Annotated in this window: 28 protein-coding genes and 3 tRNA genes (1 of these 31 only partly in view); 6 read left to right on the forward strand and 25 right to left on the reverse strand. The window is 59.8% G+C overall.

The annotated features are described in order from the left end of the window. Positions 1-2,999, reverse strand: partial view of a glycoside hydrolase family 2 TIM barrel-domain containing protein gene (locus DW754_RS01485; RefSeq protein ID WP_117758226.1) — the 5' portion only. 10 nt of this gene lie to the left of the window's left edge; 2,999 of the gene's 3,009 nt are visible here — the first part of the coding sequence; its start codon is at positions 2,997-2,999; its stop codon lies off the left edge, out of view. Positions 3,000-3,374: 375 nt separating this feature from the next. Here DW754_RS01485 and DW754_RS01490 point away from each other — a divergent pair, with 375 nt between their 5' ends. Then, positions 3,375-4,391, forward strand: a complete 1,017-nt coding sequence (locus tag DW754_RS01490; protein WP_117758227.1) for a LacI family DNA-binding transcriptional regulator — start codon at positions 3,375-3,377, stop codon at positions 4,389-4,391. 305 nt (positions 4,392-4,696) lie between these two features. On the opposite strand, the gene aspS is transcribed toward DW754_RS01490, so the two are convergent. Next, positions 4,697-6,484, reverse strand: coding sequence for an aspartate--tRNA ligase (gene aspS / locus DW754_RS01495; protein ID WP_117758228.1), 1,788 nt, complete (start codon positions 6,482-6,484; stop codon positions 4,697-4,699). A gap of 256 nt (positions 6,485-6,740) precedes the next feature. Between aspS and serB the strand changes: the two genes are divergently transcribed. From serB to DW754_RS01515, 4 genes are all read left to right on the forward strand, one after another. Further along, positions 6,741-7,376 (forward strand): phosphoserine phosphatase SerB, encoded by a 636-nt coding sequence (gene serB / locus DW754_RS01500; protein ID WP_117758229.1) that lies wholly within the window; start codon positions 6,741-6,743, stop codon positions 7,374-7,376. A gap of 114 nt (positions 7,377-7,490) precedes the next feature. Beyond that, the gene (gene larB / locus DW754_RS01505) at positions 7,491-8,273 is read left to right on the forward strand and encodes a nickel pincer cofactor biosynthesis protein LarB (RefSeq protein WP_117758230.1); all 783 of its coding nucleotides are present in this window, start codon (positions 7,491-7,493) and stop codon (positions 8,271-8,273) included. Positions 8,274-8,283: 10 nt separating this feature from the next. Next, on the forward strand, positions 8,284-9,201 hold the full coding sequence (locus DW754_RS01510) for a LarC family nickel insertion protein (protein ID WP_117758231.1): 918 nt from the start codon (positions 8,284-8,286) through the stop codon (positions 9,199-9,201). A 2-nt stretch (positions 9,202-9,203) separates the two neighbouring features. Next, entirely contained in the window at positions 9,204-9,743 is a 540-nt protein-coding gene (locus tag DW754_RS01515) for a TetR/AcrR family transcriptional regulator (protein WP_117758232.1), read from the forward strand. 303 nt (positions 9,744-10,046) lie between these two features. Here the strand turns inward: DW754_RS01515 and larD are convergent, their stop codons facing one another. The 19 genes from larD to DW754_RS01610 all read right to left on the reverse strand — a co-directional run bounded on the left by larD (position 10,047) and on the right by DW754_RS01610 (position 36,431). Continuing rightward, entirely contained in the window at positions 10,047-10,778 is a 732-nt protein-coding gene (gene larD / locus DW754_RS01520; protein ID WP_117758233.1) for a D/L-lactic acid transporter LarD, read from the reverse strand. A 49-nt stretch (positions 10,779-10,827) separates the two neighbouring features. After that, on the reverse strand, positions 10,828-12,105 hold the full coding sequence (gene larA, locus DW754_RS01525; protein WP_117778829.1) for a nickel-dependent lactate racemase: 1,278 nt from the start codon (positions 12,103-12,105) through the stop codon (positions 10,828-10,830). Between the two features lie 501 nt (positions 12,106-12,606). Then, positions 12,607-15,420, reverse strand: a complete 2,814-nt coding sequence (locus DW754_RS01530; protein WP_369832158.1) for a phosphoenolpyruvate carboxylase — start codon at positions 15,418-15,420, stop codon at positions 12,607-12,609. A 256-nt stretch (positions 15,421-15,676) separates the two neighbouring features. Next, positions 15,677-16,990: a histidine--tRNA ligase gene (gene hisS, locus DW754_RS01535; RefSeq protein ID WP_117757833.1), complete on the reverse strand. Its 1,314-nt coding sequence runs from the start codon at positions 16,988-16,990 to the stop codon at positions 15,677-15,679. A 303-nt stretch (positions 16,991-17,293) separates the two neighbouring features. Beyond that, on the reverse strand, positions 17,294-18,049 hold the full coding sequence (locus DW754_RS01540) for an MFS transporter (RefSeq protein ID WP_117758236.1): 756 nt from the start codon (positions 18,047-18,049) through the stop codon (positions 17,294-17,296). Between the two features lie 92 nt (positions 18,050-18,141). Further along, positions 18,142-19,440 (reverse strand): M20 family metallopeptidase, encoded by a 1,299-nt coding sequence (locus DW754_RS01545; RefSeq protein WP_117758237.1) that lies wholly within the window; start codon positions 19,438-19,440, stop codon positions 18,142-18,144. Positions 19,441-19,556: 116 nt separating this feature from the next. Further along, the gene (locus tag DW754_RS01550; protein ID WP_117758238.1) at positions 19,557-20,540 is read right to left on the reverse strand and encodes a DMT family transporter; all 984 of its coding nucleotides are present in this window, start codon (positions 20,538-20,540) and stop codon (positions 19,557-19,559) included. 199 nt (positions 20,541-20,739) lie between these two features. Next, positions 20,740-22,929, reverse strand: coding sequence for a YhgE/Pip domain-containing protein (locus tag DW754_RS01555; protein WP_117758239.1), 2,190 nt, complete (start codon positions 22,927-22,929; stop codon positions 20,740-20,742). Beyond that, a complete protein-coding gene (locus DW754_RS01560) occupies positions 22,930-25,704 on the reverse strand; it encodes a YhgE/Pip domain-containing protein (RefSeq protein ID WP_233508829.1) in 2,775 nt (924 codons plus the stop codon). Between the two features lie 537 nt (positions 25,705-26,241). Then, positions 26,242-28,266 (reverse strand): molecular chaperone HtpG, encoded by a 2,025-nt coding sequence (gene htpG, locus DW754_RS01565; protein ID WP_117758241.1) that lies wholly within the window; start codon positions 28,264-28,266, stop codon positions 26,242-26,244. A 202-nt stretch (positions 28,267-28,468) separates the two neighbouring features. After that, positions 28,469-28,972 carry a GNAT family N-acetyltransferase gene (locus DW754_RS01570; RefSeq protein ID WP_117758242.1) on the reverse strand — a complete coding sequence of 168 codons (504 nt, stop codon included), beginning with the start codon at positions 28,970-28,972 and terminating at the stop codon, positions 28,469-28,471. Between the two features lie 39 nt (positions 28,973-29,011). Then, entirely contained in the window at positions 29,012-29,662 is a 651-nt protein-coding gene (locus tag DW754_RS01575; RefSeq protein WP_055250497.1) for a tyrosine-protein phosphatase, read from the reverse strand. A 17-nt stretch (positions 29,663-29,679) separates the two neighbouring features. Continuing rightward, on the reverse strand, positions 29,680-30,417 hold the full coding sequence (locus DW754_RS01580) for a CpsD/CapB family tyrosine-protein kinase (RefSeq protein WP_117758243.1): 738 nt from the start codon (positions 30,415-30,417) through the stop codon (positions 29,680-29,682). A gap of 2 nt (positions 30,418-30,419) precedes the next feature. After that, a complete protein-coding gene (locus DW754_RS01585; protein WP_055250503.1) occupies positions 30,420-31,076 on the reverse strand; it encodes a YveK family protein in 657 nt (218 codons plus the stop codon). Between the two features lie 195 nt (positions 31,077-31,271). Continuing rightward, the gene (locus DW754_RS01590; protein WP_117634258.1) at positions 31,272-32,696 is read right to left on the reverse strand and encodes a cell wall metabolism sensor histidine kinase WalK; all 1,425 of its coding nucleotides are present in this window, start codon (positions 32,694-32,696) and stop codon (positions 31,272-31,274) included. A gap of 3 nt (positions 32,697-32,699) precedes the next feature. After that, positions 32,700-33,428, reverse strand: a complete 729-nt coding sequence (locus DW754_RS01595) for a response regulator transcription factor (protein ID WP_089572665.1) — start codon at positions 33,426-33,428, stop codon at positions 32,700-32,702. A 64-nt stretch (positions 33,429-33,492) separates the two neighbouring features. Then, positions 33,493-34,368, reverse strand: coding sequence for a phosphate ABC transporter ATP-binding protein PstB (pstB, locus tag DW754_RS01600; RefSeq protein WP_199411424.1), 876 nt, complete (start codon positions 34,366-34,368; stop codon positions 33,493-33,495). A 103-nt stretch (positions 34,369-34,471) separates the two neighbouring features. After that, a complete protein-coding gene (locus DW754_RS01605; RefSeq protein ID WP_117758244.1) occupies positions 34,472-35,710 on the reverse strand; it encodes a sensor histidine kinase KdpD in 1,239 nt (412 codons plus the stop codon). Between the two features lie 25 nt (positions 35,711-35,735). After that, positions 35,736-36,431 carry a response regulator transcription factor gene (locus DW754_RS01610; RefSeq protein ID WP_117758245.1) on the reverse strand — a complete coding sequence of 232 codons (696 nt, stop codon included), beginning with the start codon at positions 36,429-36,431 and terminating at the stop codon, positions 35,736-35,738. Positions 36,432-36,628: 197 nt separating this feature from the next. On the opposite strand from DW754_RS01610, the gene DW754_RS01615 reads away from it, so the two are divergent. After that, positions 36,629-37,969: a D-alanyl-D-alanine carboxypeptidase family protein gene (locus tag DW754_RS01615; protein WP_158561600.1), complete on the forward strand. Its 1,341-nt coding sequence runs from the start codon at positions 36,629-36,631 to the stop codon at positions 37,967-37,969. A gap of 322 nt (positions 37,970-38,291) precedes the next feature. Here the strand turns inward: DW754_RS01615 and DW754_RS01620 are convergent. The 4 genes from DW754_RS01620 to DW754_RS01635 form a co-directional block, all read right to left on the reverse strand. Then, positions 38,292-38,382, reverse strand: a tRNA-Ser gene (locus DW754_RS01620). A gap of 92 nt (positions 38,383-38,474) precedes the next feature. After that, positions 38,475-40,916 (reverse strand): lipopolysaccharide assembly protein LapB, encoded by a 2,442-nt coding sequence (locus DW754_RS01625; RefSeq protein ID WP_117758247.1) that lies wholly within the window; start codon positions 40,914-40,916, stop codon positions 38,475-38,477. 353 nt (positions 40,917-41,269) lie between these two features. Further along, positions 41,270-41,346 (reverse strand) — tRNA-Arg (locus tag DW754_RS01630). 189 nt (positions 41,347-41,535) lie between these two features. After that, positions 41,536-41,612 (reverse strand) — tRNA-Arg (locus DW754_RS01635). Between the last annotated feature and the right edge of the window lie 140 nt (positions 41,613-41,752).

A 41,752-nucleotide genomic window follows, 5' to 3' on the forward strand; every position in this document is an offset into this window, starting at 1 on the left:
TTAATGGGTGCCAGCGCCTGAGCCAGATCGGCAGACGTCAGCGGTCGCAGGGACACCTCAAAGCTGAAGCTCTCAAAACGGGTGCGATAGGAATCGAGCACCTCGGAACCCCAAGAGTTCGAGCCAAGGCCGAGCAGCTGGTCGTTGATGTTGACCGTGACCGTATCGCCCTTGACAAGGTCGTAGACGTGCTTGGCGTTATCGATTGCCTCGCAGCTATAGGGCCATGCCGAGAACGAGAACGGGTTGGAGGCGGCATCAGCCGGACGAGTCACCAACACGCCGTCACCGTGACTGGAGCGCAGGGCAACCCAGCGGGTACCCTCACGGTTGGCGCAGTCCTGAGGCATAACGTAGGGCGTGAACATGTCGTCGACCGTAGTGCGGTAATGACCGACCGGGTTGGCGCGCAGCGAGTCCGGATAGTTCTCGCCCGGGCCGTGGCCATACCACTCGACGGCACGATTGCAACCGGGGACCTCGAAGGAGATGCCGATGCGCGGGATGATATCCGAGTAATCGCCGTAGGGCTCGCCGGAAACCTTGAGGTCGACGCGACCGCTCGGAAGCACGGTGTAGACGAGCTCGACGCGCATGCCGAACGCGCGGACGGGAGGAGCGATACGCTGGCTCACGGTAACGACGACCGCATTGCCGTCCTGCTTCCAAGAAACCTTGCGGGTAGACGTCTGCATCACATCGATGAAGTTGTCCTTCCACAGGGAGTCATACTCCTGAGCGTGGTTGTCGACGAGCGGATGCCAAAAACCAACCTGGGGACCAGAGGCCATTACGTCGCGGCCGGATGCCTTCCACTCGCTCACGGTACCGTTGACTTTGCTGAAGGTCAGCTCGCCGTTGAGGGAGTGAATGCGGATCTCCTGCTCGGTCTCCTCGACCGTAAGCTCAGGACGAGCGGGGGCGGCGATGGCCGGCGCCGGATGGTTTGCGATGGCAAACTGGCTTGCGCCCAGCTGGAACATCGGCTCGCACCAGGCGTGAGCCGCCATGGTGTAGGCGCACACGGTCAGCAGGGTCTCGCCTACCGCGGCCTCGCGAATCACCAGTGGCAGCTGGACGGATTCGCCGGGAGCCACCGCGCCGGGCATAAGCGTCTTGCGGCACACTACATCGCCGTCTACCAGGGTCTCCGCCGACAGGCAGACATCCTCGAGGGTAGTAAACCAGCGCTTGTTCGTGACGGTCAGCTCGCCCGCCTCGGTGTCATAAGCCATGCGAACCGGGCAGATGACCTGGCCATACTCAGTGAGGCCCGGGCTCGGCTGCTGCCAAGGGAACACCATGCCATCGATGCAGAAGTTGCTGTTGTTGGGGTAATCGCCGTTGTCGCCACCATACATATCGTAAGCAACGCCGTCCTCGGTCACAGCAGCCAAACCGTGGTCGCACCATTCCCAGATAAACTGGCCTTGGATGCAATCCCAGCGATCGAAGACCTCCTGGTACTCGGACAGGCCTCCGGGGCCATTGCCCATGGAGTGGCCGTACTCGCAGTTGATGCGCGGCTTGGGGAACGGATGCTCACCAAAGTCGTTCATCTGCGACACACGGGAGTACATCGTGGAAATGACGTCGACGGTATCGGCGTTGCGGTCCTCCTCGTAATGGACCGGACGATCATCGAGCTCGTGAGCCTTGGCGTACATCGCGCGGATGTTGCAGCCATAGCCGCTCTCGTTGCCCATCGACCACATAATGATGCAGGCGTGGTTGCGCTCCTGCATCACCAGGCGCTCAATGCGGTCGACGTAGGCCGGCTCCCATGCCGGGTCGTCGGTGACCAGGGCGATATTGCCGATATTCTCGAAGCCGTGACTCTCCATATCGGTCTCGGCGACCAGCATGATGCCATACTCATCGCACAGCTCGTAGAAGCGCGTGTCATTGGCATAGTGAGAGGTGCGCACCGCGTTGATGTTGTGTCGCTTCATGAGCTCCAGGTCACGGCGCATGCGATCGAGGCCCACGGCGCGGCCCTTGTGATCGTCGTGATCGTGGCGGTTGACGCCATGCATCTTAAAGTAGGTGCCGTTGAGGTAGATATGATTGCCCTCGACCGTCACCTCGGCAAGGCCCTGGCGATGCGGAACGTACTCGCTGACCTCGTCACCGTCGTAGACCTCAAACGTAAGGTCATAGAGGAAGGGGTCCTCGGGGCTCCAGAAGTGGGCATCGGCAACGCTGCACTCGGCATGGCCGTCGACGCACTCGCCCGTAGCGACCACGTTCTCGCCATCGCTGAGCGTAAACACGACGCGGGTAGCGCCCTCGGCCACCGTATCGAGCGTGATCAGAGCGGCATCGCCCTCGCGGTGCGTGCGGAACCTAAAGTCGACCAGGTGCGCGGCGGGACGCTGCATAAGGTACACATCGCGGAAGATGCCCGAAGCCCACCACATATCCTGGTCCTCGATATAGCTGCCATCGCTGTACTGCAGGACCTTGACCGCAAACAGGTTGTCGCCCTCGACGAGCGCGTCGGTCACGTCGAACTCGGCGGACAGACGCGAGCCCTTGGTCATGCCGATAAACTGGCCGTTGACGTACAGCTCGCCATAGCTCTCGATGCCGTCGAAGCGAATGATCTCGCGAGCGCCGGCGGGGATGGCGGGAAGGTTGACGATGCGCTGGTAAACGCCCGTGGGGTCGTCGGAGGGAACGAACGGCTGGTCCACCGGGAACGGGAAACCCTCGTCGGTGTAGGCAAGGTTGCCATAGCCGTCCACCTGCCACAGGTGCGGAACCTCCACGTGATCCCACTCGGGCTTGTACGTGGAGAGCTCCTCGTTGGAGACGGCAGCTGGGCCCTCAAAGAGGCGGAACTGCCACGAGCCGGACAGCTGGACAAATCCGCGCGACAGCTCGCGGCTGTACGTAGCGGCGAGATCGGCGGTCTCGTAGCCCATAAAGTACGCATGGGGTGCCAGGCGGTTCCTGTGGGTGAGCGCTTGGTTTTCCCAATCGTTAATGGCGTCCATGGTGATGCTCCTTCGTCATCGTAGTGATTCTTGTGCAACCGGTTGTCCTTATCTTACGGGCGATGCAAAAAACTGTGCAACCGGTTGTCCGCTGAACGGTCGATTTGGTCGGGTTAACGGTGCAACCGGTTGTACAACCACGACACTTATGTCACCCTGCGTATCGAAACTCAGCGCAAAACAGCATTCCCAGGCGGCGGACAACGGCCGCGCCCATCTATGCCCCGCCCGTGCAAGCCATGTTCAACAGCAGCTTGAACGTGAAATGCCACCAGTGGCCGGATATCATGAACGCTGTTCAGGCGCACTATAGTAAGCTGTATCCGCACCAGCCCATATCAGTGACAACTTCGACCGCATTTTCCAGGAGACGCCATGACCCAACCAGTTCGCACCGCACCTACGCTTGCCGAGGTTGCCGCAGCTGCCGGCGTGTCGCGCTCCACGGCATCGCGCGCCCTCAACGATTCGCCCCGCATTAGCGAGGAAACCAAAAAGCGCGTCCGCGCGGCGGCCAAGGAAGTCAATTTTGTCCCCAACGCTCGTGGCCGAGCGCTCGCTGTCGGGCGCACGGAAATCATCGCCGTGCTCGTGACCGAGCCCCTGAGTGAACTCTTCAGCGACCCCACCTATAGCGAGTTTTTGAGCGGCATTACCGAGGAACTGTCGGAGTCGTCCTATCTGCCCGTTATCTTGCAGGCGTCTTCTACGCATGAGCGCAACCGCGCACGCGAGCACTTTGAGCGCCGCTCGTTCGACGCCGTGATCGACGTCTCCCCCTACAAGGGCAGCGAGCTGCTCGAGGTGCTGCGCGAGCTGGGTGTACCCACCGTGTTGTGCGGCCAGCTCGAGGGCCACCCCTATCGCGATGTGTTCTCGACAGTCTACTCTGACGACGAAGAGGGCGGACGCTTTGCAGCGCTCGCTATGAAAGAGCGCGGGCGCAAAGATATCGTCGCCGTGTTGGGACCGCAAGACAACCCCGCTGTTGTCGACCGCCTGCGCGGCTACCGCGCCGTCTTGGGCGAAGACCTCCCAGACGCAAACGTTATCTATACCGGCTGGAACAGCGGAGACGGCTATCAGGCCATGCACCAGATCCTCGCGCGCGAGATTGCTTTCGATGGCGTGCTCTGCGGATCGGACCGTATCGCGGCTGGCGTCATCACCGCGCTCAACGAGACAGGCCTATCCGTTCCGGCGGACGCTTCTGTCGTCGGCTTCGACGATCACGAGATTGCGACGCGCTGCGTCCCCGCGCTCACGACCGTCCGCCAGCCCCTGCGCGAAGAAGGCCACATGGCCGCCAACATTGCGCTCGACATGATCAAGGGTGCCAAGCCAACCACCACCGTCATGCACATGCAGCTCGTTCAGAGAGACTCGCTATAAGAAACTGGGACGGGCTTTCCGCCAGACAGTTGTTGCGGAAAGCCTGTCCCGTTTTGAGTGCTCATTCTGGGGCACAGTTTCCGTTAGACCGCTCAACCGGAAACTGTGCCCCATTATTTTGCCGAATTCTGGGTCGCGCTTTCCCAGAGGACCCCCTTTGGGAAAGCGCGACCCGTTCTGGACGCAGATTCCGGGACGCACTTTCCGCGACGCCCGGCCATCCCATGCCCCCACAACCTCGGCGCATAAAAAACGAGGGAAGGCGCGCGTCCTTCCCTCGTTGCAAGCAATATGTAGCCGCTCGCCTACATCAGGCGCAGGCTAACGTCCTTGAGCTGGGCGCCGCTAACGGCACTCGGGGCGCCCGACATGAGGTCGGAGCCGCTGGCCGTCTTGGGGAACGCCATGACGTCGCGGATGGAGTCGGAACCGGTGAGCAGCATGCACACGCGGTCCAGGCCCAGAGCAAAACCGCCCATCGGGGGCGCACCAAACTTGAGCGCCTCCATGAGGAAGCCAAACTGAGACTCGGCGCGCTCTTCGGTAAAGCCCAGGAGCTTGAGCATGGACATCTGCATCTCGGCGTTGTGGATACGCATACCGCCGCCACCGGCCTCAAAGCCGTCCATGACAAAGTCGTAGGTGCAAGAACCGGCTGCCAACGGATTGGCCTCGATCTTGGCGATGTCGGTCTCGGTCGGCAGGGTGAAGGGCTGGTGCTCGGCAGCGTAAGCCTTGCGGTCCTCGTCCCAGTGGAACAGCGGGAAGTTGACGACCCACAGGAAGTCGTGGCCCTCGCGCTTGATCTCGAGCGCGTTAGCCATGTGGGAACGCATGCCGCCCAGGATCTCGTCGGAGAGCAGGCGCGGGCCGGCGGCGAACATCACAAGGTCGCCGGGCTCGACGTCCATGCGCTCGCGCAGGGCGGCCATCTCCTCGTCCGAGAAGAACTTGACGATGGGGCTGTTGATGGAGCCGTCCTCGCGGAAAGCGATCCAGGCCAGGCCCTTGGCGCCAAACGTGGAAGCCACGCCGGCAAGCTTATCGATCTTGGCGCGAGCCCAGGCACCGGCGCCCTTGGCGTTGATGGCCTTAACGACAGAGCCCTCCTCGTTCGCGGCAGTCGCAAAGACCTTGAACTTGGAGTTGGCGAAGATGTCGGTCAGGTCGACCAAGTGCATGCCATAGCGGGTATCGGGCTTGTCGGAGCCATAGGTGTCCATGGCCTCCCAGTAGTCCATGCGACGCAGCGGCCTGGGCATCTCGACGCCCATGCGGCCGAAGGCATCGGACAGGACCTCTTCGAGCGCGCTCATGACGTCGTTCTGGTCCACGAAGGACATCTCGATATCGACCTGGGTGAACTCGGGCTGACGGTCGGCGCGCAGGTCCTCGTCGCGGAAGCACTTGGCAACCTGGTAGTAGCGCTCGACGCCACCGACCATGAGCAGCTGCTTCAGAAGCTGCGGGGACTGCGGCAGGGCGTAGAAGTTACCCGGCTGGATGCGGCTGGGGACGATGAAGTCGCGGGCGCCCTCGGGCGTGGACTTGAACAGGGAGGGCGTCTCGACCTCCATGAACTCACGGTTGTGCAGCGCCTCGCGAATGGCAAAGGTGAAATCGGAGCGCAGCTTGAGGTTGGCCATCATCTCGGGACGACGGAGGTCCAGATAACGATAGCGCAGACGGGTGTCCTCGCTGGTCTCGATGCCGTCCTCGATCTGGAACGGCGGGGTGACGGACGTGTTGAGCACCTCGGCGTGGTCGGTCAGAACCTCGATCTCGCCGGTCTCGAGCTTGGTGTTGGTGGTCTCCTCGCCACGGGCGCGCACGACGCCGTGAATCTTGATGGGCCACTCGGGACGCATGGTCTCGGCGATCTTAAAGGCATCGCCGTCGGAGTGCTCGGGGTCGAAGGTGAGCTGCGTGATGCCCTCACGGTCGCGAAGGTCGCAGAAGATAAGGCCGCCGTGGTCGCGGCGACGGCTCACCCAACCGGTGAGGGTGACCTCTTCGCCCACGTTCTCGCGGCGAAGCTCGCCGCAGGTACGGGTGTGCATGGAATGCTCGTCGATGGGACGGGTCTGGCTCATACCAGTGATCCTCCTTTATGGATCTGTGCCGCCCCGTGTCGTTCCGGGCGGCGTCGTACAGATTTGCCCGGCCTGCGTAAACCGCGCAGCCAGACATGGCGTTCTATCTTATCGCACCTGTGTCGATGTGCCGCGAAAAAGTAGCTCCTGCCCAAAGACTTGACGGAGACGAAACAATTGACGCGGCCTGGCCGTCGCACAGGCGTGCGGCGTGCGACAATGTGCCCCAATACAACTGCACTCGGAAAGGCCCGCCATGACTGCACGCCTCATCGTTATGGATATCGACTCCACGCTCATCAACCAGGAGGTCATCGACCTGTTGGGCGAGGAGGCCGGCGTGGGCGAGCAGGTAGCGCAAATTACCGAGCGCGCCATGCGCGGCGAGCTTGACTTTAAGCAGGCGCTCGAGGAGCGCGTGGGGCTGCTCGCCGGCCTGGACGAGAGCGTGTTCGAGCGCACCTTTGAGCGTGCGACATTTACCCCCGGCGCGCTGGAGCTTGTGCGCTCGGCGCATAGCAAGGGCTGGAAGGTCGGCGTGGTAAGCGGTGGCTTCCACGAGGTTGCCGACAAGATCGTGGCCGCCGCGGGCATCGACTTTTGCCTGGCTAACCGCCTGGAAGTCGTAGACGGCAAGCTCACCGGCAAGCTGGCGGCAGACACCGTGACCAAGGAGTCCAAGCTCATCCAGCTGCTAGATTGGGCAGTTGAGTGCGGCGTCGATATGGCCCACACCGTCGCGATCGGCGACGGTGCCAACGACATCCCCATGATTCAGGCCGCGGGCACGGGCATCGCGTTTTGTGCCAAGCCCAAGACGCGCGAGGCCGCCCCGTTTGCCATCGACGAGCGCAATCTGATGCTCGCCATGGACATCATCCTGCGCGACTAGCCAATCCGTCTAGCAATTGAATCAGTCTGTCCTATAGTTTCCGAACAATTCTGCTTTAGTGTTCGGAAACATACCCTTTGAGTGCTAAACTTTGCGCCGTCGAAGGGAACATATATGGATAAGCGAGATCTAGAGCAGCTGCTGAGCGATGTTGCCGGCGGAGCTGTCACCCCTGCCGACGCCCTCACGCGCATCCAGACGGCTCCGACCGCCGATTTGGGCTTTGCACAGCTCGACCTTTCGCGCGGGGTGCGCCAAGGAGCCGGCGAAGTTGTCTACGGCGCCGGTAAAACCGCCGAGCAAATTGCCGCCATTATCAAAGCATTACTCGATGCCGGCCAGGAGCGCATCCTGGTCACGCGCCTGGACGACGAAAAGGCAGCCCGCACCTCGGAGCTCCTCGGCAACGGCATCGACCTGGGATATGTCCCGGACGCCCAGCTCGCCCTCGTGGGTGGCAAGCCCTCCCCCAACGGCAACGGACGCATCGTCGTCGCCTGCGCCGGCACGAGCGACCTGCCCGTTGCCGAGGAAGCCGCGTTGACGGCCGAGTTCTACGGCAACGAGGTCGATCGCCTCTACGACGTGGGTGTCGCCGGCCTGCACCGCCTGCTCGCGCATGCTGAGGAACTTGCCCAGGCGCAGGTGGTCATCGCCATCGCCGGCATGGAAGGCGCCCTGGCGAGCGTCATCGGAGGCCTTGTGAGCTGTCCGGTCATCGCCGTCCCCACCAGCGTGGGCTATGGCGCGAACTTTGGCGGCGTGGCCGCACTGCTCGCCATGCTCAACTCCTGCGCCAGCGGCGTTTCGGTCGTCAATATCGACAACGGCTTTGGTGCCGCCTACCAGGCAAGTCTTATCAATCATCTGAGCGCCGGCACGTCCTGCGCCCGCTAAGGAGCATTTCATGTCCAACCATCAGCACACGCTTATCATCGACGGCACCTCGGGCATCAGCGGCGACATGACCGTCGCGGCCCTGCTCGACCTGGGCGCCAGCGAGGAGCACCTGCGCGAGCAACTTGCCACGCTGCCAGTCGACGGCTTTGCGGTCGCTGTCACGCGCGTAAACAAGCATGGCATCGACGCCTGCGACTTTGATGTTCAGCTGGCAGAGGAGCTCGAGAACCACGACCACGACATGGCCTGGCTCTACGGCAACGAAGCGGGCACCGAGCACACACATGAGCATGAGCACCACCATCATGATCATGGCGAGCACGAACACGAGCACTGCCACGAGCATGACCATGAGGCCCACGGTCATGGCCACGAGGGTCACCATCACGCCCACCACCATCACCACCGTTCTTTGGCGGATGTCACCGCCATCATCGATGACTCGCAGCTAAGCGATGGCGCCAAGCGTCGCGCGCTCGCCATCTTTACCGCGCTCGCCGCCGCCGAGGCCAAGGCCCACGGCAAAACGACCGAGACCGTCATGTTCCACGAGGTGGGCGCCATCGACTCCATCGTCGACGTCTGCTCTGTCGCCATCTGCCTCGATGACCTTGGTATTGAGGACATCGTGGTCGAGTCGCTCTCCGAGGGTCACGGCACCATCCGCTGTGCCCACGGCCTCATGCCCATTCCCGTCCCCGCTGTCGTCAACCTGTGCCAGGCGGGCAATATCGCCCTCACGCCCGCACCGGTCGCCGGCGAGCTCGTGACGCCCACGGGCGCCGCCATCGTCGTCGCACTGCGCACGTCCGAGCACCTGCCGGCCCGCTACCGCATCGAGGCCGTCGGCTACGGCGCCGGTAAGCGCCCCTACGAGGGTTGCTCCGGCACGCTCCGCTGCCTGCTCGTTCACACGGACGCATAGCCATGGATGCCCGCAAGGCAAAAAGCCGCGCCGCCATCGTTGCAGCATTCTCCGAGCTCCTTCGCGAGGAGGACTACGGCAAGATCACCGTCGGCGACATCATCGCTCACGCCCATGTGGGTCGAGCCACGTTCTACGGTCTCTTCAAGAGCAAGGATGACCTACTGTCCGAACTTGTGAGCGACATCTGCACCCACGCCCTCGACGACGATGGCACACCGCTCGATGATCCGCTCGTACAAGTCGAACATATCCTCAACAACCTCTGGGAACGCCGCCAGGGCGTACGAGCCCTCGTAGCCGGCGCCGGCTCACGCGTCTTCGCCGACTGCTTACGCAAGACCATCATGTCACGAGCAGCCGAAACCGTCCCCACCGACCCAAACGGCCCCGCCGCCACCATGGACCGAAGCTTCCTACTACACCACATAGCCTCAAGCTTCGTAGGAATGGTCCAATGGTGGGCCTGGCACAACTTCCAAGCAGACAAAGCCGAAGTAGCCAAAGACTACCTATCAGCCATTAAGCCTCTCTTCAGCTAAGTAAGAAGCCCATCCCAAAGCATCGCCCCAACCCAAGCCGCCACGCATCCCAAAGTGTCACTCGCGCTTCAACGCCCCTACCAGCAACAAGCCCCTCCCATCCAAATTCAGATTTATATGTTGGGTTGCTTGTTCCAACGCGACTAAGATCCCGCAGCTGTCCGCATGGGGTAACTTCCCAGCGCATTCCGCAGGACGAAAGAACCCCCGCCGCACGAAGTGCGCAGCGGGGGTTCTTTCATGTCCGAGGACGCGCTGGGAAGTTACCCCATGCGGACGGCGGACAACCTATGTAGCCTTGGACTAAAACATGCCCAAGAAACCATGCACAAACAGCGCAGCCACAATGGCACCGACAAACGGAGCGATGCCAGGAACAAGCAGGCCGTACTTCCAGTTGTTGTCAGCCTTGTTCTTGATCGGCAGCACCTGATAGGCCATGCGAGGACCAAGGTCACGAGCCTGGTTCATGGCGAAGCCGGTGATGCCGCCCATGCCCATGCCAACGGCCCAGACAATCAGGCCGACGCAGATGGCGAGCAACAGAACGTTCTCACCAGCACGGCTAGCAGCAGCAAGGATGGCGCTGATAAACACGAAGGTGCAGATAGCCTCGCAGAAGAAGTTGCGGGCATAGTTCGTGCCCTCGGTGGTGGGGTTGGTCGAGAAGATGTTGCGCTGAGCAATGGGATCGACGACACCCTCGGAAGCCTTGAACTCATCGGCATACATAAACCAAGCGATCACGGCACCCACAAAGCCGCCGAGCATATCGGCAAGCATGAAGGGGATGCAGTTGCCCCACGGCACCAGACCGACGATGCACTGGGCAAGCACCATAGCGGGGTTCATGCACACGGCGCCGCCAAAGACAAACAGGCAGACCGAGATGCCAAAAGACCAGGTGGTGATGGCAAACATATGGCCAGAGCCCTGATACTTGGTGCCTTTGAGCACGGTATCGCAGTGCACGCCCACGCCAAAGACGATCATGAGGGCCGTCGCGCCGAATTCGCAGAGGAGTTTGGTAAGCATAAAACCTTATCTTTCTTGTCGGTTATAAACGATTCGTTTGGGCCACGCACTAGTGCTGCGCGACGACAACGCCCAGGCCATCGGGAATGACGGCAACCTTGGCATCGGCACCCTTCATCTCAAAGGCGAGCTTGAGCGCCTCCTCGATAGTGTTGACCGGCGTCATGTGCATATCCTTGAGCATCTGGTGATCGCACAGGTCGGTGACCATGATCACAGGGTGATGCGCCAGGATGCGGGCAAAGATCTGGCTCGTCCACTGATCGGGCAGGGTCTCGTCCTTAGGACGATCGATGCAGGCGCGCTCAAACTCTGCCGGATCGTTGTCGGCGATGTTGTGATAGAAGCCCTCGCCGCCGTGACCGTCGGCACAACCGGCGACGTCGATGATCACGCCGCCCTCGGGAAGCGTGGCCTCGGCAGCGCACATGCCCTTCACAGCCTGATAGATGTTCTGATCGAGGGGGTAGCCGCCGTTAGTGGTAATGGCGATCTCGCACTCGACGGGCTCAACGCCGGCAAGGCTCTTCACGAACTCGCAGCCAGCCTCGTGCGCCTTGTGGATGTCGCCGGCAAAGGAGCCAATGACCTCGTGCTTGCCGTTGAGCACCACGTTGAGCACAAAGGCAAGGTGAGCCATCTCGGCAGCGGCAAACATATCCTCGCTCACGTGATTGTGGCACAGGTTGCCGGCACGCGAATGGGAATCGTTCACAAACTGACCGTTGTGGTTGTACATGATGGTCTTGTAGCTGGCGATACCGGGAAGGACGGACTTACGGCTGCCAGAGAAACCGGCAAAGAAGTGCGGCTCAATGAAGCCCTCGGCAAGCAGCAGATCGCAATCGGCAGCAATCTTGTTGATGATGCACTCGCCACCAGAAGGCAGGGTGCCGATCTTTTTCATCATGCTGTCATCAGTCGCGACGTGCATAACGATTTCCTCGTTGGCAACGATCTCCTCGCCATACTTGTTGACGAGCTCCTCGTGCGTCGACGGACGGTGCATGCCCGTAGCAACCAGAATACGCACACGGGCCTCGGGCGCAGCGGCATGAATGTGATGCAGCAGAATAGGCATCGTCACACGCGAGGGAACGGGACGCGTATGATCGGAGCTAATGATGACAATATCCTTCTTGCCAGCACAAAGCTCCTCGAGCGAAGGCGAGCCGTAAGGGTTGGCAAGCGACTCCTCCACCAGCTCTTCCTGCGATTTCGTGGTCTTAAACTCGTTTTGATGACCTTCCATCACGCCCGCGAAGTTCTTATCCTCGAGTTCCAGATGCAACGTCTTGTGGTCAAACGGCAGTTCACATTCAAACAATGACGAGCGCCCTCTTCCTTTCAACTGACACACTAGATAAACCGTTGGAAGGATACGCCGCTCACCGAAAAACACCACCGTCCACCGACTCATTAACACAACGTTCATATTTGACCCAAAACAGAGCGGCCGCGATCCCAAACGGGACCGCGGCCGCTACAGTCGTAAGTCGAGAAGCGCGCCATTATTCCCCCAGCCAGTAATCCACCGAAGACCGGACATCGTAGGGCCCGCCATCAGCTTACTTTTAGGCACACTCCGCAGGACGCAAGAAGCCCTCGCCGCACTCCACATTAGGCGCGAAGCGCGCCATTCTCCCCTCAGCTGTAATCCCCGAAGACCGAGGACGAAGGGACCCGATGGGTTTCCCTCTGAATGCATTCCGCAGCACGAAGCCCCCTTATCCGCAGCTCCGAAGGAGCAGGATAAGGGGGCTTCAAGTGCGAGGACGCATTCAGAGGGAAACCCGTCGGGTCCCGGTGAGAGCCACAGGGCTATCGATTACCCCGTGTTTTTCAATCCTGCCGAGACGCCGGTCACAGTCGAAAGAATCAGGCTCATGTACTCGGCCTTCTTCTCCTCGGCCATCTCGTCCTGGTTCATGCGCACCTCGCGAAGGGCGCGAACCTGGGCGATAGACAGGGCGTCGACGTAGGGGTTGCGCACGCGGACGGCGCAGCCGAGCACGCGGCGGCGCTGCAGCGGCCACTCGTCACCGACGATGGCAAGGACCCACTTACGCGTGAGCTGCATCTCGGTGAAGACCTTCTCGGACAAATCCTGGCGATCGCCTAGGTGCAGGTACATCTTGGCGATGCGCTGGTCGGTCTTGGCGATCGACATCTCGATGTTGTCGATAAAGGTGCGGAAGAACGGCCACTCCTGGTAGGCAGCCTTGAGCTGGTCAAGGTCGCCAAACTGCTCGCAGGCGGTGCCCAGGCCGTACCAAGCGGCCAGGTTAATGCGCGCCTGGCTCCAGCTGAAGATCCACGGAATGGTACGCAGGTCGTCGAGCGACTTGGCACCCAAACCGCGCTTGGCCGGGCGCGAGCCAATCGGCAGCAGACCGACCTCGGTCAGCGGCGTCACGGTCGAGAACCACGGTGTAAAGTCCTCGGTGTTCAGCAGGTCCAGATAGCGCTCGTGGCTTACGGCGTTGAGCTTCTCGGCCATATCCCAGAACTTCTGCGTGGTCTCGGTGTTGGTCTTCTCGACGCTCGGGGCCGACTGCAAAAGCGTTGCGGCGGCAACGGACTCAACATGGCGCTGAGCCAGCGTGCGGTTGCCGTAACGGGCAAAGATGACCTCGCCCTGCTCGGTGAGCTTAAAGAAGCAGTTGACCGAACCCTTGGGCTGCGCCAGCACGGCCTTGTTGGCCGGGCCGCCACCACGGCCCACGGCACCGCCGCGACCGTGCATGAGCACCAGGTCGATATCGTTCTTCTCGGCCCACTTGGCAATGCGCTCCTGCGCGGAGTGCAGCGCGAGCATGGCCGTGGTAGGACCGGCATCCTTGGAGGAGTCGGAATAGCCCAGCATGACCTCCATGCGGCGGTTGGTCTGGGCAAGGCGCTTTTGCACCACGGGCAGCGTAAGCATCTGGTCGAGCACGTCGACGCAGCCCTCGAGGTCCTCGAGCTGCTCGAACAGCGGGATCACGTCGAGCTCGGGCACGTCCTCCTCGTGCGCAAAGGACAGGTGGGCAAGCTCAAAGACGTCGGCCACATGCTGAGCGCTCTTGGTGAACGAGATGATGTAGCGGTGCGCCATCTTCTTGCCGTAGCGCTTTTGGATGGAGCCGATAGCGCGGAAGGTGTCGATGACCTCGCGCGTCATGGGCTGCAAATCACCATGGATACCGTTCTCGTGAATATCCTTGAGGGCGCGGGCGTGCACCACGGAGTGCTGACGGAACTCCATCTCGACCATATGGAAGCCGAAGGACTCGACCTGCCAGATGATGGTCTGGACCGGGCCGTAGGCAGCACGGACGGCACCGCAGGCGGCCAGGGAGCGCTGAACGACGCGCAGGTCATCCAAGAACTCGTCTGCGCTGTGGTACATGGTGTCGGTGATGCGACGCACGGTGGCGTTCAGACGGTCGGCCATGACGAGCATGACGGCGCGATGCGGCTCGTGCTCGGAGATCAGCTCGGCGCGTGCGGTGTACTGGGTGCTCATCTCGACCTGATGGTTCCACAGGTTGATGAGCTCGGCAGACGGCTTGCTGTAGGTGGCCTCGAGCGTGAGGTTGCGGCCGATGCGGCGGCACTTGTCCTCGAGCTTGAGCACCATGTGGGTGAAGTACTTGGCGGCGACCTCGCGGCTCACCTTGGCGGTGACGTTGGGGTTACCGTCGCGGTCGGAACCGATCCAGCTGCCGGGATGGAAGAACGCCGGGCACAGCGGCGGCACGGTACCCGCCTTGTCGCCCAGCACCCAGTCGTCAAAACGACGATAGATAACGGGGATGACGTCGAACAGCGTGTTATCGAAGATGTCGATGATGGTATCGGCTTCCTCGACCGGCGTGGGCTTCTTGAGCGCGATGGGGCTCGTACGCACCAGGGCGTCGATTTCCTGCAGCATATGGCGCTCGTTCTCCACCAGGTCGGAGCCGCCCAGGCGCGGACGCTCCTCCAGCAGGTTGGAAATACGGCGAATCTTGCCCTCGACGGCCTTACGACGGGCCTCGGTGGGATGTGCGGTAAAGACAGGGTGGAACTCCAGCTTGTCGAGCAGCTCGTTGGCGCCCTCGACACCCATCTCGTTTACCAACTGGTGATAGGCGACGGTGAGCTCGTTGGCGGGATCGACCTCGGTATCGGTCGATGCGCCGGCCTCGCGCTCGCGCAGCTGCGCCACGCGGTAGTTCTCCTCCGACAGGTTTGCCAGATGGAAGAAGCTCGTAAAGGCGCGGACGATAACCTGCTGCTTATCGAGCGGCAGACTGTCGATCAGATCAACGACCTCGCGAAACGCCACGGCGGTGGGCTCGTCGGCAGTGGGCACGCCCTGCTCGTCGACGGACTCGTCGGCAGCACGGGTGCCGGGGTTTCCGGCGTTGGCCACAATCTCGGCTGTCAAAATCTTGTCGAACAGGTCCGCGATCTCGGGATCATACTCGCTAAGCACACGGCGCTCCAGGCGCAAGAACAGCGCCAGATTGTCGCGCAGCTCCTCGGGGATCTCGATCTCAGCGAGACGCTCCTTGGATTCGGCATTCGAGCCGATTCGGTTAACGAGGCGGTTGACCACGGCAGCGACGCGCGCCGCGGCTTCGGGTACAGACTGGTTGCTTAGGTTCTCAGCCACGTTTCCTCCCATTCCTCCTTCTATGCACGTAACATGCGGTATTCATTATAGGCGCTTGCGAAATACTTTCGACACTGATTGCGCTTTACCACACAAAAGTATTTTCTGCATTGCAAGGGTTTTGCTCTAAATGGTCGTATTTCTCGGTGGACGGCATACACAAACGGGGGCATTCCGCATAAATGCGAAACACCCCCGTAACAATCGCTCGCAATGGACGAGACACTCAAGCGGACCCGCAGCTCAAAATGATGCGCTACAGGCGCTCGCGAACCGCCTCGACGACGTTGGCCAGATCGGCAAGGACCTCTTCATGGCTCTCCATGTCGCGCACCTTGACCTTGCCGGCGGCAAGCTCGTCGCCACCCAGGACCAAAATGAGCTTGGCGCCAACCTTGTCGGCCTGCTTAAACTGAGCTTTGAGCGAACGACCCTGGTAGTCGGCCTCGGTCACGATGCCAGCGGCGCGAAGCTCCTGCGTGATGGCAAAGACGTTCTGGCGCAGCTCCTTGCCGGCATTGGCGACGTAGACGCACGGGGCCTCCTCGGCACCCAAGTCGTTACCAAAGGCCTGCAGGGCCAGCAGGGCGCGCTCAAAACCGACAGCGAAGCCGACGCCCGCCGTGGGCTTGCCACCCTCGAGCTCGACCAGACCGTCATAGCGACCGCCGCCACCAATGGAGCCGACACCGGCGCCGGGAGCCTCGACCTCAAAGACGGTACGGGTGTAGTAGTCCAGACCACGCACCAGTGTGGGATCCTCGACATACTCGATACCGGCGGCATCCAGATAGCGCTTGACCTGCTCGTAGTGCTCGCGGCACTCGTCGCACAGGTTGTCGCCCATCAGCGGCGCGTCGGCCATGATCTCGCGGCAGTGGTCGTTCTTGCAGTCGAAGGCACGCAGCGGGTTGAGCTCGGCGCGCTCGCGGCACTCGTCACACATCTCGTCAGCGTGATCGAGGATAAACTGCTTGACCTGCTCGCGGTAAGCCGGACGGCACTGAGCGTCGCCCATCGAGTTAATGAGCAGACGGAGCTTGGAAAGATCGAAGCCCAGGCGCTTGTAGAACTCCATGAGCATGATGATGCACTCGGCGTCTGCCGCCGGATCGGGAGCGCCGAGCCACTCGATACCCACCTGGTGGAACTGACGCAGGCGGCCCTTCTGGGGACGCTCGCCGCGGAACATGGCCTCGGCGTAGTAAGCCTTAAACGGCGTGGAGCCCTGGGGCACCAGGTTGTTCTCCACGACTGCGCGCACCACACCGGCCGTGCCCTCGGGACGAAGCGCCAGGCGCTGCTTGGGCTTGAGTTTTGTGTCGGTGCCCTCGGTAAAGACGCGCTCCAGGTTGGCGCCGCTAAAGACGCGGAACATCTCCTTGCGCACGACGTCGGTCGACTGGCCGATGCCGTGGACAAAGACGTCCACCTGCTCGATCGCGGGCGTCTCGATGGGTTTAAAACCAAACGGCTCGAACACGCCGGCAGCGATCTGCTGCATCTTTTGCCAAGCGCGCATCTCGGCGCCGATAAGGTCGCGGGTTCCCTCCGCCTTCTGTGCCTGCATGGGCAAACACCTTTCTTTTGTATCGCGTCATAGGTAGTGGACATTATACGGCACAAAGCAGCAACGCGGCGGCGTGTCTGACCGAACGAGGGTATGGGGACTCGTTCGGCCAGACGCGCCGCCGCGGTTTGTGATCCCTTTTCCTCCGTCCCCTTCGGATCACGTGATCCCTTGGGGACGGAGGAAAAGGGATCATTTCGTAGGCCCGTGGCTGCCCTGGAAACCGAATGACGGTACGAGCATCCATTCGGCTTCCAGGGCAGCCACGGGCAGAACAGACAAACAGGAATAGGCGGCGACCCGCTACTCCCCCGCCACGCTTGCGCGCAGCTTGGCGGCGATGGGCTCGGATGCCAGCAGGAACACGAGCATGACCACGGAGCACGCCAGGCACACGATCCAGGTGCTCGCAAAGGAGCCCGTGGCATCGAACAGCACGCCCGAGACGATAGCGCCCACGGTGCCGCCGACCATCTCGAGCGAGGTAATGGTGCCCGTGACCTTACCGAGGTCGGCCATGCCAAACTGCTTGGACGCGGCGATGGTAGGCGTGATGGTGCCCATGCACGTTCCAACACCAAAGCTCACAGCAGCGACAATAGGACCGAGGTCCGTCGTCGGGAAACACAGCGCCACGCAGGCGATAATGCACGCAACGGAGCCAAGGATATTGCCAAAGCGCAGGCCAAAGCGGTCATAGATCGCACCGAGCGAAATCTTGGCGATAACGACGGTAACCATGTAGGCCGAAAGCACGGTGCCTGCCCACATGGGGTCGTGGCCGCCCGTGACGATCTTGGCACCGTTGACGGTAACACTCGTCATGTTGGTAACCTGGTTGGGCAGGATGGCGCCATTGACCAAGCCCATAAAGAGGAAGGCGACGACGAGCAGCCAAAATGCCGGGCTCTTCTTGATACGAGACCAGCCGACGCTAACCTCGGGCGCCGTGTGCTCGTCCTTGTCGCCAGCCGTCGAGACGGACGGATCGCCCGGGTTCTCGCCGAGCGGCTTAAGGCCAATCTCGGAAGGCTTGGTGCGGAAGGAATAGTCATGCAGTTAACGAAAATGGTGTAGCACGTGGCCATGATGACAAAGCCGGAGGCCACCACGAGCCAGCCGGGGAAAAATTTACTTTGCTGGGACATGGATTACTCCTTGTGGTCCGCAATGTATCCGAAAGCGACGGCGGCATAAGCCGCGGCGCCAAGGGGAAGCTCGGCATCGCTAAAACGTGCCTTGGGATGATGCTGAGCAAAATGCTCGTCCGTATCAGTCACAGCAGCGCCCACGGTAAAGTACGCGCTCGGGATCTCGCTCGAGATCAACGCGAAGTCCTCGCTCGCCATGGCGTGGAACAGCGGCAGGAAGGCGGACTTGGGCAGCACCGCGCCCACGTAGCCAAGCGACGCCTGCGTCATGCCGTCGTCGAGTACGAGCGGGGGAACATCCGAGAGTGTCTCGATAGTCGCCGGCGTACGATAGGTCGTGGCAACGCCTTTGACGACCTCCGCGATGCGGGTCTTGAGGCGCTCCATGAGCTCGACGTCGAAGCCACGCAGCGTTCCCTCGAGCACACAAGTGTCGGGGATGACATTTGCGGCCTGACCGCCGGCGAACTTGCCAACGGTAAGCGCGACCTCCTTGGCCGCCGGCACCTCGCGGGAGATGAGCTCCTGAAGCGCCAGATGCACATGGACGCCGGCCGTGATGGGGTCGATGCAGATCTCGGGGCTCGAGCCATGGCCGCCCTTGCCCTGAAGCGTGATGCGAAAACCGTACACGCCCGAGAGCGCCGGGCTGCCGTAGAGCACCAGGCCAAGCGGCGACTGGCTATTGACATGCATGGCAAAGGCGACCTGAGGGCGCGGGTTCTGCAGCAGACCATCGGCGATGGCGGCGCGGGCACCCTCAAAGGTTTCCTCGCCCGGCTGGAACAGCAACTTAACCGTGGCGTTGGCGTCGACAAGCGCAGACTCGCGGGCCTTGAGCAGGCGCGCCGCTCCAAGCAACGCCGTCGCGTGCATATCGTGTCCACATGCGTGCATGCAGCCGTTCGTAGAGGCGAAAGGCTCGCCTGACTCTTCGGCAACGGGCAGGGCGTCCATGTCGCCACGGAGCATGATGACCGTACCGGCCTGTTCGTCCGTGCAGACGCCATTGCCCTGGGCCGCGGCGGCACCGGCGCCGACAAGGCCCACGACACAGGAACCATCGACGAGCGTGGCAAATGGGATTTCCATCTCGGTCAGGCGCGCTTGAATATACGCAGAGGTCTGTGGGAGGCTATTACCCAGCTCGGGCACCTGGTGTAAATCGTGTCGCCACGCAGCGAGCTCGTCTGCAAAAGCCTGAGCTTCTGCAACGAGACCGTCACCGATAGCGGCCTGCGCCGCTGCGGTGGCCTTGGGCGCTGATTGCGGTTGAAGATCGGACTGAGCTGGTGCCATAAATGCCCTCCAGTAGCGTTTTTGCAGTAAGCACTTTGATAGCGTAAAGTGCAAGGTACAACTTTAAAGGCGAGGCATAAAAAACGCCGCCCCAGGAGGGCGGCGCAACAAGTTGTTTACAATTGCGGGCGAGATTTTCGGCGCAAGAAATCGAAATGCGTCTCGCTCAAGATAATCGACAAAAAGATGAGCGCAAAGCCGGCAAGCAGGCGCGAGGTGAGCGCCTCCCCCATCAGCAGCACCGAGAACAGCACGCCCGAGGGGGACTCCATCGAAAGGAGCAGCGAGCCCGTCGAGGCCGGGACGTGCGCCAATCCAACGTTTTGGACGAGCAGTGCCACGCACGTACAGCCCACCGAGAGAAAGGCCGCCACGCCGACAAAGCTCGGCGTCCACACGGACAGAGGCGCCTGAGTCTCGAATAGCAGCGACGTGATTAAGCTCAAAACGCCATTGCCCACAAACATCCAAAACGTGATGACGTTGATGTCCATCTTGCGGCCATACTTGCCGGTCACTGCCATCTGGATAGCAAAGAAGACCGCGCCGCCCAGCGTGATGACATCTCCAGCATTGAACTCGACGCTATCGAGTGCCACCAGGCCAATGCCCGCCAGGCACAGCAGTGCCGCACCCAGGTTATAGCGGGTGAGCTTTTCGCCGCTCAGGACATAGCTGGCAAACGGCACAAGGATACAGTACGTGCCCGTCAAAAATGCACTCTTGCCTGCCGTGGTCTGTGCCAGGCCAATCGTTTGCAGTCCGTATGCTCCCCACATGAGCGCACCCATGCCCAGCCCGACGATCAGGTTGCGGGCATTGAAATGAGCGATGATGCGCTTATGGAAAATAGCAAACATAACCAGTGATGCCGGGAGAAAGCGAACGTAGACCAGCTCGAACACCGGAATGGTATCGAGCGCATCTTTCATGGTGGTAAAGGAATAGCCCCAGATGACCGCCACCGAAAGCAGCAAGACCTTCCAGAAGAACGGAGAACGCGCGCCGGCGCCGCGGGAGGTGCCGCCGGCACCCAGGTCTTCGCGCGCTACAGGGCTATCGGGCATGTTTTCGATTTCATCAACGGCATTCTGAGCCATAGGGCATCCTCGCGCTCAGTCTGGGCGTGGTGTCCGCACGTGCATGGCCGCGTGCCGCCTCATGGTCAAATAAAACGGGGCGCACCGGACCCCCGGCACGCCCCGCTACTGTAGCAACAACCAGCGTTGCACCGCAATCCAGCCCACTAAAGCGTCAGCAAAGTGAACCTCGACGTTTTGTCAATGTCACGCTGTTGCACTAAATAAGCTTCGTGCTTTCAAGCTTTTCGATGATCCAGTCGTTGGCTTTGATGACCGGGCGGCGGAAGACGACGCCCAGTGCCAGCGACGGAATCAGATAGCTCGCCAGAATGCCTAGCTCAATCCAGTACTCCATATGGTAGGCGCCAGCCATGGCGGCATGCATGGCGTTGATGCCGTGGGTGAACGGCAGGAACGGATAGATCGCCTGGAACACAGGGCCGGTCATCTCGATGGGGAACGTACCGCCCGAACCGCCGACCTGCATAACCAACAGCACGACGGCGAGCGCCTTGCCGATATCGCCAAACGAAACCGTAAGCGTGTAGACGATATTGGAGAACACGAGACTCGCGACCCAACCCGCCAGCACAAATTGCAGCGGGTTGTCGCACTGAATGCCAAAGAACAGGATGTCGCCCGCGCACACGAGTGTCGCCTGCAGCAGGGCCAGACCTCCAAAGAACAGGTAGCGGCCCAGGTAGATCTCGTGCAGGCGCACGGGGATCAGCTCGTTGATGAGCTCATCGTCAACCGAGACCTTCATCATGGCCGCCAGTACAATCGAGCCCACCCACAGCGACAGAATCGTGTAGAACGGTGCCATGGCCGAACCGTAGTTGCGGATCGGATAGACCGGTTTGCGGTCGAGCGCGACGGGGCCGGAAAGCGACACGGCGAGGCCCTCGGGGTCGTTGCCAATCATTGTCTTAATCATGGCCAGGTCACCCGACATCAGGGCGCCATCGAGCTCGTCCTTAAAGGCGCTGATCTTGTCCGATGCCTCACCCAGCTGATCGGAAGCCTTGTTGACCAGCGTCGCAGCCTTGGAGAGGCCCTTTGCGAGCGAGCCAGAGGCGTCGGTCAGACCGCTCACGGCGCTATCCAAGTCACCCGAGATACCGTTCAGGGAATCCAGAACGCCCGAAATGGTCTTCTTGAGCTCCTTGGCCTTAACCGAGAACGTGGAATCGTAGTCGGACTTGGCTCCCGAGATACCCGCCTTGGCATCGGCGATGGCCTGGTCGACCTCGGCACGCGAGTTGTTGACCTCCGCCATGCCGTCCGAAAGGGACTTTGCGGTCGCCGTCAGGTCCTTCGCATTGTTGCGGTACTCCACGGCAATTCTGCCCAGCGACGTCGCAGCGGACTCGAGACCGTCTTTGAGCTTGTCATCACTTACCTGGTCGGCAAGGTTACGGAGCTGATCGGTCATCGCATCGATATCGTCAGCACGCGTATTGAGCGCCGCTGCGGCTTCGTTGAGCTGAGACACCGTAAGGTAAACATGCTGATTCGCGGCATCGAATGCCTTCGCAAGCTCGGCGGACACGTTGTCGAACGAGCCCGCGCTTCCGTCAATCGCCGCGTCAACGGCATCGTTGGCGGCCTTGAGCGCTTCCTTGGAATCATTGATGCCACTCTTGGCGTGCTCCATCAGCTGCTTCGTCGACTCATCAACGGTGCCCGTCTGCTTGAGCATGCCGCCCGCCGATGTCAGTGAATCGGACGTGGAGCTCAAAATGCCCGCGAGCGACGTCGCACTCGCCTGAACGTCCTGCAGGTCCTCGACCGAATCGCCCAGCGTCGAGGACAGATTGGCGATAAAGCTGCTCACCTGGTCGGTACTCATATAGTCGAGCAGGCTGGACACGGTCTTAAGGCCGATGGTCGTGATGGTCTTGGTAAAGGTCTCGTTGACCTGACTCTGGACGGCGCTCGAACCCTTTTCAGTCACGATCTGTGCGATGGCGTTGGCCTTCTGATTCTCATAGAACTCGATATCGGCGTGCTTCACCTCGGTCGAGAAAAGCGTCATCATGTCGGCGCTAAACGTTTTCGGGATAACGACGGCAGCGTAGTACGCGCCCGACTTAACGCCCTCAATCGCCTTATCACGGTCGTTGAGGACGACCCAGTCGAAGTTCTCGTTGCCGCGCAGGGTGGCGGTTACGTTTTCGCCCACGTTGACCTCGACGGGAATCAGATCGCTCTCGTAACCCTCATCGGTGTTGACCACTGCAATCTTAAGGTTGCCGGTATTGCCGTAGGGATCCCAGCTTCCGGCGATGTTAAACCATGCATAGAGACATGGCACGATGATCAGGCCCATCACGACGACCATGCCGATCACGGAGCGAGACACGTTTTGGACATCGCGCTTAAACAGGTGCAGGATGTTTTTCATTTATGCCTCACCTCCTTTAGAGTGCTTGCCAAGCGAGGTGGTGTCCCCGTCGTTTCCGTTTACGTTGTCAGCGCCGTCGGCATCTTGAGCCTTACGATGCGCACCGATATGCGACAGACGGCTCGTAGGCTGTTCGCCTCCCTTGGCGCCACGCTCGCTGGCGTTGAGACCAAACATGCGACGGGCGGCAGGGATGGCAGCCGTGTGCTCGCGCATCTCGCGGCGAAGGTCCTCGTCCGAAAGCGCCGAGATACGCATCTGGGTATTGAGGCTCGCACGGATGTATTCGATGTTGATGAGCCAGCCGCAGATGGCGATAACCGAAATGATCCAGATAACGAGCAGGATGATCTTGCCGTTATTGTCGATATCGAGCACCGTCGAAAGCACAAAGAGCAGAACCTGCACGCCTACCACGGCGGCAAAACCGCCCTTGATGTAGTACGGGTAGCGATGCTCAAACGCCACGGCATGATCGAGCAGCTCGCGACGGTACGAATCCGAATCGAGCATGACGCGCATGGCCGTGCGCAGCGAATAGCGCTGGCGCGGCAGGTCGTTGGACTCGCAGATCATGAGGCCCGTCGTGGAAAGCTGCTTGTCAAAGAGCAGGTTGAGGTTGAGCAGCAGCGGACGCAGCTGCAAGCCAATAAAGAGTGCGATGGCAAGGAACACGCCCAGGATGCACAGGTTGAACAGGTAGTTGAACGAATACATGCCACCGACGGTCTCGCGCAGCAGGTTGATGCCATAGGTGAAGGGCAGCAGCGGATGCAGCCATTGGAAGAAGCCGGGCATCATCTCGATGGGATACATGCCCGACGAGCCGGGGATCTGCACAATGACGAGGATGACGCCAATGGCTTTACCGATATGCTTAAACGTGGTGGACAGCGCATAGATGATGTTGACGTAGGTGAACGAAATAGCGATGCCGCCCAGTACAAAGAGCAGCGGATTGACGCACTGAACGCCAATGACCAGGTCGCCCACCGTAACGATAATGGCCTGGAACGCGCCCAGGATCACCAGCAGCAGCCAGCGGCCAAAGTAGCCCTGACGCGCCGTAAAGCTACCGATGCCCTCGCGGTCGACCTCGAGTTTATAGATAGCGATGAGCACATAGCCGCCTACCCACAGCGCCAGATTGGTGTAGAAGGGCGCGATGCCCGAGCCAAAGCTCTTGACCGGATAGATTGACTTGGACGTCAGCTCAACCGGAGATGCCATGAAATCTGCCACGTCATTGACGTCGACGTCCATGAGGTCGGCTAACTCGCCCATAGACTCAGAGGTCTGCAGCGCCGCAATGTCATTGGCGGCGGTCGCGAGCTTGTCCTGAACCTTGGCAAGGGAGGCGTCGGTTTGGGACAGCGTGGTCTTTGCCTGCTTGAGCGTGGCGTCGAGCTGCGCCAGCGTGCCGCGCGCGCTCGCTATCGTGGGGGTCATACCCGACACAATGCCGGTCAAATCGCCCGAAACGGCGGCAAAGGAGTCAAGCGCGCTCGAAGCCTTCGGAAGTGCGTTCTGACCCAGATCGGTCTGAGCCTGACCGAGGCTAGCCGTACCGGTCTGAATTGCCGCGTTGAGTGCGTTGCTCGCGTTCGAGATTGCCGTAGCGTCGTTTGCCATGGCGCTCGACTGTGCAGAAAGGCCATCCTTGATGCTCTGCAGCTTCTGGTTTTGCTCGCGAAGCGAATCGATGGTCGATACAATGCGCGCGTCAATTTCCTCGGAACCTGTCGACGTGTCATTAACGAGAATCTCCAAGTGCCCGATAACGGCCTTATTGTGATCGATCGTCGCCTGGAGAGACTCGAGCGAGTTGTCGATGCGGGTGGTCGTAGATGTGACCGTACCCGTTAGCTTGCCAATCGCAGCGTTCGCGGAGGCTGACGTCTTGGTGAGTGCAAGGCTACCTTCCGAGAGTGCCTTGGAGAGCGAGGTGATAGAGTTGCCCGCCGTGGCGCGAGCCTCGCCCAGCAGGTCGTTGCCCTGGGAGATTGCCTGCGTCAGCGACGGTGCCTGACCTTGCATGCCGGCAAGCGCCGCATCAGCCGAGGCGATAGCGCCACTCGTCTTATCGATGGCGGCATTCATATCGCCAATCGAATCGCGCACCTCACCCAAGGTGTCGGATGCCTCGGACACCGAACTTGTCAGCGAGTCCTGAGTCTGGGTTGCCTTGTCCTTTAAATCGATGCCGGCATCCTTGGCGATGCCCGCTACGGTCTCGCCCACCGTGGAGACAAACTCCGAGTTGATCTGCTCCTCGATGGTGTTGGCACCGGTATCGGTAACCTTGGGCGCAATGGCGCTCTTTTTCTCGTTGACGTAATAGGTCAGCTTAGGCTGATGGTAATTGCCATCGAGCATCGAGACGAGATTGTCGGAGAAGTTCTTGGGGATTACAATCGCCGCGTAGTATTCCCCGCTCTCGACGCCCTCTTTGGCATCGGCAGCCGAGTCGACGAAGGTCCAGCCCAGCCGATCGTTTTCCTTGAGCTGGTCGACCACCTTATCGCCCGCATTGAGCTCGCCCACTAGGTCGTTCTGGGTGCCCTGATCGTTGTTGGCGATAGCGATTTTAATGCCCTGGGTGTTTCCATATGGATCCCAGTTAGCCACGATGTTGTACCAAGCGTACAGCGAGGGGATAACGCACACGCCCAGGGTAACCACCAAGGCGACGGGGTTCACAAGCAGTCGCTTAATGTCGCGCTTGAATATCGCAAAGAAGACCTTTGCATCGGATAGTTTGCTGCCGAGACTCACGCTTGGACCATCCATCCTGTCGTTGAATCAAATCGTACTATCAACAACCATTGTACGTAGGCGCTTTAGCGTCTCGAAGCACAATGGTATTGAGTTTTGCGGGTAGCAATATACTACGAAGATTAGTTAACGTACAGTTGTACAGTATCTCAAATTTCAGCAGGTCGCAAAACCACAACCCGCACAAATTAACAATCCGAATAGTCATCGGGGGCGTTCTTAAACGACCAGTCAAACAAGAACGTCCCCAACGACTAATGGTGCAAGGAATGTCCCAAACTGCCGGCAGAAAAGGAACGTCCCCAAGTGCCACATTCCCCAACGACTAGTCATTTAAGAACGTCCCCAACGACTACCCATAACAACGCCGATGTTTTGGCGCAGACAGCGAAAGCCCGCCAGAGCGAGCAAGGTGCCTTGAAACGAGGCGGCATTGACCTTCTGGTCATGCCGCCGAAGTTGAAAGGCAGATTGCCGCTCTGGCGGGCTTGCAGCGTCGAGTGGTTACGCGGTTCGTAGAACCGCGTAACCCCCTAGTTACATCAGCTCGCAGACAGCCGCCGCGAAGGCAACGGGGTCCTCGGGGAGGATACCCTCGACCAGCAGGGCCTGATCGTAGAGCAGGCCGGAGTACTGCTTGATCTTGTCGGCGTCACCTGCCTTCTGGGCAGCGACAAGCTTGTCAAAGACCGGGTGCTTGGCGTTGAGCTCGAGCACGCGCTGGCTCTTGGGCATGCCGTCGGGCGCGCCCTCGGGTCCCTTCTGGAGCACCTTCTCCATCTCGAGCGAAAGCGGACCCTCGGTGGTGATGCAAGCGGGGGCATCGGTCAGGCGCGCGGAGACGGCAACTTTCTCGACCTTGTCACCGAGCGCCTCCTTCATAGCGCTAAAGAGGTCCTCGTTTTCCTTGGTGGCGTCCTCGGCCTCCTTCTTCTCGTCCTCGGTCGCCAGATCAAGATCGCCAGTCGCGACGTTCTTGAGCTCCAGGTGACGATCCTCGACCTCGGGCTCGGCACCGTCGGCAACGGCCTTCTCGGCAGCCTCGCGGGCGGCGTCGTCCTCGTAGATCTTAGGCATATCGGCGGCAACGTACTCACGCATAGCCTGGAACGTGAACTCATCCACATCCTGCGTCAGCAACAGCACGTCATAGCCGCGGTCGAGCACACCCTTTACCACGGGCATCTTGGCCAAGCGCTCACGCGAGTCGCCGGCGGCGTAGTAGATGGCCTTCTGATCCCCGGGCATGCCCTTGGCATACTCGGCCAGGGTAATCATCTTCTGCTCCTTGGCAGACCAGAACAGTAGCAGGTCGGCGAGCTCATCGGCCTTCATGCCATAGCTCGAGTAGATGCCGTACTTAAGACCGCGGCCAAAGTTCTCAAAGAACTTCTCGTAGGCCTCGCGGTCGTTGTCGCGCATATCCTCAAGATCGGCGGTAATCTTCTTCTCCACGCGCTTGGCGATGGCCTTGAGCTGACGGTTCTGCTGCAGCGTCTCACGCGAGATGTTGAGCGACACGTCGGCAGAATCCACGACGCCGCGGACAAAGTTGTAGTAGTCGGGCAGCAGGTCGTCGCACTTCTCCATAATCAGCACGTTGGAGCTGTAGAGCGCCAGGCCCTTCTCGTAGTCCTTGCTGCACAGATCGAACGGGGCGCGGCCCGGCACAAACAGCAGCGCATCGTACTCAAGCGTACCCTCGGCATGGAAGCTGATAGTGCGCGCGGGATCGTCAAAGTCGTGGAACGTGGACTTGTAGAACTCGTTGTAATCCTTCTGCTCAACGTCGGAGCTGCGCTTTTTCCAAATCGGCGTCATGGAGTTGATGGTCTCGAGCTCCTGGTAGTCCTCGTACTCGGGCTTGTAGTCGTCGCCGGCGTCCTCGGGCTTGGGTTTCTGGCGGCTCTTGCTCACCATCATCTGAATCGGGTAGCGCACATAGTTGCTGTACTGCTGAATCAGGCTCTTGAGGCCCCACTCGGTCAGGAAGCGATCGTAGGTCTCGGCCTCGCCGTCGGCGTCGAGCTTCTCGTTCTCGCGCAGCGTCAGGATGACATCGGTACCGTGCTCGGCGCGCTCGCCGTCTTCGATGGTGTAGCCCTCAAGACCATCAGACTCCCACACATGGGCGACATCCTCGCCGTAGGCGCGGCTGACGACCTTCACATGGCTGGCAACCATAAAGGCAGAGTAGAAGCCCACGCCAAACTGGCCGATGATGTCGACATCGGAGCCCTGTTGCTCGGCGTTCTCGGTCTTAAACTCCTCGGAGCCGGAATGGGCGATGGTGCCCAGATTGCGCTCGAGCTCCTCGGCGGTCATGCCAATGCCGTTATCCGAGATGGTAATGGTGCGGGCGTCTTTATCAAAGGAGACGCGAATAGCCAGGTCGCCCTGGTCGAGCTTGACGCTCGGGTCCTGCAGACTCTTAAAGTTGAGCTTGTCGACGGCGTCGCTCGCGTTAGAGATAAGCTCGCGCAGGAAGATTTCCTTATTGGTGTAGATGGAGTTGATCATGAGGTCGAGCAGTTTTTTGCTCTCGGTCTTAAATTGACGCATGTGCAGTCCTTTCGCGCTACCCCCGTCCGCAAAAACGGCCCGGTTGCCCGAGCCGCATCGCAGACCTGCTATGTTCAGACTTAGATTTTATAACCCATTAGCGCGCATATATACATACGGAATCGAAAAACTGTATGTCCAAACGTTCTGATGCGCCAATTGCCAAAGAGTGTCCCAAACTGCCGGCAGAAAAGGAACGTCCCTATCTGTCGCCCACGACCCGCTTGGCCATCCAAGCATGGGGCTGGCCCTCGTCTTCGTAGTCCAGCGGGGCAATCTGCGTGTAACCCGCCTTGGCATAGAGTGGTAGTACGTATTCCTGAGCATGCAGCTTAATGAGCTTGGCACCGGCATCACGCGCGGCGGCATCACTGGCCTCGACAATCTTGCTCGCCAGACCGCGACGGCGCATGCTCGGCAGCACGGCCACGCGCCCCATAATGTAGGTCTCCCCCGCCGCGACACCTTCGTCCAAGTCGCACGCCGGCGACACCGGAGCCTCTGCGTCAGCCGCGCGCTCAAGCTCTTCGGGAAACACGCGCGAGCAACCGGCAAGCTTGCCGTCTACATAGAGCGTCACATGAATGCAGTTCGGATCCTCGTCGATAGCGTCGAACTCATTCTCGTAGCCCTGCTCGTCCATAAAAACAACGCGGCGCACCAACGCCGCGTCATCAAAGCATCCCGTCTTAAGTTGGATATCCATGGCTGCCCTTTCATTCAATGCGAACGTTAGGGACAGATTTTAGCGAAAATGAGCTCCGCGCACGCTAAACTTCGCGCGAGCCTTCGCCAGGCAGTCGTAATGACCCACGTTATGGGCATCGCTCGCGATGAAGCTGTACAGGTTCTGATCGAACAGGCGCTGTGCCGGCTTTTTCTCGCGACCAAAGCGACCGCCGGCAATAAAGTCCGCCGAAGCCTGCAGCTTGCAGCCCATATCGACCAGGCGCTCCGCCACGCTTACATCCTTTTGAACCGCACGATAGCGCTCAGGATGAGCGATGATCACCTGGTAGCCACGGCACTGCAAATCGTAAATCGTGTTCTCGTACTCTCTAAACGCATACGCATCGGCATGCGTCGAAAGCTCGAGCAGAAACTCGTTGGTCCCATCGAAATGCAAGTGATCCGCGGCATCGATACCAAGCTCAACGAGCTTTCGATGGTTGACCTCGAAGCCCATCTGGAGCGGAAAACCGTCAGCGTTATCGCGCAGCAGCTCAAAGGCATCCCACATCTTGTCGTAATCAAAATAGGGATCACGGCAGTGAGGAGTGCAAACGATTCTGGTTACACCGGCCCGCTTGGCAGCCTCGAGCATCGCCAAGCTCTCTTCGAGATCGGCGGCGCCGTCGTCTACACCCGGCAAGATATGGCAATGAATGTCACGCATAGGTCAGCCTTAATCAACTAAACGTTTGCTCGGTTGGTGAAGATGCCCTTTTTGGAAGTGCCCTGATCGTCGGAGCCCTTCTTAACCTTCTTACCGTCCTTGGTGTAGTAAGAATAGTAGTACTCGCTGGTCTCGGTCTCACAGTAATTCATGACGGTACCGATGAGCTTGACCTTCTCGGACTTCTTAAGCTGGGCGATAGCGTTGAGCGCCTCTTCGCGCTTGGTAAAGTCCTCGCGCACCACGAACAGCGCGCCGTCGGTCAGGCTGGCAATCTCGGCAGCATCGATGAAGGTGCCGACCGGAGGAGCATCGAAGATGACGTACTGGAACTTAGCAGACAGTGCCTTGACCAGCTTGGCAAAGCGATGGGAGACGATGATGTCGGCAGGATTGGGAATATGCGGCTCGGCATCGAGGAAGTAGAAATTCTTCTGACCTGTCTCGACAATCGCCTGGTCGATAGAAACCTGCTCGGACAGGACTGCATAGAGTCCGCCGCGCGAACGAACGCCGAGCATATCGGAAAGGGACCTGCGGCGCATATCGGCCTCGACCAGGAGCACGGACTTGCCGCTCGTGGCGATTGCCTGAGCAAGGTTAATGGAAACCGTAGACTTGCCCTCGTTGGGAATCGAGGAGGTAACGGTGATGGTGCGAATGGGGTCGTCCACGCTCGCAAAGCGGATGTTGGCCAGAAGGGTCTTGGCGGCATTCTGTACAACGAGCTTATCGGTGTTCTTTGCCTTAGCCATGCCTATTTACCACCTTTCATAGCCGGAATTCGGCCAACAACGGGAATACCCAGGAGCTCTTCTGCCTCTTCGGCACCGCGGATGCGGGTATTGAGCATGTCTGCCAAAACGACATAGGCAACTGCGATAAAGATACCGGCGAGGAACGCGACGGCAATATACAGCGTGCGCTTGGGGCCGCTGGGGGCTTCGGGGGTCTTAGCCTCGTCGATAACGTTGATGCTCTGGGCAGCGCCGACGTTCTGAGCGACCGTACTCACCGAGCTGGCAATGGCCTTTGCGACCTCAGCCGTCTCCTTGGCATCGGTGCCGGTAACCGAAAGCGTAATGACACGCGTGGTGGTCTCGGAGGAAACAGACACCTTGTAGTCATCCAGATCGGTGAGGCCCAGTTCTTTGGCGGCGCCGCTCTTAACGCTATCGCTATCCAGCAGCGTGGCGATATCGTTGGAAAGCATCTGGCTCGCCGAGAGATCGTTGTAGCTCATCTGACCGCTATCGTCGGTCTTGGCGAGAATGTACATGCTCGTCGTCGCGGTATAGGTGTTGTCCATCGCAACGAAGGACACGATGCCCATGGCGATCGCGCAGACCACCGGAAGGGTGATGACCAGCTTGAGGTGCTTCTTCAGCAGCTGGAACAGTTCGAGAAGGGTCATGCAGCTTGCCTTTCATTTCCCCAGTTCGGATTGACAAAACTGTCCGTATGTTATCGCATCTTTTTACCGAGACCAAACTCTATACATAAGAAACAGGCTCTCCTGTAAAAATGTCGGAAGCAATCGTAAAATTGCACAACAACGCCGCACCCGAAAGTCAAATGCGGCGTCTACATCAATATCTATGTTGTATCGCTATGCGAATGGCTCGTCCTGCTGTATGGGAAACGTCACCGTAATGGTGGTTCCCACGCCCAACTCGCTCGACAGATCGAGCGTGGCGTGATGATACAGGGCCGCATGCTTGACAATGGCAAGCCCCAGGCCGGTTCCGCCGCGCGCCTTGGACCTACTCTTGTCCACGCGATAGAACCGCTCAAATACCTTGCCCTGTTCTTCAGGCGCGATACCGATTCCCGTGTCGGCGACAGCGAGGAACGGATGGCCTTCGTCGTTGGTGCCGCACTGCAGCGTAACCGTACCGCCGGGCCGATTGTAGCGGATGGCGTTGCTTGCCAGATTATAGATGAGCTCGTCGACCAAGCGCGACACGCCTTCGATGACCACAGGCTTGGTCTCATGACTTATCGTCACATTCGCCTGACGGGCGACCTGTTCAAGACGCTGCTCAACCGCGTAGATCGCACGCGAGAGCTCAATAGGCTCCGTGGAACCAATGGGCACTGCCTCGCCTTCAGTCGCACGTTCGGCCTCGTCCAAGTTAGACAGCGTAAGGATGTCGTTGACAAGCGCTGCCAAGCGGCCCGCCTCACGATAGATGCGACCGCCAAAGTTGCGCAGGTCGTCCTCGCCCTCGACCATGCCATTTGCGATGAGCTCGGCATAGCCCGAAATCGCCGTAAGCGGCGTCTTGAGCTCATGGGTGATATTCGCCGTGAACTCGCGGCGCATACGGTCGTTGTCCGCTAGCACCGCCATTTGGCGCTTGAGTTCCTGGCGCTGCGACTCGATGCGCTCAAGCATGGGAACCATCTCGGCATAGGCGTGCTCATAGCTACGGCGTGGGTGATCCAAATCCACCTCTTGTAACGGCGCGATGATGGCACGGGACTCACGGCGCGCCATAAAAAACGAGAGTACTGCACCCGCTGCTGCGATAAGCAGCATCGGCGCCAGCATCGACAGCAAAATCGCCGCAACGCCAGGCTGGGCCTGCGCCAAGCGAACGACCTGGCCGTTATCAAGGGTGACGGCGCGATACAGCATAATCTCGTCGAGTGTAGAGCTTGCGCGCTCCGCGGAACCCGAACCACTCTCAAAGGCCTCGATGACCTCGGGGCGATCGCCATGGTTGGGCAGTGTGGAAGGCGACGCCTCGTTGTCGTAGGCAACAGATCCGTCCTTATTGATCAGCGTGATACGAAGATCCTCGCGATCGAGGCTTCGCAAGAACGGAATGGGCTCCTGCTGCTCGTCGAGGGCGGCAGCAATGAGCTCGGTTTCCTGCGCCAGATTGGCACTCGTGGCATCCGCCAAAGTGTTTTGCACAAAGAACGCACCCAGCACCGTAAACGCCACGATAACCGCCATGGCGCAGACAAAGATCGTCACAAAAACGCGGTGCGACAGCGTATGTTTTCCCTGGGGGGCGAAGACCACGGGTTACTCCTCCGATGCGGTGGCCGCGGTGTCGTCGCCTTCGGCGCCATCACCGGCAGAAGGCTCGGCCAGGCGATAACCCACGCCGCGCACGGTCTCGATGGCGCTGGCATGCTCGCCCAGTTTTTGGCGAAGCGTCTGCACGTGCACGTCAACGGTGCGCGAACCGCCGTCGAAGTCCCAGCCCCACACGCTCTGCAGCAACGACTCGCGGGTAAAGACCACGCCGGGCTTGCGCATGAGGTACTCGAGCAGGTCGAACTCGCGCAGGGTGAGCTTAAGCGGCTCGCCGGCAACGGTCACCTCGCGATGGCTGGGCGAGAGCACGATGTCGCCCACGCTGAGCACATCGCTCGCCTGCTTGACCATGCCGCCGCGACGCAGCAGTGCGCGGCAGCGGCTCGCAAGCTCCATGAGCGAAAACGGCTTAGTCAGGTAATCGTCGGCACCGCCATCGAGCGCCATCACCTTGTCGAGTTCGGTGTCCTTGGCGGTAAGCATCATGATGGGCACCGTCGCCGTCAGGCGATCGGCACGCAGACGACGCATAATCGCCAAGCCATCGGTGTCGGGCAGCATGATATCGAGCAGCACAGCATCGGGCACCCGTCGCGCCACGGCAGCTTTAAACTCGCCATCACACGAAAAGCCCTCGGCCTCGATTCCCTGCTTGCGCAGCGCGTAGACTGTCAAATCCCTGATGTTGTCATCGTCCTCGACGTAATAGATCATGTTGAACCCCTTTGCGGCCGATATGACCGCATCTTAACCCTAAAGGCACCTGTAAAAGACAGCGTCAGCCAAAACGCCCCGTCAAATAATCCGCGGTGCGTGGATCGGACGGATTCTTGAAGAGTTGCGCGGTGGGCGCGTGCTCCACCAGCTCACCCAGCAAAAAGAACGCAACCGAATCGGAAATACGCGCGGCCTGCTGCATGTTGTGCGTCACGACCACCAGCGTGCAGGTCTCCTTGAGCTCGCAGGCCAGCTGCTCCACCACCAACGTCGACACAGGGTCGAGTGCCGAGGTCGGCTCGTCCATCAGCAGAATGTCGGGCTGCACGGCAAGTGCGCGGGCGATGCACAGGCGCTGCTGCTGTCCACCCGAAAGACCCAGGCCCGACTCTTTGAGCTTGTCCTTGACCTCGTCCCACAGGGCAGCGCGACGCAGGGAGTCCTCGACCAGCTCATCGAGCACGGCGCGGTCGCGCACACCCATACCGCGAGGACCGTAGGCGACGTTGTCGTAGATGCTCATGGGAAATGGGTTGGGGCGTTGGAACACCATGCCCACGCGCTGGCGCAAACGGCAGATGTCGCAATCGCCCAGGATATCTTGACCATCGAGCGCAATCTTGCCCTCGATGCGGCAATCCTTGATGCCGTCGTTCATGCGGTTAAAGCAGCGCAGCAACGTGGACTTTCCGCAGCCCGAAGGCCCGATGAACGAGGTGATCTGCTTGTCGCGGATCTTGATATTCACGTCCTTGAGCGCATGATGGTCGCCATAGAACAGGTCGAGGCCCTCGACATCGATGCGCGTCGGCGAGGCGGCAAGATCCTGCGCCGTGGGGCGCGTCGCGTCTCCGACTTCGCGCTCGTGCGCAGCCTCGGCTCGCGCCTCCATTAGCTCCTCGAGCTCCGTGGGCTCCATAGCCACACCAGCCGTCATACCGCATACCTCCACGTCGATATCAATTCAGCAGTATCGATAGTAGAAACCGCGGCTCATACGCACGTGAGCGCATTGTCAGGTGTTTGTAAGGGCGCCTACGCTACGCGGCGGGCAGCTCGATGGTAAAAACGGTATGCTCGGGCGTCGATTCGCACGCGATGGTGCCGCCATGCGCGCATACAATCTCCTTGGCGATGGCGAGACCCAGCCCAGCGCCGCCGCGATTGGTCGCACGCGCCGCATCCAAGCGATAGAACTTCTCAAAGATCACCTTGAGCTTTGGCTCAGGGATCGGATCGCCCTGGTTTATAAATCGTACGCGCACGCCGCCGTTACCCAAACGTCTGGCCTCAATCGTGATCATCGAGCCTTCATAGCTATAGGCAACGGCGTTTTTCATGATGTTGTTGAATACGCGAGCCATCTTGTCGCCGTCCACGAGCACCGTCAGATCCTCGCAGATATCAACCTGGGCTTCTTTATGCTGTTCGTTGAGAATGGGATAGAACTCGTCAGCCACCTGAGCCAGCAGCAACCCCAGATCAACATAGCCGCGCGTGAGCACGATATCGTGGAAGTCAAAGCGCGTGATGTCGAAGAACTCCTCGATGAGCGCATCGAGCCGGTGGGCCTTGTCGAGTGCCACGCCCGTAAAGTGCGCACGTTGCTCAACCGGCAGCTCAGGAGCCTCTTGCAGCAGCGAAAGATAGCCCACCACACTGGCAAGCGGGGTGCGTAGGTCATGTGCCAAGTACGTGACCAGATCGTCCTTGCGATGAGACTCGTCACGCAAGGCCTGTTGCACCTTGCGCTCGCGATCGCGCACACGGTTGAGTGCGCCCTCGACCTCCAGGAAGTCGCCGTCGATGTTGTCCCAGGTGTCGGGGTTATCGATCAGACGGTCCTGAATGCGGGCGGCAATCACGCGGTCGGCGTGCAGCTCGCCCTGCTCGTAACCCTGGTAGTACAGGGCGCGTCCGCAGAAGAACAGGACGCACACGGCAAGCGCCAGCACAAATCCAAGCATGTTGAACACAAAGCCGGCGTCAAAGAATACGGGCTCGCCAATACCGCCAAGCGCCATGGACCCGATCGCCAACGTAATTGTCCACGCGGCGCCGCCGATCACCACACAGCGGCGAACGATTTCGAATCGATCAATCAGCAAAAAGCCAATGAGTAGAACTGCCAGGATGCCAACGATATTGTCAATGCCGATGAGCAGCAGACTCAGCAAAAAGAGCAGCACCGTCGCTAGCGCACGGTTGTCAACGACCGCCCTTACGTATTCAAAGAGTCGATCGGGTACCTCGAATGCCCGCCTATCGTCTTTTGTCATATCTACTCCCCCACCATCAAAGGCGTTATTCGATTATGTAGCCGACGCCCCAGACGTTTTTGATAAAGCGCGGCTTCTGGGCATCGTCGCCGATCTTTTCGCGCAGATGGCGAATGTGCACCATAACCGTATTGTTGGAGCCGGGCATAAAGTCCTCGTTCCACACCGCGCGGAACAGGTCCTCCACGGGCACCACGCTACCACGATGCTCGACCAGATACAGCAAGATGGAATACTCGATGGGCGTAAGGCGCACCGGCGCACCGTCCACCGTCACGGAACGAGCATCGCGGTTGATCTCCAGTCCGTCGAGCTGGATGGTCGGAGACTCGGCCGCCTGCGAGCGGCTACCGTAGCTGGTGTAGCGGCGAAGCTGAGCGTGCACGCGCGCGATGAGCTCCAGCGGACGGAACGGCTTAACCACATAATCGTCTGCGCCAAGCGAGAGCCCCTCGATCTTGTCTTGCTGGGCATCGCGCGCCGTCAGCATGATCACGGGATAGGTATGGCTGGAACGGATCGTACGCAACAGCTCAAAGCCGTCGATATCAGGCAGCATGACATCCAGCAGCGCCAGATCGAACTCCTGCTCCAGAATCGCCTTGGCCGCATCGGCCCCGCTGTAGGCAATCTGGACATCAAAGCCCTCTTTTGTAAGGTAGATACCAACCAGGTCGGCGATGGCTTTCTCGTCATCAACTACCAAAATGCGCTCGTTCATGCGTGCTCCTCTCGCGCTCCATTATGCCCGAGGCGGCGCGTGCCACACACAACAAGCGCGGGCGATTAAGTCGACCTTAAGCACCAATGTGTCCGTTCGGGCGCGGATGCGGGCCACGCACGCACGCGATGATCGCCGATGCCGGCAAACGATATACTCTAGTTCCAGAAGAGACCATCCCGTCGAAAGCGAAATCTGTGAAGTCCCTCACCTCTTTTGCAAAGCGCTCAGCCCAGCTTGCCGCCGGCTTTGTCTGCGCTATCGCCCTTACCGCTGGCGTGCCCACCGTCGCCGGCGCCCAAGTGCTCACGACCGACAATGTCTGCGGCAAAACCGCCGATGCGCGCGGCATCACGGCCGAAAACCTGCCCGATATCGAAGCGACCAATGCCCTCGTCATGGGCAAAGACGGCACCGTCTACTATGGGCGCGGCGCCGATGAGCAGGTCAAAATCGCCTCGATCACCAAGGTCATGACCGCAATCCTAACCGTCGAGAATTGCAAGATGGACGAGAAGGTCACGGTGAGCAACGCCGCAGCCACCGTGGGTAATTCGACCGCCGGCTTGCTCGAAGGCGACGAGCTTACCGTGGAGCAGGCGCTGCGCGGCCTGATGATTCCCTCGGGCAACGACGCCGCCATCGTGCTCGCCGAATATGTGGGCAAGAAGATCGACCCTAAGACCAAAGACGCCGAGGCCACATTTGTGAAGGCCATGAACGAGCGCGCTAAGAAGCTCGGCTGCACCGGTACGCTTTTTGAAAACCCGCATGGTCTGGACTTTGATGAGTGGGCTGGCGATATGCACTCAACCGCACACGACGTAGCGCTGATGATGCAGGAGGCCATGAAAAACGACACGATCCGCGAGGTCGTAGCGAGCGAGGATTCCTGGATCGAGGTCACGGGCGCCGACGGCACCGACCATTCGCATTCCATGGACACGCATAACTATTTGCTGGGCCAAGATGGCAACATCGGTGGCAAGACCGGCACTACCGACGATGCAGGCTATTGCTTTACGGGTGCCTACAACCGCGATGGCGACGAGATCTACACCGTCGTTTTGAACTCCACCACCACCGACCAGCGCTTTACCGATACCGCAACCCTTGCCAATTGGTACTACGGTCACAAGGTGACGGTCGCGATCGCCAACACGCAGGAAAAGACCACCAACGGCAACCCGCTTATGGCGCGCATTGGTCAAACCGACTGGACTGATAAGACGATCGACGCCACACTCGCCGATCCTACGGCGCAAGCGACCGTGTTTTCCCTTGCCGGCGAGGTGACCGAAAAGGTTAGCTACGACGATCTTTCGGGCACGGTGCATGTGGGCGACAAGGTGGGCAGCATTACGCTCAAGCAGGACGGCACCAAGATCGCCGTCATGGATTTGGTTGCCGACGAGGAAGGCTCGGGGCCGAATCCCATTGAGTGGCTACTCGTGAAGCTCGACCGCCTGGGCCGCCGCATCGACAACCGCCCACTCACGGCAGAGAGCGAGACCGTAGCCAAGGCGCCCGAGGTGTAGGGCGCAAGAATAATAAGCCCACTGAAAGGAGGCGTCCGAAAGGATGCCTCCTTTTTTGAGGGTTCGAATCCCCAGCCGCCATTCTTGATAATAAAAAGGGCCCCAAATGGGACCCTTCTTCAAGTTCGTACTGGCGGAGAGCTGGGGATGTCCGGGCATGCTACGCATGCCCTCCGGCTTCAAAGCCTGGCGGCTTTTCGCCCACGGGCTACAAACGCTTTCGCGTTTGCTTAACGCCCGTGCCCTCTCGGGTTCGAATCCCCAGCCTCCTTTCTCCGCACCAAAAAAGGGCCCCAGATGGGACCCTTCTTTCAATTCATACTGGCGGAGAGCTGGGGATTCGAACCCCAGATGCCCTTTTGGGGCATACTCGCTTAGCAGGCGAGCACCTTCGGCCTCTCGGTCAGCTCTCCGTAACAGCCGTTCTATAGTAACCAAACAGCCAAGGATGAGCAAGAGGAAATTTTCTAATTGCCTAGCAGCCTTTCCTTCTTGAAAGCTTCGCCTACCCCAGCGAGCGGTTGAGGGAGCCGAGCTCGTCGTTGCCCATGGTGCGCCACATTTGGAAGATACAACCGCGCGCCAGGAAAAAGAAACCGTTGTCGACCAGTTGCACAGCGGCATCTGCCAGCTGATTTGTCACGGCGGACACTGGCGGCAGCTCTAGTCCAGCCTTGTGGATGGTCTCGACCGCTTCCTCGAACGTCGGAGGCTCGCTGACGCCCATCTCGTTCATAAGGCCCTGCATTTCTTCCAGCGCGCTGCTGCCCGACTCCTCGCCGCGCGGCACCAGACGGTAACAAGCCAGCGCCAGGTCGAGCTGATCGCAATTCCAATAGGCAAACGCCAAGCGATAGAACAGGTAGCCGATTGCAGAACGATCGCTGGCAATACGTAGGCCGTGGCGCGCCACCTCGATAATCTCGTCAAAGCGCTCCAGACGCGCAAGCACGTTGATGAGCGCAAAGTGCGACTGCATGGACGAGCGCGCCAGATCGTAAAGATGGCGCACCTCGGGCAGTGCTCGTTCAAAGTCCTCTTGCTCGGTGTAAAAACTGCAGATCTCGTGCTGGGCAAAGTACAGCGCATCGGGCGCACGAAGGATTCGCACAGAGCGGTCTTCTTCCAACACCGGTAGCACCATGCGCACCAGCTGGTTATCGCAAAACTGCGTTTGAACCAGACCTGTCGCCAAAAGCTCGGCGACGGCGCACTTAGCCTCCAACTCCTCGACAAGACGGGAAAAGCCTTCAAAAGCACCTGTACGGTCGACTTTTGCCTGCTCGCGCAATTCAACAACACGGGCCACGTATGGGTCGTCGTCCTCTTCCATGACCTCCAGCTCGTCAGCCGTATCGGCAAGCAGCAGATCGCGCAGCGCCGGCGGCAGCATGCGATGGTCATCACGCGGACGAGCATGAACCTCCGCAGGTTCAATCGTCTCCGGAGCGGTTGACTCATATGCCTCAAGCACACGCTTGCACGGCATATCGTCCATGTCCATGCTCTCAAGATCCTTGGCGACAGGCACGCAATCGGCCAGATAGGCCGCGCGCCCAAAGAAATACGTTGCGACAACGCGCTCGCCCTGCTCACTGTCGGGAGCAGCAATCTGCACATAGCAGCGCGTGATGCAGGTGCCCGCGGCAAAGCACGCCGCCGCAAGCGTGAGCGCCACGCGCGCATCGTGCTCCGCGGCCCAGATCGCACGCGTGTCCTCTTCCAGCTCGCGCCAGGCGTCATCTTGAGCGTCGTATTCACGTTGCGGCATGGCATCCACGACAGAGTGCCCAAACCGAACGAGCATAATCCCCTCGGCAACGTTTGCCCGATAGGTATAGTCGAGCCGCGTGATCACGTTGAGCGCCTCGACGATACGCGCGAAGCGGGTGCGCACGTCCCACTCACCGCCCGGCTGACACGCCACCGTCCCCGGTTTGCCCCACGGGTTATCGCTTGAGGCCGTATCGAGCAGTCGGGGAACATCGTTGGTCGTCTTGGCGATATGCCACGCATCAAAGAGCGCGCAGCCCTCAAGGCTCGGCGAGGATGCCGCGGGGACCAATCCGGCCCCGATGCGCTCAAGGATGCCGGAGAGGCGGTTGAGACGGCACTCGATGGCAAGCAGCATGTCAATCTCGTCCTGGTCCAGCAAGCTGCGATCAAAATTGAGATAGAACAGCTTTGACCGGTCGATGCGCGCTAGGCTCATTTCGGACTTGGCGGCAATGGTGCGTAGATGGGGCAAGTCGACCTCGCTCATAAGGGCGGCGGCATAACGCTCGATACCGCTCGGATTCTCGGCATGGTCAACGCGGTAAAGCAGCGTCTCGATAGCATCGGGGAGCGGTGCCGTGTTAAAGCCCAAAAACACCTCGACCGGCTCGGGCAACTTTACGAGCTTGATCTTGTCGATAACATTTTGCATACCCTCGTCGAGTCCGCCGGCGTCCGCCGTGCTCGCAATAGCGTTTTCGGAGTTGGCAAATATCACGTAGCGCAGGAACATCGATGCCATGAACTCGCCGTAAGGAAGGGAGCGGGCTGAATTCCATGTCTCGTGGTCGGACTGCTCGCGCATGGGGCCTTCGGGAGAGCCGACAGTTTGCGCACACGCGCGCATTGCACCGTTGGCTTCCCTTACCATAATCTCACCAATACTGGAATCCGACTCGTCAAGGACCAGTTCCATGTCGGGATCGTTGGGCAGCGGAGCCTCGCTGACGGGGCGGTCCACCTTGTACACCTCACCCGAAACGCTTACGTAGCCCAAAAGCGACACATGACTTTTGCCAACGAACTCGACGACATAACAAGATTCATGCTGATCCTCGCCAAAGAGTTTCCAGACCACGCCATATGAGCGTCCCGCAGGCTGCTCGGGCATCGCCGGAAAGCGCTTCTTGGGATCGAAAAACCTGAGCTTGTATGTCGGACGCTCTGCCACGAAGTATCACCCTGATCGGTCGCTTGAAGAAGGAGTGGTCGCGAATAAGTCGCGACATCTACTCGGAATCTTACACGAGTCGACAGGAAATCGTCCCTTTGGACGAAAGCACTCAAGCTGGCGCAAAAGAAAAGCCCCCGTTGCCGGGAGCTTTAATCTCAACTGGTGCGGCGTATAGGATTCCGCGCATCCGCTGCGCGGATCCGCACCGGCTTCGCCCGCCTGCCGGCGGACTCGCCCGCGGGCTAAAAACGCTCCGCGTTTTCTTGACGCCCGCGCCTCGACCGAGGTTCGAATCCATGCGGCGTCCGCCTAAAAGAAAAGCCCCCGTTGCCGGGAGCTTTAATCTCAAATGGTGCGGCGTATAGGATTCGAACCTATGACGTTCTGATTCGTAGTCAGACCCTCTATCCAGCTGAGGTAACGCCGCAACTTGTTGATTATTATGCACAGGGACTGAATAATAGTCAAGCATTTTTTCAAAAAAAGTTATCGAATTTGATTTTTAATCATTTGATGCAATCGATCGACTCGATACTTTCAAACACGGCGAAAGCAACTCCTCAAGTATGTCGACATATAAGAAAAGCCTCCGTTACCGGAGGCTTTAAAGTTCAGTTGGTGCGGCGTATAGGATTCGAACCTATGACGTTCTGATTCGTAGTCAGACCCTCTATCCAGCTGAGGTAACGCCGCAACGCACGGATTATTATGCACGCGGGCCCCCGATGGGTCAAGCGACAATTAGAAAAAAATTTTACGGAGTGATAATTAAGTTGTTCGCCTTGATTGTCATTTTCATTGCAACAGCCTCAGGACTCAGCGCAACGCGTTGC

It is taken from the genome of Collinsella sp. AM29-10AC (assembly GCF_003469085.1).
GTDB lineage: Bacteria > Actinomycetota > Coriobacteriia > Coriobacteriales > Coriobacteriaceae > Collinsella.

Excerpts from the sequence above, each read along its gene's own strand:
- htpG (WP_117758241.1), bottom strand. The coding sequence starts at position 28,266 with ATGCGTCAATTTAAGACCGAGAGCAAAAAACTGCTCGACCTCATGATC.
- DW754_RS01555 (WP_117758239.1), bottom strand. The coding sequence starts at position 22,929 with ATGAAAAACATCCTGCACCTGTTTAAGCGCGATGTCCAAAACGTGTCT.
- hisS (WP_117757833.1), bottom strand. The coding sequence starts at position 16,990 with ATGCAGGCACAGAAGGCGGAGGGAACCCGCGACCTTATCGGCGCCGAG.
- pstB (WP_199411424.1), bottom strand. The coding sequence starts at position 34,368 with ATGACGGCTGGTGTGGCTATGGAGCCCACGGAGCTCGAGGAGCTAATG.
- larD (WP_117758233.1), bottom strand. The coding sequence starts at position 10,778 with ATGCTTACCAAACTCCTCTGCGAATTCGGCGCGACGGCCCTCATGATC.
- DW754_RS01610 (WP_117758245.1), bottom strand. The coding sequence starts at position 36,431 with ATGAACGAGCGCATTTTGGTAGTTGATGACGAGAAAGCCATCGCCGAC.
- DW754_RS01490 (WP_117758227.1), top strand. The coding sequence starts at position 3,375 with ATGACCCAACCAGTTCGCACCGCACCTACGCTTGCCGAGGTTGCCGCA.
- DW754_RS01575 (WP_055250497.1), bottom strand. The coding sequence starts at position 29,662 with ATGCGTGACATTCATTGCCATATCTTGCCGGGTGTAGACGACGGCGCC.
- DW754_RS01545 (WP_117758237.1), bottom strand. The coding sequence starts at position 19,440 with ATGGCACCAGCTCAGTCCGATCTTCAACCGCAATCAGCGCCCAAGGCC.
- DW754_RS01595 (WP_089572665.1), bottom strand. The coding sequence starts at position 33,428 with ATGATCTATTACGTCGAGGACGATGACAACATCAGGGATTTGACAGTC.
- larB (WP_117758230.1), top strand. The coding sequence starts at position 7,491 with ATGGATAAGCGAGATCTAGAGCAGCTGCTGAGCGATGTTGCCGGCGGA.
- DW754_RS01570 (WP_117758242.1), bottom strand. The coding sequence starts at position 28,972 with ATGGATATCCAACTTAAGACGGGATGCTTTGATGACGCGGCGTTGGTG.
- DW754_RS01605 (WP_117758244.1), bottom strand. The coding sequence starts at position 35,710 with ATGACAAAAGACGATAGGCGGGCATTCGAGGTACCCGATCGACTCTTT.
- aspS (WP_117758228.1), bottom strand. The coding sequence starts at position 6,484 with ATGAGCCAGACCCGTCCCATCGACGAGCATTCCATGCACACCCGTACC.
- DW754_RS01585 (WP_055250503.1), bottom strand. The coding sequence starts at position 31,076 with ATGACCCTTCTCGAACTGTTCCAGCTGCTGAAGAAGCACCTCAAGCTG.
- DW754_RS01515 (WP_117758232.1), top strand. The coding sequence starts at position 9,204 with ATGGATGCCCGCAAGGCAAAAAGCCGCGCCGCCATCGTTGCAGCATTC.
- serB (WP_117758229.1), top strand. The coding sequence starts at position 6,741 with ATGACTGCACGCCTCATCGTTATGGATATCGACTCCACGCTCATCAAC.
- DW754_RS01580 (WP_117758243.1), bottom strand. The coding sequence starts at position 30,417 with ATGGCTAAGGCAAAGAACACCGATAAGCTCGTTGTACAGAATGCCGCC.
- DW754_RS01510 (WP_117758231.1), top strand. The coding sequence starts at position 8,284 with ATGTCCAACCATCAGCACACGCTTATCATCGACGGCACCTCGGGCATC.
- DW754_RS01550 (WP_117758238.1), bottom strand. The coding sequence starts at position 20,540 with ATGGCTCAGAATGCCGTTGATGAAATCGAAAACATGCCCGATAGCCCT.